A 57671-nucleotide genomic window follows, 5' to 3' on the forward strand; every position below is an offset into this window, starting at 1 on the left:
TCACTTACAGTTGTTGGATTTTCTCCATTGCCTCCATCACCTGTTGGCGGTGTTGTTGGATTTTCTCCATTGCCTCCATCACCTGTTGGCGGTGTCGTTGGATTTTCTCCATTGCCTCCATCACCTGTTGGCGGTGTCGTTGGATTTTCTCCACCAGTTTCCTTATCATCTTCGTTCTTTTTCGTTATATCAATTGCATATTTAGCAAATTCATTTTCAGATGGTCCAACATATGATATTTTCCCATCTTTCTTTATATGCTTTTGCGCATTTGGTGAAGAGTCAAATGTTGTATTTAATTTATCTGCAACAATTGGTTTAAATGTCCAATTTTGATCAGCTGCTGGATCAATAACTGGTGTTTCTTGCATATACTTCACAATGATTTGACGTGTTTCATCTTGCGATTGGTATACAACCTCCCCTTTACTTACACCAGGGAATGTTTGGCTACTTCCACGATAGTTATTTGTAGCAACGATGAACTCTTGAGTGTCGGCTACAGGCTTACCTTCATACGTCATATTTACAATACGATTCGTATTTGCATTTACAACTTTTCCATCTTTATCATATTTCGCCGGTTGCGTCACATCAATTTCGTATTTTAAACCATCTAAAATATCAAAGTTATATGTAGGATATCCTATATTTACCAGTTGTTGTTCATCTGTTTTCTTTGGATCAATTTGATTAAACTGACCTGCAGACATTTCAAGCCATTCTTTCACTTGCGCTCCATTTACTTTCACAGCATATAATGTATTTGGATATACATATAAATCCGCTACGTTTTTAATTGCTAACGTCCCTGCTGGAATATCCGTATAATATGAAGCACCGTTTCGGCCACCTGCTTTAAATGGTGCTCCTGCAGATAGTACTGGAATTCCTTTATATTTACTATATTGCCCGTTTTCAGCGAATAGCTTTTCTACATACCATTTTTGTGCATTTGTCACAAGTTGTACTGAAGGATCATCTTGTACTAGTGAAAAATAACTATTGATTGGTGCTGTCGTTTTACCTACAGCTGTATTTACATAATCGATTGTTGCTTTATGATCATCTTTAATTTCATTAACTAATTTTTGATCAGATTCTACTAATGGATTACCCTTACCATCAGCAATCGGACGAAGTTGTGGCTTAGATTGCTCTTTTTGTACTTCCCATTTTCCGTTTACCTTTTTCAATTGCATATCGATAATACCTAAGTTACTGCCAAAAACGCCAGGCATTACAACCGGAACCCCATTAAATACATCCTTCACTTCAGTATGTGAATGTCCCATTAATACTGCATCTACACCAGGAACTTCTGTTAAATAAAACGATGCGTTTTCCATGCCAACATTGTATCCACTCTTATCAACACCTGAATGAGCTAATGCAACGATAACGTCTGCACCTTCTTCTTTCATTTTCGGTACCATTTTCTTCGCTGTTTCAACAATATCTTTCGCTTTTACTTTTCCTTCTAAATTCGCTTTATCCCAGTTCATAACTTGAGGTGGAACAAATCCCATTACACCGATTTTCACTGTTTGTTTTTGGCCTGCTTCATCCACTACTTCTTTTTCTAAAATATGATATGGTTCAAAGTAATTTTGGTCGTTCTCTTCAATACCATCATGATCATCTTTATAAACATTCGAGTTAATAACCGGGAACTCCGTTTTACTAATCACTTTGTTTAAATAATCTAAACCGTAGTTAAATTCATGATTCCCAAGAGAGATGACGTCATACTTCATTAAATTCATTAAACGATATAATGGATGTACATAACTTGAATCAACAGGATTCTTCGGATCGTTTATTTTATTCGCCACATAATCTCCAAGCGGCGTTCCTTGTAATGCATCCCCATCATCAAATAGGACAGAGTTCTTCGCTTCTTCACGTGCTTTATTAACAAGTGTTGCAGTTTGCACGAGACCCACTTTATTATCTGTTTTCGTTTGATAATAATCGTAATTCATTAAGTTAACGTGAATATCTGATGTTTCTAAAATTCGTAAGTTAACTGTACTCTCCCCAGATTTTCCCTCCGCATGAACTGTTGTTGGCAAGACTTGTGGCGCTATAACGCCCATAGCAAGAGTTGCTCCAGCTAGCATTTTTTTTGACTTTTTCACAAAAGATCCCCCTTATACAATTACCCCAAAATAATGAAATGAATCTCTATCAGTCCCTAATCACATACCTTTTTCTTCTATTAGAGCGATGATTTTCACCTTATCTGACATTATCATATCTAAAGTACTTTCATACCGTCAATATTTTTTGACACACTTCTACAAATTTTCTGTAAAGTTATTGTGAATTTTTCATAAATATATAATATGCCCTTACATTGCTTATACTGCTGAATATGATACAATTACCAATTACAAGGAGGATGAATTTATGAAAAAAGTCATCTTAACAATTGTTTGTCTCCTCCTTCTAATCATTTCTTGTTCTAATTTTGAAAAGAACGATGAGACAGAACAAAAAGAAACTGAAGGAAAAGCAGAAAAAACATCTGCTCCGAGTTGGATTGATAAGCAAACGAACGACTCCTTTTATCATCTCGTATTAGGTGATTCACTCGCCAAAGGATATGGGTCTACACAAGGGGGATTTGCCGAATTAGCTTCTAAGCAACTAGAAGGACAAATTCATAAACCAATTACGGTAGAAAACCTCGGTGTAAACGGTCTCACTACAGATCGTCTCGTTAAAAAAGTTCAGTTAGAAGAAGTACAACAAAAAATTAGGGAAGCCAATATCATTACTATTAATATTGGTGGAAACAATTTATTTCGCTTAAATCGTGATGTAGGTGTTATTGATGGTATTAAAATGTTAAATAAAGAAAAAACTCGTTTTGAAACGGATGTAAAAACTATTGTAAAGACCGTTCGAGATCAAAATCCGGATGCTTTACTCATTCTCTCTGAGCTCTATAACCCTTTACAACTAGATGACTCCATCGCAAGTTATGCAGATATGTTTTTAGATGGTTGGAATGATTCTATTTATTCTATTTCAAAAGCACATCAACCGTCGATCGTTTTACCAATTCGCAAATTAATATCGAATGATAAAAAAGATTTACTATTTGACCAAGTACACCCAAATGATAGCGGTTATGCGATTATTGCCAATTCATTTACAAAGCAAGTGTTATCCTACAAATATTAAGGCTGCCATGAAACAATTCTATTTTTATACCTTGTCTTTTTTGTTACAATGATAGTGGAAGGGGGCCGTTATATGGAATCACGCGAGTGGGAACGTATTGTTGATCATCTTCTTTCGCTAGTGCCTCTTTTTTATCGCAAATTTATGCTTCCAGGAGAATTTTCTTCTCAAAGACATATGCCGCCATCACATACACAGGTGTTACTGCTTTTGCATGAAAATGGTACATTAGCAGTTTCAGAAATTGGCAAGCGGCTAGCGATTTCACGGCCTAATATGACCCCTCTATTAAACAAACTCATTCAAGAAGAACTAATAGAGCGTCATTATAGCGAAAAAGATCGACGGGTCATTTTAATTTCCCTAACAGCTGAAGGGAAATTACTAGTAGGTCAGTATCAGCAATTCATTTTAGACAAACTAAAAGAAAATTTTCAAACATTATCTGAGGAAGAGCGCGAAAAGCTCATTTATTCTCTTCAAACCATTCAAAATTTAATTTTGAAAACAAACGCATAAAGCTGCTTCTAAATAGAAGCAGCTTTATGATTCGTAATAATTACCATAATAAACATTTGAATACGGCCATGTCGTTAAATACGGTTTTTTCTCTTGAGTAACCTGTTGCTCAGGTTGTTGTAGTTGCGGCACTTGCTGTGGTTGCTGATACACTCCAAATTGTCTTCGCATATCATGTATCGGATAATATGTTGGATACGAGTATACTTGAGATACGTAATAATAATACATTCATTCTCTCCCCCTTTTTCTTAAACATATTCAAAGGAGAAAATGAATGTGACATTCTTTATATTTGCACAAGTGGTTCTCTCACTTGTTTCTTTCTTTTCTTCAAACGTAACTTACGATTCTTTTCATATAAATAATGCACAACGAAATATGAAATTACCCCAAACACAATTCCTATTATCGTCATACCAATTAATACATATATTTCACTCTGTAATAAGCTCTTTAACATCGTAAAAATATGGCTCGAAAACAAATCTGATATCGTAAATGGTTTATGATGTATTTTCTGTACATCAAATGGATAAATCGTTTTCCCTAACGCATAAGCAAACGGAAACAAAAATACTGGGAGAAACGATATTTTCCCAATAATATTACCAATGACTGCGGCTGGAAAAGATCCCTTTGCTAACCTGACAATTGGATAAAATATTAAATATACGAGCGATGCCGTATAAATTACTAACATTTCTAGCCCAAATCCAATAGCAAAACCTAATGATACTTTTTTTGCTCCTTCTGGTGATCGGAGCAACTTAAAATATTGAAACTTTAATATTCTCCACATTCGCTGAAAAAACGAATATGTCTTCTTAGTTGTCTTCACAATTATCATCTCTTTAACTATATTTTTTCTATCTAGTATGTCCTTACATGATATGAAAAACAAATTTAGTTTTCTCTTTTTATTATAAATGATATAGAGATGATTAACCAAATATACATCCGACATTTCAATATAAAAAAACCTTCCTTTTTAGGAAGGTTTTCCAGTAGTTTGAAACAAACTCACTAATAACGCTTTTTGAGCGTGCAATCGATTACCAGCTTGCTCAAAAACGATAGACTGTGGCCCATCTATAATCTCTCCAGTTACTTCTTCTTCACGATGAGCAGGCAAACAGTGCAAGAAACGATATGTTTGTTTCGCATTTATAACAAGCTCTTTATTTACTTGGAATGGCTGGAATAAAGTATATTTCTCTTCTTCTCCTTCTTGCCCCATACTCATCCAAACGTCAGTATATATAAAATCCGCTTCACTTACTGCTAATTCAGGGTTATGCAAAATTTCAATTTCAGCCCCTGTTTCATCTGCAATCGCTAACGCTTTTTTTACAATTTCTTCATTCGGCTCATACCCTACGGGAGTCGCAACAGTCATATTCATTCCTACTTTTGCACTTGCTAACAATAGTGAATGACATACATTATTCCCGTCACCTACGTAAGCTAATTTAATTCCTTTAAACGTATGAACTTCTTCATATATCGTCATTAAATCTGCTAACGCTTGGCAAGGGTGATGATCATCAGTTAAACCGTTAATAACAGGTATGCTCGATTCTTTCGCAAGCTCTTCCACATCCGCGTGTGAGAATGTACGTATCATAATCCCATCAATATAATGAGATAATACTTTCGCTGTATCTGAAACCGTCTCTCCTCTTCCAATTTGCATCTCTTTCCCACTTAAAAACATTCCATGCCCTCCGAGCTGTACCATTCCTGCCTCAAAAGAAACGCGAGTACGAGTTGAATGTTTATCAAAAATGAGCCCTAATATTTTCCCTTGTAATAAAGGCTCCTGCTTATTCTTTTTTAAATATATAGCAAACTCAATTAAAGAAATGATTTCTTCTTGCGTCAATTCTTCTAACGTTAAAAGATCTTTCGTATTTAATTTCGGTACTTGTACAGTTGACATGAAATTTCCCCCTTATATTATTGATGCATTTTTTGTACAAACCACTTTTTTTATCATATATACTGCCTGTTCTAGCTCTTCATTCGTTACAATAAGTGGTGGTAATAGTCTTATAACATTAGGCCCTGCTTGTAATACGAGAAGTCCTGCTTTTTCTAATTGTTCTATGAAATTTGCAACCTCATGCTTACATTCGATTCCAATCATAAGTCCCTTACCACGAATACTTTGAACACATTCAACGTGTCGTAATTCTTCTTGCAATTTCTTTAATACGTACTCGCCCTTTTCCTGTACTTCTTTTAAAAACGATTGTTCCTTAATGAATTGCAATACTTCTTTCGCTGCAGTCATAGCAATATAATTCCCGCCGAAAGTTGAACCGTGTGACCCTGCAGTAAAAGAAGAAGCTAGTTCTTTCCGGCCAATCATCGCTCCAACTGGAATACCATTCCCAAGCGCCTTTGCGATGGTAACGATATCAGGACCTATTCCCATTTGCTCATAAGCGAATAGTGTTCCTGTTCTGCCTATTCCAGTTTGTACTTCATCTATAATAAAAAGAGCATTGTACTGATTACATAGTTTTTCAATTTCCTTCAAAAAGGATGGATCAGCTAATATTACTCCTCCTTCTCCTTGAACAACTTCTACCATTACCGCCGCAACTTCTTCATTCATTACTTCCTCTAATGCTTGTTTGTCGTTAAATGGTGTATGTAAAAAAGACGGAAGTAATGGACCGAATCCTTCTTTCACTTTATCTTGCCCTGTTGCACTCATCGTTCCAAATGTTCTGCCGTGGAAAGATTGCTCACATGTTACGACGAGAGATTTTCCAGTATGCTTACGTGCTAGCTTTAAAGCCGCTTCATTTGCCTCCGCCCCGCTATTACAAAAAAACACATAATCTAACGCTGTATCTTCTGTTAATAACGATGCGACCCCTTCTTGTAAGGAGCTCGTAAATAAGTTAGATATATGCCATATGTTTCCAAGTTGTTTTTCTACTGCCTTTACAACAGTAGGATGACAATGCCCTAAATTACATACGCCAATACCAGAAGTGAAATCTAAATATTGCTCACCATTTTTATCGATAACTTTCGCCCCATTGCCCCTTAGTATTTCAATGTTTCTTCTTCCATACGTTTGAAAAAGATGGCTTGTCATATAATACTCACTCCTTTTGTTACCGTAGTTCCAACACACTCTCCTGTAACCTTAGTAAAATCCTTTGTACCATTTACGATACTAACCTTTTTCACTCCCATTTTTAACGATGTAAGTGCCGCCTGTACTTTCGGAATCATCCCGCCTGTAATGACACCTTGTTCTATAAAAGTAAGAATTTCATATTCATCCGTTTTCTTTACCAATCTTCCTTCGTGTAATACTCCATCTACGTCCGTTATAAAAATGAGTTCTTTTGCTCCTAGTGCGGATGCAATTCCAGCTGCAGCAGTATCTGCATTTATGTTATAAACTTCATTACCATTTATACCGATTGGAGCAATGACAGGAATATAATTCATATCAATCAACCCTTTTAATAAGGCTGTTTCTACATAACTTACTTCTCCTACATATCCTATCGCTTCGCCAACAGGTTGAACTTGAAGTAAATTACCGTCACATCCTGAAAGCCCCACCGCAAGTAAATCATGTTTTTGTAAATTCATTACGAATTTTTTATTCGTACTTCCGCATAGTACCATTTTAACAACATCCATAACCTCTTTTGGCGTTACTCGTAATCCATCCTTCTTTTCTACCTTGATATTTGAGTCTTCTAACTTGGCATCAATTTCTGTGCCACCGCCATGGACAATAACAACCTTATACTTATTTTGCAATTTCTTTATGCAATCAAAAAACACACTATTTACTCGATTCAACATGCTACCGCCACATTTAACTACAATATAATCACTCATCTTCTCTCTCCTTATGTACGATAACAAGCATTTATTTTCACATATTCATAACTTAAGTCGCAGCCCCAAGCTGATCCCGTTTCATCTCCTAAATGCAAACACACATCAATTTTTATTTCATGTTCTTGTAATTTTTTTGTCATTTCCTCTTCAGAAAACATTTGAGGCTCACTATTTTTTAATACGGCGATAGATTGAAGAGTGATATCAATTGCATTTGGGTTAATAGTTACTTCACTCTGTCCAATGCTACTAATAATTCGTCCCCAATTTGGATCCTCACCGTATATCGCTGTTTTCACAAGACTGGAACCCACTATTTGTTTTGCAATTTTCTTTGCTTCTTCATTTGTTCTAGCCCCTAACACGTTTACTTCTATTAACTTCGTAGCACCTTCACCATCTTGTGCAATTTTTTTCGCTAAATCTTCACATACCTTTTGTAAAGCAACTACGAAAGTTTCCCAGTCTTCATGTTCCATATTCATCGTTTTCATTTCTGATAATCCACTTGCCATAACGATGACCATATCATTTGTAGAAGTATCTCCGTCCACCGTAATTTGATTAAACGTATGATTCGTAATTTGTGATAATGCTGTTTGCAATACTTCATGCTCTATATTGGCGTCTGTTGTAATAAAACTAAGCATCGTTGCCATATTCGGTTTGATCATCCCTGAACCTTTTGCGACCCCAGCAATTTTCACTTCTTTCCCATCAATTATCATCTCATAGCAAGTTTCTTTCGTTATAAGGTCTGTCGTTAAAATTGCTTCACAAAAAGAATGAGCTTCACTTACTTCCTTTGTTGGTACAAGAGATTCAATTCCCTTTCGAATGATATCCATCGGTAAAGGTACTCCAATTACACCTGTTGAAGCGACTGCGACGTATTTTTCTTTTATTCCAAATTGTTCCGCTCCTAATGTTCGCATCTCATAAGCATCTTGCAATCCTTTCATCCCCGTACAAGCATTTGCAATGCCGCTATTTACAACAATTGCTTGTAATTTCCCTTCTGCTGCTATGCTATCCTTCGTTACTTGCAACGGCGCTGCTTGTATTTGATTTGTTGTATACACAGCGGCACATGATGCTGGCACCTCACAAACGATTGCACCTAAATCCTTTTTCTCTTTTTTCAGACCATTTGCAGTACCGATTGCCGAAAAGCCTTTCGGCGTAACAATTGAACCATTTGCTAATTTTGTAATAGACGATGCTTTAATCATAATTTCCCCCTTATGGATAAAGCGGCATATGCTGTAAACCCGTTGTCTCTTCTAGTCCCGCTAATAAATTTGCATTTTGAACTGCTTGCCCTGCTGCGCCTTTCATCATATTGTCTATTACAGAAACTACTGTAATTCTTTCTGTTCTTTCATCGTAAGCCACCCCAATATCACAATAATTTGAGCCTCTTACTTCTTTCGGACTCGGAAATTCTCCTTGAGAACGAATTCGAATGAAAGCTGAGTTGCGATACGTTTCTTCATACAACGCTTGAAGTTGCTTCATTTTGATTTCTTGTTTTACTTTCGCATAGAGTGTAACCATAATCCCTCTTGATATCGGTATTAAATGTGTACTAAATGTGATTGGCTTCGCTTTATCATTCCACTCTACAAGCATTTGCTCAATCTCAGGAACGTGCTGATGCTGATTTACTTTATAAATGTGAAGGTTATCATATAGCTCTGGAAAATGAGTCATTGTTGTTGGAGTTTTGCCTGCTCCAGATACACCTGACTTTGCATCAATGATAATCGAATCTTCTTCAATCATTCCGCTACGTACTAACGGCGCTATCGCTAATAATGCGGCTGTCGCAAAACATCCTGGGTTTGCAATTAAATTTGTATTTTGAATCTCAGGCCTTTTCCATTCACTTAATCCATATACTGCTTTCCTAAGGATTTCTGCTTCTGCAGCTGGCTTTTTATACCACATTTCATATGACGAAGGATCTATCATACGAAAGTCACCAGATAGGTCAATCACTTTTAAATCGACTTCTAATAATTTTGGTGTCAGCTCCGCCGATACTCCTGCGGGTGTTGCTAAAAACACAACCTCTGCTACCTTCCTTATTTCACCCACATCAATTTCTTGCAACTTATGAACGAGAACATTTCGCAAATGCGGATATGCATTCGCTATGCACTCGCCAACTTGCGAAAAGGAGTGAAGAGATGCTATTGAGAAGTATGGGTGTTGCTCTAATAACCTAATTAATTCAATACCTCCATATCCAGTTGCTCCAATAATTGCGACTTTCATACGCTCCTCCTTAAATTGATTCTTTAAATTAAATATGATTATAATATTGTATATTTATAGAGTCAATTAAATATTTATAAATTTTAAAAACTTTAAAAACTTAATTTTACTAGAAAAACAATATACATAAGTGGATTTTTATACAAAAACGGTGCATGGTAGTATTTTCATTTCACTTCAAGTACAATAAAGTGAAACTTTAATCAGAGGGGATTTTGTCCATCCTCCTCTGATTATTAGCCTTCACCAATCGGGCTTTTACGGGCAGTTAATGCGGGATAAAACAATACATGTATACATACAGGCGGGGAAAAACATGAATGAAAAATTAATTGAGAAAATGATTATAAAAAGTTTTCGGCAATATCAATGTAATCCTGTTTCAAAAGAGGATCAGGAAATGCTAATTAAACATATTCAAATGATAATTCATTCAAATACTGAAATTGATGTATACGAGGCTGTTGAGGATATCGTTTACGATTATGTGACTGGAAAATAAAAAAAACAGAAGATTTCCATATGGAAATCTTCTATTTTTTACTTAATGATTTGCCTGCAACACGTTCAAATAAACCTGGGAATAATGCGTAGAGCTTTGGCCCCATTCCCATCCACTTCGGCAAGTTTACTTCACGTTTTTTCGTTTGCATCGCCTTTACGATTTGTTCTGCTACATATGTTGGTTTTAACATGTAACGTCCCATATTTTTCACATATGTACCTGATTGATCGGCTATTTCAAAAAAGTTCGTATCTATCGGTCCTGGGTTAATTGCTGTTACATACACATTTGTGTTAGATAACTCCATACGCAAACTATTCGTAAATCCTAATACAGCGTGTTTTGTTGCTGCATAAGCACTCGACTTCGGAGTTGCAATTTTTCCAGCCAATGAAGCAATATTAATAATTTGTCCTTCGTTCCTTTTTACCATATAAGGTAATACCGCTTTCGTACAAGCTACTAATCCAAATACATTTACTTGAAACATATCCTTTACTTCATCCATTGAAGCATCTTCAAACGTTTTAAAAATACCAAACCCAGCATTATTTACCAATATATCAATACGTCCTACTTCTTGTAATACCTTTGAAAAAACAGATTGTACTTTCGTTTCTTCACTTACATCTAATACATAGTAATAGCAAGGCGTATTATAAGTTACTTTAATTTTGTCTGCTAATGCTTGTAGCTTCTCTTCTGTTCGAGCCATTAATACCGGCGTCGCCCCTTGCTCTGCAACCTGCATTGCAACTTGCTCTCCAATTCCACTAGAAGCACCTGTAATGACGATTACTTTTTCTTGTAAACGTCCCGTCATTGCTGTCACCTACTTTGCATAATAAATCAATTGTTGTGAAGATTCATCAATCATCACTTGTTGATTATATGCTAAAAAGTCTAATTGTCCAACAGTTTCTGAGATAGTAAGTGGCAATTGCTCTTTATATAATACCGGAAATAGTTTTACACATACTTCAAATGCTGTCATTGGCTTTTCCTTTAATAGTTCAAGCACTTTAAAAGCACGTGTCTCTTGCTTTTGCAATCTTGTTTCAATAAGTTGTTTCACATTCAGAACATCTTCCCCATGCCCTGATAAAATCCGTGAAATATTCATTTCACTTAAACGTTTTAACGTTTGATTGTACTGCAATAAAGGACGCGCTCTTTCTGTTTGCCCTTCATATGGTGGTTCTAATATTGGATTTGAAGAAATATGACTAATGAGAGCATCCCCACCAATTAATATTCCATCAGATTCTCTATATAATGAAATATGCGTGGAAGCATGACCCGGGGTTTCAATCACTGTAAATCCAGGTAACGAATCTATACGATCTCCCTCTCTCACGGTATGTGTTAACGATCTATTACAAGAATATTTAAGTGTCTTCGTCGTCAATAACGCCTCACCATTCAGAAATACTGCTGGAACGCCGAACTGTAAGGCTGTCTCTTTAAAGAATTCATGATACCTCTTTAAAAATTCAGCATTCTGTGTAATCCACGGTTCATTCCAAGGATGTCCGATAATCTTTACTTTTTCAGAAAATATATTTAAAAGTCCGCAATGATCCGCATGGTGATGCGTAATCACTACCGTTTCAATATCTTCTATCTTATACCCTAATGCACCTAATTGACTTTCTAGTGCCTTCTTTGCTTCTTCTGTATTTGTCCCTGTATCAATTAACGTTAATGTTTCTCCCTCAACTAAAAACACATTCACTGTCTCAACTGCAAATGGAACAGGAATCTCCATTCGATGAATCGCCGTCATGCTTAGCCCCCCCTGTCTTTTTCCGGTTCAAAAATGAATACCTCTTCAGTTTACAACTTCCCTATAAATTTGTCATTATTTTCAGATAAAAAGAGGTGTTTTCCATAAAAAAACGAATGTATGTACATTTATAAGTATTTCTAACCAAATTTAAAGGAGGAACATCATGTCTATGCAAAACATTTCCTTTCTCGGTGCAGGCTCTATTGCCGAAGCGATTATTGGTGGTTTATTAAACTCAAATGTTGTTAAGGGAGAACATGTCACTGTAAGTAATCGTTCTAACGAGACAAGATTACAGGAGTTACATAAAAAATACGGTGTCAAAGGTACACATAATAAAAAGGAATTACTTGCTGATGCAAATATTCTTTTTCTAGCTATGAAACCAAAAGATGTCGCAGAAGCGGTTATTCCTCTTAAAGAATACATAAATAAAGACTTGCTTATTATTTCGTTATTAGCAGGTGTTTCTACTCATTCAATTAGAAACCTACTTCAAAAAGACGTGCCGATTATTCGTGCAATGCCAAATACATCTGCGGCCATTTTAAAATCCGCTACCGCTATCTCACCTTCAGAACATACAACGGAGGAACATATTCGCATTGCAACATCGTTATTTGAAACGATTGGTCTCGTCTCTGTTGTAGAAGAAGAAGATATGCATGCTATCACTGCATTATCCGGAAGTGGACCAGCTTATATTTATTACGTGGTAGAGGCAATGGAAGAGGCAGCAAAAAAAATTGGTTTAAAAGAAGATGTTGCAAAATCTCTTATTCTTCAGACGATGATTGGTGCTGCTGAAATGCTAAAAGCAAGTGAAAAACACCCTTCTATTTTGCGAAAAGAAATTACTTCTCCTGGTGGAACAACTGAAGCAGGTATTGAAGTATTACAGGAGCATAATTTTCAACAAGCATTAATCTCATGTATTACACAAGCAACGAAACGATCACACGATCTTGGAAAAACATTAGAAAAAATAGCAAAAGAAAAATAAAAAACGGAGCTCAACTTTATTTGAGCTCCGTTTTTACTTTAATCATATGATATGCTTTTAGTTATTACTCTTACCAAAAATCTCTTCTTGCAGACGACGACCTGTTGGTGTTGCTGCAAGTCCACCTTCTGCTGTTTCACGAAGTGCTACTGGCATCGTTTGTCCAATTCTAAACATCGCCTCAATGACTTCATCACATGGAATTGTACTAGTTACACCAGCTAGTGATAAATCAGCTGAAATCATGGCATTCGCAGCTCCTGCTGCATTACGTTTTACACAAGGTACTTCTACAAGCCCTGCAACAGGATCACATACTAAACCAAGCATATTCTTTAATGAAATCGCCATCGCTGTAGCAGCTTGATCTTGTGTTCCACCAGCCATCTCAACTGCTGCTGCTGCTGCCATTCCACTTGCTGAACCTACTTCAGCTTGGCAACCTCCTGCCGCGCCGGAAATACAAGCATTATTCGCAACAACCATACCGAAAGCTCCTGCTGTAAATAAAAATTCAATCATTTCTTCGCGTGTCGGCTGTAATTTTTCTTGCAGTGCAAAGAGTACACCTGGCACTGTTCCAGCAGATCCTGCTGTTGGTGTTGCACAAATGATTCCCATCGCCGCGTTTACTTCATTTGTTGCGACAGCTTTACTCACTGCGTCCAAAATTGTATCTCCAGATAAGCCTTTTCCACTCTTTAGATACACTTGGACTTTCACAGCATCCCCGCCAGTTAAACCAGTCGGTGATTTCACACCACGAATACCGCGTTCTACTGCTTGTTCCATCACGACTAAGTTCTTTTCCATTCCAGCAATTACTTCTTCACGTGAGATATTTCTTGTTTCCATTTCACATTGAATCATAATTTCTGCGATTTTTACATTTTGCTCTTTAGCTTGCGCCACTAGTTCCGCTGCGTTCCGAAACATGGTGTGTCCCCCCTGCAATTAATCCATAATAGTTACTTGACAAATATTTTGTTGCCCATTTATTTCCGCGATTACTTCATCTGCTAATAATTCATCTGTTTCAATGACCATAAGCGCCCTTCTTCCTTTTTCTTTACGAGAAACACTCATTGTACTAATGTTAATCTCATGCTTAGCAAGGATTGAAGCTACAGCTGCGATAGCACCAAAGCGATCGTTATTTACAATAAGTAGTGCTGGACTCGTGCCTGTTAATTGAAGATCGAATCCGTTTAATTCTACAACTTCAATTTTACCGCCACCAATTGAGCAAGCAACAACTTCAATTTCCTCTTCATCTTTATACAGACGAATTTTCGCTGTATTTGGATGCGGAGCATTTGCATCTTCTTCAATGAATTCCACTTCAATCCCGCGTTCTTTTGCAATATCTAACGCACTTGGAATACGTAAATCATCTGTTTCAAATCCTAGTATTCCACCGATTAGCGCTACATCCGTACCGTGACCACGGTATGTTTTTGCAAATGAACCATATAATGAAATGCTAACTCTCTCTGGCTCATGACGAAACAGCTGACGAGCAACTTGCCCCATTCTTGCCGCGCCTGCTGTATGTGAACTTGATGGACCAATCATAACCGGACCAATAATATCAAACACTGAGCGGTACTTCATTATAACTCCCCCTAAATCTCTATGAAAAAATTTATTCTACTATTTTATTAAGCTACCGCATCTGTTGCTTTTTCAGTTGTACCACGAATCTGTTCCGCTGTACGAATTGGATAGTTTTTGAATAAAAGTGAACCAATATATCCTGAAATAATGCCAGATACCATAATACATAAGAAATATAGCATTACTTTCATTTAAAATGATATAAGATAACCAGCAATAAATCCTGGTAGCAATCCAAAGTTTAACACAGAAGCCCCTACAAGCATAGCATAAACCAGGTAATACACCCATCGCTAATGCAACTAAAGTTGCACCCACTACTCCGCTTAGGCTACCTACTGATTTTCCGACTTCTTTTAAAGAATGGTATACCCATTAAATCTCCACCAACGTATAATTGAAAGGCTTCTACTAAGGAACTTGCAACGGCTACACTTGCTAAAGCTCCTATTGCTTTCATACCGTTTGGCGCTTTAAAACTAAAGAGTGAAAAAAGATATAGTACAAATAATAGTAATATCTTTCCTTTCATAATCTCCATGTTGCCCTCTCACTGTTTAGTCAATTTCGTTTGTTACAAAAAATGGCTAACACGCTTGATGTAAATTATGATAAATTATAATGTGCCCTCATTATAGCTTGTTTTTTATAAAACGCTTACTTTTGTTGAATTTTAAAATTTCTGAATAAAAATCTATTTTCCCTATTTGTATCACTTGTATGTCGTCCTACTTATATAACAGTTTTTCTAAATAATCGATATTATATATTTTTATCCTATATCTCTAAACCATTACAACTTTCTGTGTTATCCAATATAAATATAAAATGATAACAGTTTTAGTAAAAAAAATTTTTATTATAAATAAAAAAATGGCAAACATATGTTACCATTTTTTTGAATATTACTTTTCTACTGGAAATGATTTCAAATCCATCGCGATTTCTGTATTAGAAAATAACTCTCTTGCTTCTTTCAGCAATTCCTTATATGTATCTCCTTGATAACGAGAACTAATATGAGTCAATATTAATCGCTTTACATTTGCATTTAATGCAACACGCGCAGCTTGTTCTGTTGTTGAATGGAAATAGTCGTGTGCTTGCTGTTCATCTTCTGCCGCAAAAGTCGCTTCATGAACAAGTACATCAGCATCTTGCGCAAGCTCTCTACTCGCTTCGCAATATCGTGTATCGCCTAAAATTGTAATAACTCTTCCTTTTTGAGGCGGGCCGATAAAATCTTTTCCATTTAACACTGTGCCATTCTCTAATTCAACTACTTCACCATCTTTTAAGCGTTTAAAAACTGGACCAGGTTTCACACCCATTCCCAGCAACTTATCCACTAAAAGAGCTCCCTGTATATCTTTCTCTACAATTCGATATCCGAAACATTCGATTCCGTGTGATAACCTTTTTGTTTCTACACCGAATTCATGATCCTCAAACACAATACCTTCTTCCGTGATCTCAACGATTTCAAGTGGATATTTAACATGTGTCGTACTTACTAATAATGCTACTTCAATAAATTGTTTAATTCCTTTTGGGCCGTACACTGTTAACGGCGTCGTTCCCCCTTGGAAAGAACGGCTCCCTAATAAACCCGGCAAACCAAAAATGTGATCTCCATGTAAATGAGTAATAAATATTTTTTCAATGCGTCTTGGGCGTACAGATGTATGTAAAATTTGATGCTGAGTCGCTTCACCACAGTCAAATAGCCACGTTTGCCCTCGTTCTTCTAACAATTGTAAGGCAATTGCTGAAACGTTCCTTCCTTTTGAAGGAACACCTGCACCAGTTCCTAAAAATACAAATTCCACTTTCTTTCCTCCAGCTCTTTATATAATCTATCTTTCATCTTACGGAATGTTATTTCAAATGGCAAATTGAATTTACATAACCAATCATCTAGACAACTATACAACACGAACATTCAAAATAAAAACTTAACAATCGTTCGCGTTTTGTAGTAATATAACTATATCACATATAAAGGGAGCGTTTTATTATGAAAGAAGTATTTCGTTTACAAACTGATTTTTCATCTTCATTTGATCGCTGGGTAAGTTCTTTCGTTTCTGATCACCCAGCACAACTAGAGTGGACGACTTTAAAAGAATTAATTCATGAATATACAACATCACATACAAATGAGACGTTACCAACATATATTTCTTCAGCTTTAACATATTACGCACAACGCGTTTCAACAACAAATAGCTCAGAGATTGTTATTTTTGAAAATCCTACAATCTCATAATCTATAATAAAAGCACTGTATAATCAGTGCTTTTTATTTATATTCATTAAATTATTTTCCCACCTTATTTACAAAAAAACACATCTTATTTCATACTATATAGTCATCACGAATCTATTTAATTTTTCAAAAAAACAGATTAAATAGATATTGACACTATAAAATTTCAGTGCTAACATTCAACATGTAATTGAATATGGTCTCTGTTAGGTGAGGCTCCTGTATAGAGAAACGCTGCTGCCCAAAAATGTCGAGAGACGCCAATGGGTCAACAGGAAAGGTCGGAATGAAGGCCTTTCTTAACGTAGCTGGTTTCAGTACCTATGCTATACAGTGCTAAAACTCAACGAGGGAGAGGTGCGTATGTTTTGTCATACACAAAAACTGTTTTTATCTATGTTTAATAACAGTCTTTGTTGTTGACTCTTTTTGACTGCGAATTCAGACCTTTACTCGTTGTGAGTAAAGGTCTTTTTACGTCTTTATGCACCTTACTATGAAACAAACATAGCATATTCAGAAACTATTAAATTGTACGGAGGTGAGGAACAGTGGCAAGTGATGATTCGGCCCAGATACCCATATGTTTTACACTTATATTTTATCATGTAGGTAGGAAAGAAGCTGTTCCTCCCAATTTTAAATAGTCGAGTAACAGATTGTTTCCTCCTTCATGAAAGAGGAGGAACTACCGATGTTAAATTTACAAAGACAAGAAACAAAGCATGCTTACGATCAAGATAGCATGCAAGCAAATAACGAATTATTAGTGGAAGTTGCAACACAGGATGTACACTCCGCGTTAAAACTCTTAGAAACAACACAAGATGGACTCTCTAAACAAGAAGCGTCTCGTAGACTTTCTTTATATGGTCCGAACGAAATCGCTCATAATAAAGCATTGCCGTGGTACATTCAATTTCTGCTGGCATTTAAAAATCCATTTATTTTTGTTTTATTAGCTCTTGGAGCACTCTCTTTTTTCACAGATGACATACAAGGAACAATTGTCGTATCTGTAATGGTACTGCTAAGTGCAACGATTCGCTTTCTACAAGAATTTCGCTCTCAGAAAGCGGCAGATAAGTTAAAGGCTATGGTTCGAACAACCGCGAGCGTCTTTAGAATAGATGGATTTATACATGAAACAAAAAACGTAACCAATTTAAACCGTAATCATACAATGGAAATTCCAATTGAAGAACTTGTGCCTGGCGATATTATTTCACTTTCAGCCGGTGATATCGTTCCAGCTGATGTGCGTATTTTATCCGCTAAAGATTTATTTGTTAATCAATCTTCTTTAACAGGAGAAGCACTTCCTGTAGAAAAATACGAGAACTGCTACCATACGGAAAATAAACATATATTACCGAAAAACATGAAAAAAAATTACAATCCGCTCGATATGGAAAACCTTTGCTTTATGGGTACAAATATTGTTAGCGGTAGCGCAAAAGCTGTTGTTGTTTCAACTAGTACGGATACGTATTTCGGCTCTTTAGCAAAAAAGGTTATCGGAAAACGTGCAGAAACAAGCTTTGATAAAGGCGTAAACAAAGTAAGTTGGCTCTTAATCACATTCATGCTTATTATGACGCCCATCGTCCTTCTCATTAATGGATTCACAAAAGGAGATTGGCAAGAAGCTTTCTTCTTTGCTATTGCCGTTGCAGTTGGTCTTACACCTGAAATGTTACCAATGATTGTAACTGCTAATTTAGCTAAAGGCGCCGTGAACATGTCTAAACAAAAAGTAATTGTAAAACAGCTAAACTCTATTCAAAACTTAGGTGCTATGAACATCCTTTGCACGGATAAAACTGGAACTTTAACAGAAGATAAAGTCGTCCTTGTTCGTCATTTAGATCCTAATGGAAATGAATGCAATCGCGTCTTACAATTTGCATATTTAAATAGCTTCTATCAAACTGGATTGAAAAATTTAATAGATAAAGCTGTCATTGAACATACAGAGGAAAACCATAAGTTTGATCCATCAATTTTTCAAAAGCTAGATGAAATTCCATTCGATTTCGCTCGTCGTCGCATGTCTGTTATTGTGAAAGATATTTCAGGTGAACATACAATGGTTTGTAAAGGTGCCGTAGAAGAAATTTTATCAATTTGTAATTACACTGAAGTGGATGGACAAATTGTCCCTCTTACTGAAGAAATGAGAGCAAATGTAAAACATCTTAGCGAAACTTTAAACAGTGAAGGAATGCGTGTCATTGCTGTAGCATACAAGAAAGATAACAAACCTTATCATAAAGCTTATGCAGTACAAGATGAATCCGCTATGATCCTTACTGGATATATCGGCTTTTTAGATCCGCCTAAACCATCTGCTGCTTCTGCAATTCAAGCATTGCATAAACACGGCGTACAAGTGAAAATCTTAACGGGCGATAACGAAATTGTTACAAGAAAAGTTTGTAAAGAAGTGGGATTAAATATAGGTGAGCCTGTCCTCGGTTACGAAATTGATTCTTTACCAGATAAAGCATTAGCGAAACTGGCAGAAGAAACAACAGTGTTCGCAAAACTAAATCCAATGCAAAAATCCCGCATCATTCGCGTATTGCAAGGTAATGGTCATACTGTAGGTTATATGGGGGATGGTATTAACGATGCCGTTGCACTACGTGATGCTGATGTTGGAATATCTGTTGATACTGCTACTGACATTGCAAAAGAATCTTCCGATATTATTCTACTTGAAAAAAGTTTAACTATATTAGAAGCAGGTATTTTAGAAGGGCGCACTACTTTCGGCAATATTTTAAAATATATAAAAATGACAGCTAGCTCTAACTTTGGAAATGTATTTAGTGTATTAGTGGCAAGTGCTTTCATTCCATTTTTACCGATGCTTGCAATTCATCTCTTAATTCAAAACTTACTTTATGATATTTCACAGCTTTCAATTCCATGGGATAAAATGGATAAGGAATTTTTAGAGAAGCCTAGAAAATGGGATACTGCAAACTTGCGTAACTTCATTATTTGCATCGGTCCAATTAGCTCTATATTCGATATTATCACATTCGTTGTCATGTGGAATGTATTCGGTGCAAATACACCTGGAGAACAATCGCTATTCCAATCTGGTTGGTTTGTCGTTGGGTTGCTAACGCAAACATTAATTGTCCATATGATTAGAACACAGAAAATTCCATTTATTCAAAGTACAGCAGCAATACCAGTTCTTTTGTTAACCGCTTGTATTATGGCAATCGGAATTTATATTCCATTCTCACCACTTGGTACAGCAATTGGTTTACAAGCATTACCACTAAGCTACTTCCCTTGGTTAGTAGGAATATTATTAGGTTATGCTTTCTTAACACAATTCCTGAAAAAAATTTATATTAAAAAATTTCATAGCTGGTTGTAAAAATGAGAATGAGTGGGTATTTCTCACTCATTCTCAAAAAATATAACATGTACTTATATGTATGGAGGTGACCATGATGATATGGTATGACATCGTATTAAGGTTATTTATAGCAATTATTGTAGGAGCTTGCATCGGAATGGAAAGACAATGGAGACATCGAATGGCTGGGCTACGGACAAATGCTCTCGTATCACTTGGCGCCTGTATATTTGTTTTATTATCCGTCATGCTTGATCATGATGCTAGTCCATCACGCATCGCCGCTCAAGTTGTTAGTGGTATTGGCTTTTTAGGAGGCGGTGTTATTATTCGTGACGGTTTTAGTATTAGAGGGTTAAATACAGCAGCAACTTTATGGTGTGCAGCTGCTGTCGGTACTCTTACAGGTGCTGGCTTCCTCGTTGCAGCTATGTTAGGTGCAGCCGGCGTCTTACTAGCAAATATACTACTACGCCCGATCGCTCTATTTATGAATAATAAATCAAAAGAAGATTTACCCGAGCAAACAAACTATTTACTTTCTCTTACTTGTTCAGAAGAGAATGAAGCACATATTCGTTTTCTTCTCATGCACATGGTAAGTTCAGAAGGTATCGGTTTAAAAGAATTGTACAGTGAAGACGTTGATTCTAACCAAAAAGTATGTATACAAGCTACATTACATTGCAATACAAATGCAGCTGTCTTAATTGAAAAAATAGTAAGTAGAATGCTTTTAGAATCCGGCGTTACTGCCGCTGGGTGGAAGACGTCTTTAGATTTAGAGGCAAGTTAATAATTAAAGGTGTCATGATGTTTACTACCTCATGACACCTTTTACATAAACTTATTTTCTAATTTTTGCTGAAACGACTTTTCTTGCTTACGTAATAATTGACTACCTCGCTGTAAAAGAGGTGTTCCATACTTTTCATTAATCTGATCAATAACAGCAAGTAACGGCTCTTCTTTCGCATCTTCTTCAAACGAAAACAAATCTAACTGTTTCACCGATTCTGTCTTCCACTCTAATTCAGTAGCTGTAACACCTAACAGACGAACAGAATCACCATCCCAGTGTTGCTTCCATAAACGTGATGCTGCTTGGAAAATAACCCGTTCTTCCCATATTGCATTTTTCAATTGTTTACTCCGTGTTACTGTGCGACGATCATGGTATTTAATCATAATTTGAATGTTATAACTAACGAGAGTTCGTTTTTGTAGCCTTTTGCTTACAGATTTCGATAATCTTTCTAACATATCAAGTAATTCTTTTTCTTCGTCCATATCCTTTGAGAAAGTCATCGAATTTCCAACGCTTTTATGTTGCCCCATTTGATTCGGATCAACTTCCCTGTCATCCATACCTTTTGCACGCCTTTGTAAATCAACACCGTGCTTTCCAATTTTAGCGCGAATGATATGTTCGTCTCCTTTTGCTAACTGTTCAATTGTATGTATATGAATGTCTTTTAGTTTTTCAGCTGTTTTCTCTCCGATTCCATGCATCTCTGCAACTGATCGTGGCCAAATAATTTCTGGGATATCACGTTTTCGAAGTACTGTAATACCAAGAGGTTTTTTCATATCTGAAGCAGTCTTTGCTAGGAAAAGGTTTGGGGCAATCCCAATGCTACATGGAAGCTGTAACTCTGTTACTAACGCTTGTTGAATCATCTTCGCTATTTCAAGAGGCGAACCGAGCGCATAGCAATCTGTAATATCTAAATACCCTTCATCTATAGAAAACGGTTGTATTTTTTCTGTAAAACGGGAAAGAATTTGAAACATTTGAAATGAAGCTTCTCGATATAATGTAAAATTAGGGTGCTTCACAACTAATTGTGGGCATAATCGCTTCGCTTCCCATAGAGGCATCGTCGTACGTATTCCATATTCTCTCGCCTCATAACTACATGTTATGATAATCCCTTTTCTCTCTTTTTCATTCCCCGCAATCGCTAATGGCTTTCCTTGTAATGATGGGTCGTGAGCAATTTCAACAGATGCGAAAAAACAATTCATATCTACATGTAAAATAACACGTCCATTTTTCGGATACATTTCTCGCATAATACTCACCCCCTTCAAAGAACGTTCGTTCTTTTATTATATCAAATTCATGTACAATATAATAATTACTTATTCTTTTTATCCTTATTTTTGCTATACTTAATACGAAAGATGGATATTATTGTAAAAGGAGTGACTTATTATGAAATCAAATAGTAAACTTAACTATACCTTTCTCATTATTATATTAATCATCTTAATTAATTATTTATTACTTCCTATTTTTGATATAAACGTAGCAGGGCTCCTTCCACGTTTAATAAGTATCGTAACAACCTATATACTGCCATGGATTTTCCTATATTGGCTTATCCGCCTTGTGAAAGCCATTGAATCAAAATAAAAAAAGACGTGTAAACCATAATTGGTTCACACGTCTTTTTGACTTTATTACTTACTTCGCTACTTCTTCGATAATAGCTACAACTAATTCTGCTGTTTTCGCTAATTCTTCAACAGGAATTTTTTCATTTGTTGTATGAATTTCTTCATAACCAACTGCTAAGTTAACTGTTGGGATACCATGTCCTGCGATTACGTTCGCATCACTTCCACCACCACTTTGGTGAAGAGAAGGCGTACGACCGATGTTTTCAGCTGCACGTTTCGCAACTTCTACAACGTGATCGCCAGCAGCAAACTTAAATCCTGGATACATAACGTTTACTTCAACGTCTGCATGACCACCCATTTCTTTTGCAGTTGTTTCAAATGCTTCTTTCATTTTTGCAACTTGTGCTTCCATTTTCTCATTTATTAAAGAACGAGCTTCTGCAAAGATTTGAACATGATCGCAAACGATATTTGTTTGTGTACCACCTTCAAAACGTCCAATATTTGCAGTTGTTTCAGAATCGATACGACCAAGTGGCATCTTTGCGATTGCTTTTGCTGCGATAGTAATTGCAGATACACCCTTTTCTGGTGCTACGCCAGCATGAGCTGTTTTCCCACGAATAATCGCATTCACTTTCGCTTGTGTTGGCGCTGCAACTACAATTTCACCAACTTTTCCATCACTATCTAATGCATAACCATATTTTGCTGTAATACGCTCACGGTCTAACGCTTTTGCACCAATAAGACCAGATTCTTCTCCAACTGTAATAATAAATTCAATTTTACCATGCGGAATGTTTTTCTCTTTTAAGACACGAATCGCTTCAAACATAGATGCTAATCCAGCTTTGTCATCGGCTCCTAAAATTGTAGTACCATCTGATACGATATATCCATCTTTAATAGAAGGCTTAATTCCATTACCAGGAACTACTGTATCCATATGAGAAGTGAAATAAATTGTATCAACACCGTCTTTTGTTGCTGGTAAAGTACAAATTAAGTTACCTGCACCATGACCAGTTTCAGCCATTGTGTCATCTTCAAATACTTCTACACCTAAAGCAGTAAATTTCTCTGTTAACACTTTGCAAATTTCTGCTTCAAATTTTGTTTCAGAATCTACTTGTACTAACTCCATAAATTCATTTACTAAACGTTCTTGATTAATCATAAGACTGCGCCTCCTGCACTACCATTATGTATGTAACAACATTAATTATAACAGAATTTCGCAAAAGTTTCGAAATACAAGACAAAAAACAGATGGTTAACACATCTAGATATCCATCTGCTTTCTATTACTCGTTTAATAACACCCAACGCATATGATCTTCCCAAACTCCATTTACCATCAACATTTTGCGAGATACACCTTCATATTGAAACCCTATCTTTGTCACTACTTGTATAGATGCTAAGTTTCGTGGCATAATCGGTGCTTCTATACGATGTAAATGAAATTCTCCAAAGGTAACTTGAATTGCTTTTCTAAGTGCTTCTGTTGTATAACCTTTATTTAACTCTTCCTTATCTAATTTATAACCAAGTACACAAGACTGATAAATTCCGCGAACGATTAGGTTAAATGAAATACACCCAATAATTTTCGTATCATCACCCTTTTTAAAAATCCATAGCCTGATAATCTTACCTTCCGCGAACTCTCTTCTATCCTTTTGTAACCTTTTTTTTTGATAATCTAACGTGAAAAAATCATCTGGCCTATACTCTTCCCATGCTTTTAAAAACTCACGATTTCTGTCGTAATATTGAAGAACTTTTTCCGCATACGACTCATCAATTTCCCTTAAATGTAAGCGATCTGTTTCGTATATTTTCATCATCGTATCTCCATTCTTCAGCTTGCATAACAAAAAAATTGCACTCCATCTTCTAATATATTCTCCACGTGCACGCAAATTTCCTGTTATACTTTACACACACTTCTCGAAATTTGTCATTTCTCTCCCCTTGTCCACAATTTCATTTCTCGTTACAATGAAATTGTACTGATTTGCAAGGAGGTTTAACGATGCATAAAAAAGCTCAAAAAATTATGGTTTATATAATGCTAATTTCTATGCTTGTAACAACATTACTTACTGGCGCAAGTATGTTTTGGTAAAAAGGACGATTCACTCGTCCTTTTTTTACTGCTTACACATACAAAATAGACCATCTCGAAATCGAGATAGTCTATCTTATAATGAACATTTTATTTTATATATATAACAATTGCTACAATACTAAAGGAAAAGGCCATTACAAGTGCTATTACAAAACTTGTATATTGTTTCTGCTGAAATGCCCCAATAACAAAAGTAAGATTGAGTAATGCCATAAATACAATCGCTACAACGTAAGAACATATATTAAAAGTTGCCAATATGAATGTAATAACAAATAGAAAACCAACACAAAACTGCATGTAAGAAATTTTTGGATTTAAATACATATGAGCAACCCCTTTACTCAATTATCTTTATATATTCTCATTAACGCATGGTTATGTACACATGTCAAGACAACTTATAGAAAAGAGAAAAGCCAACCGTTTCGTTGACTTTTCCAAATACTATGGCCCCTTTTTCCTTCGCCAATTGCTGAAATGTTTTTTTCGATTTCACAATCGATACTTTCGTTCCAAGTGGAATACGATCAAACAAATATTCCACATCATATTTCTTCATTCTTATACATCCTTGCGAAATATATTTTCCAATTGAACTAGGCTGGTTTGTCCCGTGTATCCCATACTTACTTCCATCCGTTCCTCTTGCATTAAATCCCATCCATCTCGATCCAAGTGGATTTTTTGGAGAGCCCCCAGGAATATCCTTCGCAATATAATATGGATCCTTCGCCTTCAATACAATGTCAAAGGTTCCTTCTGGGGTTAATTCATTTGTTTTCCCTGTCGCTACTGGAAAAACCTTTTGGATCTTCCCATCATCAATGTAAGCTAGTTTATTCGTTGCTTTATTTACAATTATAAAAGGATCTCCAGCACGTGGGTTATCACCAAGAGGCCAGATTGGTGATAAAGAAAGACATAATAATAAAGAAAGAAGATACGGCATACATAATTCCTACCTTCTAAATAAGTTCTTTTATATTATCCTTTCCCTTAAAACGACTTTTAATGAGTAAATATTGCTCCATTTCATAAACAAGTTGAACGAGTTTTGCACGTATTTCAAATTCTTCTCGCGAGACTGGTAAAGGCATTTCTCTAAATACTTCTCGCATTTCTTGAAGTTGTCTTAACGAAATGACCCCTGTACTTTCAGGACGAATAGAATTCCCTATATTTTCAATTACGTCTGCAATCATATCAGCTTGTTCATACGTCCAAGATAGTGATGCAGCTAATGGTATCATTCGCTCCAAAATTTCAAATTGCTGCATACGCATATCAAAATACCGATAATAATAGTCATCTTCACGCATAAATTCATTCTCAAGTTTTTTAAATGATAAATCTTTTGCTTCTTTCAGCATCATTTCTGTTTCAATTAATTCGGCCCCACTCCAATTACTATCTCGATTTCGTAAATAAACGACCATTTCAAACAAAATCGTTCTGAAATGGTCTTCTATTTTCCCTTGATACTCTTTCAGTTTATTCTCACTGCTTGGCATGTACATGTTTACTAATAAAGCGACACTAATTCCAATCGTTAATATAGCAATTTCATTACCAACTATAGACCATGTAATTTGCTTTAATGAATACAGATGCATAACGATAACCGAACTCGTGACAATCCCTTCTTGAATTTTGCACATAACTGCAGTCGGAATAAAGGTAAGCAGCAATACGCTAATCGCAAGTGGTGTATAACCAATCGTTTCAAAAATACAAAACGCAAATACCATCGATAATACACAAGCTAAAAAACGGTGCAACGATACTTGAACGGATTTCCGTTTCGTATTTTGCACGCATAAAATGACTAAAATACCAGCTGAACTATAAAATTCTAATCCTAATAACTGAGCAATAAAAACTGCCGCACCCGTTCCAAGCGCTGTTTTCACTGTTCTATATCCAATTTTAAACATATCATTACTCCTATATGTATAAATGTCTTTAAAAATATTATAAAAAAAGGATGACGCAATGTCATCCTTTTCTATCTATTGTTCACTTAACCTTTACATATTACAATATTTTTTGCAAAAATTCTTTTGCACGGTCACTTTTTGGTGCTGTAAAAAACTCTTCCGGATTACTATCTTCTACGAGCTTTCCACCATCTAGAAAGAGAACGCGGTCTGCTACTTCTTTTGCAAATCCCATTTCATGTGTAACGATTGCCATCGTCATTCCTGTCGTAACTAATGATTTCATAACTTCTAACACTTCTTTCACCATTTCTGGATCTAGCGCAGAGGTCGGTTCATCAAATAACATAACTTCCGGTTCCATCGCTAATGCTCTTGCAATTGCTACACGTTGCTTTTGTCCACCTGAAAGGCGATTTGGATATGCATCTTTCTTATCTAATAACCCCACTTTTTCTAGAAGTTTCTCAGCTTTTTTTTCAGCTTCTTGCTTCGTTACTCCTTTTACATTGATAGGAGCATACGTAATATTTTCTAATACAGTCATATGAGGGAATAAGTGAAAATGTTGAAATACCATTCCGACATTTTCACGAACATGCATAATATTTGTTTTCGGATTCGTTACTTCTTCCGTTCCAATCCAAATGTGACCAGCTGTCGGTGCTTCTAGTACATTCATACAGCGTAAAAACGTTGACTTTCCAGATCCAGACGGTCCGATAATTGCAACAACTTCTCCTTTTTCAATCGTTGTTGTAATTCCTTTTAATACTTCATTTTTTCCAAATGATTTATGAAGGTTGTCAATTTTAATCACTTTTCTTCATTCTCCCTTCAATTGCCTTCCCGACTAATGTAAGAATAATTACTAATATATAATAAATAAGTCCAACAAACAGTAATGGCTCAAGATATTTAAATGTTTCACCGCCTACAATATAAGCACGGCGCATTAAATCAGTCGCTCCTATTACAGTTACTACAGCCGACTCTTTCGTAAGTGTCGCAAACTCATTCACAAGCGCTGGTAATATATTTTTTAAAGCTTGAGGAAAAATAATATTTCTCATCATTTTACTGTACGGAATACCTAAAGCCATTGCTGCTTCTGTTTGTCCTTTATCGACTGCTTGAATGCCGGCACGAATCACTTCTGACATATATGCACCTGAGTTTAAGCTAAATGCAAGTACAGCTGCTAAAAAGGCTGGTATCTCATAATCCATCATTTGCGGAACACCGAAATAAATAATCATTAATTGCAATACTAGCGGTGTGCCACGAAATATTGACGTATAAATATCTGCTGCAATATTTAATACTCGTATTCTAGCAATTTTGCAAAGTGCTAATAACGTTCCTAAAATAAATCCTACCACAGCTGATGCAGCTACAATTTTCAATGTAACTTCTAAGCCCTTTAATATATATGGTATTGAAGGCGTAATTGCCGAAAAATCTAGATTCATCCTTTTCATTCCCCTCACAGAAAAGTGAAAGGCAGCTTATTTTCCGCTGCCAAACCATTTCTTCACTAATTTATCCATTTCTCCATTTTCTTGCATTTTCTTAATTACTTTATTAAATTCTTCTGTTTTATCACTGTTTTTCGGAAGAGCAATTGCTGCACCTACTTCTTCTGGTGCTTCTTGAATTTCAATTCCTTGTAGTTCTTTCATTTTTTCTAAATAATTTTTTGCAACTGTGTCTTCTATAATTGCAGCGTCAAAACGACCAGCTTTAATTTCTTGTACGATTTCTGGTATACGGTCACGTCCCTCAGCTTTGAAATCGACTTGTTTTTTAAATTCTTCTGCTTTTTCTTCTTGGATTGATCCTGTTTGTACCCCTACTTTTTTTCCTTTTAAATCTTCTAATGATTTAATATTAGAGCCTTTTTTTGAAACAATCATATTTTTAGCAACAAAATAAATATCTGTGAAATCAGCATTATTTTTACGTTCTGCAGTTGGCGTCATACCTGCCATAACGAAATCAACTTTTCCTGAGCTAAGAGATGCTAATAATCCTCCAAAATCCATATCTTTCACTTTTACTTCATACCCAAGTTCTTTTCCGATATATTTTGCAATATCAACATCAAAACCGATAATTTCATCACTTTTTGATGCTTCCACGTATTCATACGGTTTATAGTCTGCTGAAGTCCCCATAACAAGTACTTTTTTATTCTCACTCTTCGCCTTTTCTTCCCCATTACTACAAGCACTGAACATACTTACAATTAAAATAAGTGCAAATGATATTGATAATAACTTCTTCATCTTTCTTCCCCCTAATAATGTATATTTAAAAGTTAAATAGAATATTTATTCGATGTTTGTATTGTATCAACACTTTCATTTTTATGCAACATTCAAAATAAAAATAAATACAAAAAACAATATTAAAGTCATTTTAGATGCATAAAAACATGCATAAAATAATAACATCATTCATGTTTAATTATGTTAAAAACTAAATAAAAAAGACGGTACACCCACTTGATCGTGGACGTACCGTCTTTTCTCTTCCCTATAGTTCTTCGCAATTATCTTCGAAATAAGATTGTAGTTTTGCAATTACTTGCATTGGTTCATGACCTTCAATTTCATGACGTTCTACCATCGTTACAATTTTTCCATCTTTCAATAAAGCAAATGATGGAGATGAAGGTGGATATCCTTCAAAATATTCACGAGCTCTTGCTGTTGCTTCTTTATCTTGACCCGCAAATACCGTTACAAGGTGGTTAGGGCGTTTATCATAATGTACGGAATGTGCAGCAGCAGGACGAGCAATGCCACCTGCACAACCACATACAGAGTTTACCATTACAAGTGTTGTACCATTTCTTTTAAATGCTTCTTCGACTGCTTCTGGTGTCGTCAATTCTGTATATCCCGCAGAGACAATCTCTTCACGCGCTTGACGGACAACATCATTCATAAAAAAGTTAAAGTTAATCAATCTTTTCCCTCCTCTAATTCTACCTATTTGTATCTTACCAGTTAATGTTTAGAGAATACAAGTAAGTTTACTTGTATTTCAGCATAGAAAAGGTGTTAGAGCTCTTGCTCTAACACCTTTTCTTAATGACCTCGATGTTTTTGCTTTGCCTTTTGTACTTTTATAAAACGTTTTCGCTTCTTTTCTGCCTCTCGCTTCACTTTGGATTGCACTTTCTTTTCTTGTTTATGCAACTCATAGGATAAACTAATTGCCTCTTGCGCCTTTGTACAACGTTTTATATTTACTTCTTTTGCGGCTTGCCGTATGATACGCTTTATATTTTTCGGACGCTGCTTTTCTTTAAATTCCACACCACATCTTGCAAAGTGCTGGAAATGCGCTAACATTGGACCATTTACAAATATAAATACTTCTTCATCTGATGGTTCCGTTCCAAAAATATACCTTGCTCCATACAACTTTCCTTTTTCTTTGTGCGTAATAATTCCTGCAAAAAATTGACCATCATAATATACTGTCAACTCCATTGACAGCCCCCCCTAAAAAATTAGAAATACTGGACATCCCGGAGGGGAAGGTTACTGACATGAAATCATGCGTCTGGACTACCAACCAGATCAGTGTTTTTGTATTTCTTTCACTACTATTATATCTTATTTTTCCATAATTTTCATATATTCCACAATCATTTTTTTATGCGATCCTACAATATAATCAGGTAGCTCTGTTACCGGGAAGAATTTAAGCTGAACCGCTTCTTCTTTATTCATAACAAAATTCCCTTCATATTGATCGGTATAATAGGCTGTCGTTACGGATTGAAACTCATCACCGTTTGTTAATTTTGTAAAATAGTTCGCTCCAGAAAATACATTGATTAATCGGAGGTTCTTTACTTCTATTCCTGTCTCTTCATATACTTCACGGTAAGCTGTTTCTTCTGGTGATTCACCAAGCTCCATTAGCCCGCCAGGCAGCCCCCATTTTCCGTACGGCTCTGTTCTTTGCTGTAATAATACATATCCACTTTCATTTATAACGAGTACAACAGCACCAACTAAGATTAAAGGGCGATGACCAACTACTTTTCTTAATTCCTCTACATATCCCATGGAAACACCTCCCTTTTTGTTGTCGACACTATTGTATCATATGTATGAAACGACAAAATGCGTATGTTTTTCATTTTTTTAACAAAATATTTATTTTATATGCTTCATCTACCGTAGCTAACATAATGGATTCGATTTCCGTACCCTTCTCTAAAAATTCTTTCGCCCACTCTTCCGTTTTTCCTAATAAAGCGAGAACATCTTGCTGAATTCTACCATCCTTCACTAAAATAAAAGCAACTGGAGATTTTCTCCCCGCCACTTTAAGATCAAGACGAGAAACTGTTTCATATTCTGGATACTGAAATACAGAAACAACACCGCTTGCTTCCCACAATGCCAATTTAATTGTGGCAATATCGCTCACATTTTGCAAACGAAGCTCCGAAAATAAATATTCCACCGTAATTCTTGCTTTTTTTAAATTACTAAAATCAATGGAACCATTATGTATAAGAATAATAGGTGCAGGCTCTAAAAAACGTCTCCACCTATCCCATTTCAACATTAAAACTGAGCTTACAATATGAAGTACAACTAGTATAAAGGTTGTAATCATGGAACCAAGTAACCCAACTTTTTCATCAGATAGTGCATTAGAAATGTTTCCCCCTAACAATAGCACTAATACGACGTCTAAAAATCTTAGTTGCGCAATAGACCTTTGCCCCATCGCTTTCGCAACAAGAATTAAAAATATATAAGCTATAATCGCTCGGATAACCCATTCGCCATTAGAAAGATGCCGTGCTCCTTCAAAAATATCCATAACTTTGCACTCCTTAAACGTCGCAAACTACAATTCTGTCTTAGTTTGCAACGTTTAAGGGCATATATGTAAAAAAAGCTGATTCGTTTTTAAACGAACCAGCTTTTTTTACTTAACTGAAAACATATATTTTTTATACGTTTTCCGTACCGATAATATGAGCCCCATCATAATCATATTCGAGAATAAGGAACTTCCCCCATATGATAAGAAAGGTAATGCGATACCTTTTACAGGCATTAATCCAACGATCATACCAATATTTTGGAATATTTGAACCGTTAGTATTCCTATTGATCCAGCACATAATAATGTACCAAATAAATTATCAGCAGAATAACCGATAATAATTGTTCGATATAGTAGTAATAGGAACAAGAACACAACTAGCGCTGCTACTATAAATCCACCTTCTTCGGCAATTGTAGCGAAAATAAAGTCAGTGTGTTTCTCTGGAATATAGACGTTCCCTTCACCGAATCCTTTCCCTTCCATACCTCCACTACCTACAGCTAAAATCGATTGCTGTGTTTGATAGCCTTGATCTACATTATCAAATGGATCTAACCAACCTAAAATACGTGATTGTTGGTGAGGTTTTAGTAAAGTAACCAGTTTATTAAAAAAGAAGTCTGGGTATTTTAAAAATATAAATATTAATGTAGACAATATTGTCACCGGAATGACTGTACATAACGCAATTAATTTCTTTTGAATTCCTGACATAAATAAAATACATGCGATAGCTGCTGCATATAAGAACACCATACCTGTATCTGGTTGGCTATATACAACGGCCATAGGTGGAAGAGATACTAACATTATCTTTCCGACTAATTTCAAATCAGTCTGGAATGTCCGCGCCATATATTGAGCATTATGTTTCACTGCTAAAGTGGCTATTATGAGAAGCAATGAAATTTTGAAAAACTCCGATGGCTGAATTTGTCCAGCTACTGGAAAAACAAACCATCTTTTTGCACCTAATTTTTCAGGTGTGAAACTGGAAACCGGCAGTATTTTCAAAAGAATAAGTGAACCAAACCCAGCGATATAAAGTGGCCAAGACAACTTTTGCCATTGGTCTAAGTCAATGCTTGCAACAAGAAGTAACAATACAACCCCAATTACGTAGTTAACACCTTGTTTCAAAGCAAAGTTTGCATCTCCATACTGTCCGGTTTGCTGACTGCTATATATTGCGGCTATACTCGTAACACAAAATGCAAACAAAATTAAAATTAGTTTTACATCTAAACTTTTTAGAAAATCGGTACTTCTTTTCATGACATCCTCCTGAAACATTGTTACGGCAAAATAAAAAAACCAGGAGTCAATACTCTTTATGTTTTGACGACTGATTACACATTATCTATAAAACACTTATATAGAATAACTCTCTTTTTCATACAATACAATATATTATACTACAGTTTCGTCAGTAAGATTTGCCAAAAAAATTATTCTTTTCTTATTTTATATCTATATACCATATATCAGCAATGTATTTTCGCAAATTCCTAATACATGATCATTCATTGTAAGATTACTGGGAAAGGTTTGTACATATAGTAGGATACAAATGAAGAAATGAAATGATAAAAAGCTCGCAAATGCGAGCTTTTTATTAATATACAGATGTATTGTTCTCTGACACGTTTTCTAAAATTTCTTTTACACGTCCTAAGAATTTACCACAAATTAAACCATCAAGTACACGGTGATCAAGTGATAAACATAAGTTAACCATGTCACGAGCACCGAACATACCATTATCCATAATTACTGGGCGTTTTACAATTGATTCAACTTGTAAAATAGCCGCTTGTGGGTAATTAATAATACCCATAGATTGAACAGAACCGAATGATCCTGTGTTATTAATTGTAAATGTTCCGCCTTGCATTTCATCAGCTTTTAATGATTTCGTGCGTACTTTTCCTGCAAGTTCTGTAATTTCGCGAGCGATACCTTTAATTGTTTTTTCGTCCGCTTGCTTAATTACTGGTACAAATAGTTCTTCCTCTGTTGCAACAGCGATAGAAAGATTAATGTCTTTCTTCTGAACGATTTTATCGCCAGCCCACATTGAGTTAATTTGAGGATATTCTTTTAACGCTTGTGCTACTGCTTTTACGAAGAAAGCAAAGAACGTTAAGTTAAAGCCTTCACGCTTTTTGAAATCGCCTTTAATTGAGTTACGGTATGACACAAGGTTTGTCACATCTACTTCAATCATCATCCAAGCATGAGGTGCCTCGTGTTTACTGCGTAACATATTTGCTGCAATTGCTTTACGTACACCTGTTACCGGAATCTCGATATCTCCAGGCATTGTCGGCACAGAAACTGGTTTTGCAGCTTCTACTTTTTGCGCTACCGGTGCTACTGCCGCTGATTTTGGTGCTTCTGGACGCTCTGCTACTGCAACAACTTCCTCTTTCTTCGCACCTGCTTGCGGAATATTTCCAGATTCCACTAGCTTTAAAATATCTTTACGAGTAATACGACCATTTGATCCTGTACCTTCTACTAGATCTAAATCAACATTATGCTCACTCGCAAGTTTTAACACAGCTGGTGAAAAACGTGGTTTTCCATCAGTTGGTTGTTTCGCTTTCGGTGCTTTCTCAGGCGTAGTTGCTTCTGCCTTTGGTTCTTCTTTCGTTTTTTCCTCTACAGCTGTTGCAGCTACTTCATCTGCGCCTTCTACTTGAATGACACAAACAACCTCACCTACAGCTAACGTATCACCTTCACCAGCGATTAACTCTTTCACAATACCAGTGAAAGAAGATGGTACTTCTGCATTTACTTTATCAGTCATTACTTCTGCAAGCGGATCATATTTATTTACGTGATCGCCAACATTAACGAGCCATTTGCTAATTGTACCCTCTGTAACGCTCTCTCCGAGCTGAGGCATTGTAATATTTTCTACAGCCATGTATAGTCCCCCCGATTAAAATTCCGCAAGTTCACGCATTGCTTTTTCAACTTTATCTGGATTTACCATAAAGAATTTTTCCATTGTTGGTGCATATGGCATTGCTGGAACGTCTGGACCTGCAAGACGGGCAATTGGTGCATCTAAATCAAACAGGCAATTTTCAGCGATAATAGCTGCCACTTCACTCATAATACTTCCTTCTTTATTGTCTTCTGTTACAAGAAGAACTTTACCAGTTTTTGAAGCAGCTTCAATGATTGCTTCTTTATCTAATGGATACACAGTACGTAAATCAAGAATGTGTGCAGAGATACCATCTTGCGCTAATTTCTCAGCTGCTTGAAGAGCAAAGTGAACACATAATCCGTACGTGATAACAGTAATATCATCACCTTCACGTTTTACATCTGCTTTTCCGATTGGTAATACATAGTCATCTTCTGGCACTTCACCTTTAATTAAGCGATATGCACGTTTATGTTCGAAGAATAATACTGGATCTTCATCACGGATTGCTGCTTTTAATAAGCCTTTTGCATCATATGGTGTAGAAGGGATAACAATTTTTAAACCTGGTTGGTTTGCAAACATCGCTTCTACAGATTGTGAATGATACAATGCACCGTGAACACCGCCACCAAATGGCGCACGAATTGTAACTGGACAAGTCCAATCGTTGTTAGAACGATAACGAATTTTTGCTGCCTCAGAAACAATTTGGTTTACTGCTGGCATGATGAAATCAGCAAACTGCATTTCAGCGATTGGACGCATACCATACATTGCCGCACCAATTGCTACCCCAGCGATTGCAGATTCTGCAAGCGGTGCATCAAGCGCACGATCTTCACCAAATTGATCATATAAACCGTGTGTCGCTTTAAACACGCCACCTTTTTTACCAACATCTTCTCCTAAAACGAATACTTTCTCATCGCGTTCCATTTCTTCGCGCATTGCTAATGTAATAGCATCAATATAAGACATTACAGCCATGAAACGTTCCCCCCTATTCTGCGTATACGTGCTTCAATGCATCTTCAGGTGCTGCATACGGAGCATTTTCTGCATATTCTGTTGCTTCATTTACGATATGCATAATTTCATCTAACATTTGTTTTTCAAATTCCTCAGTTAACACGCCAGCTTCTTTTAAATAAGCTGCAAATGTTATAATTGAATCTTTTTTCTTTGCTTCTTCTACTTCTTCTTTATCACGATAAACACGATCATCGTCGTCACTAGAATGTGCTGTTAAACGATATGATACTGTTTCAATTAAAGTCGGGCCTTCACCACGACGGCCGCGGTCTGCTGCTTCTTTTACAGCTTTGTATACTGCAAGTGGATCGTTTCCGTCTATTGTATATCCAGGCATACCGTAACCAATTGCACGATCTGATACGTTTTTACATGCTAATTGTTTTTCAACCGGAATAGAGATTGCATATTTGTTATTTTCACACATAAAAATAACAGGTAGTTTGTGTACACCAGCAAAGTTTGCACCTTCATGGAAGTCACCTTGGTTTGAAGAACCTTCTCCGAATGTAACAAACGTTACTAAATCTTTCTTCTCCATTTTTCCAGCTAGTGCAATACCAACTGCATGTGGTACTTGTGTTGTTACTGGAGATGATCCTGTCACAATACGGTTTTTCTTTTGACCGAAGTGACCAGGCATTTGACGACCACCAGAGTTTGGATCTCCAGCTTTCGCGAAAGCAGACAACATAAGCTCTTTAGCTGTCATACCAAACGCTAGTACAACACCCATATCACGGTAGTATGGTAATGCATAATCTTTCTCTCTATCAAGAGCGAACGCCGCTCCAACTTGTGCAGCCTCTTGTCCTTGACAAGAAATTACGAATGGAATTTTACCTGCACGGTTTAATAACCACATACGTTCGTCAATTTTACGTGCAAGTAACATCGTACGGAACATTTCTAATACTTGCTCATCACTTAAGCCAAGCTCTTCATGGCGCTTTTCTTTTACTTCTGCCATTTTTCATAACCTCCTAAATCCACATTTTTATGCGTGTAACGCTTTTCCATCTACAGCTAGTGCTGCTTCACCAATCGCCTCAGATAATGATGGATGCGGATGAATTGTATGTGCTACTTCCCAAGGTGTTGCATCAAGTACTCTTGCAAGACCAGCTTCAGAAATCATATCTGTTACATGTGGTCCAATCATATGAACACCAAGAATGTCATTTGTTTCTTCATCAACTACAAGTTTTACAAATCCATCTGATTCTCCGTATACAAGTGCCTTTCCGATTGCACGGAATGAGAATTTACCTACTTTTAACTTATAGCCTTTTTCTTTTGCTTCTCGTTCTGTCAAACCGACAGAAGCAACTTCTGGACTGCTATATACGCATTTCGATACCATAGAATAATCAATTGGTGTAACTTCTTTACCAGCAATATGTTCTACAGCAACAATTCCTTCATGCGAAGCAACGTGAGCAAGTTGCAGGCCACCGATTACATCTCCAATTGCGTAAATATGAGATTCCTTCGTTTGATAAAACTCATTTGTTTGAATGTATCCTTTTTCCACAACAATATCTGTGTTCTCTAAGCCCATATTTTGCGTATTCGCTTGTCTTCCTACAGATACAAGCATTTTTTCTGCTTTAAATGCTTTATTCTCACCGTTATGTTCAGCTTGAATTGTTACTCCATTATCTTTTACCAATGTTTCTGGTAATACTTTTGCACCAGTTACCACTTTAATACCTTTTTTCTTGAATAAACGCTGCATTTCTTTTGAAACGTCATTATCCTCTAGTGGTAATATGTTTTTCGCATACTCTAATACTGTAACTTCTACACCGAAGTCGGCAAGCATAGATGCCCACTCAATACCGATTACACCGCCACCAACGATAATGATCGAACTAGGAAGCGTTTCCATTTTTAGGGCATGATCCGAAGACATTACATACTCTCCGTCTAACTCTAATCCTGGTAATGAATTTGGACGAGAGCCTGTTGCAACAAGTACATTTTTTGGAATTAACATTTCATTCTCTTCTCCACTTGCAAGTTCAACTGAGATTGTACCTGGCATTGGAGAGAAAATAGATGGGCCAAGAATACGGCCAATACCTTCAAACACATCAATTTTACCTTGTTTCATTAAATGCTGAACGCCTTTATGAAGCTGCGTTACAATCTTCTCTTTACGCTCTTGTACTTTAGCAAAGTTTAGTTCTACATTACTTGCAATAACTCCGAACTCTTCTCCTTTTTTAGCAGTTGCGTATACTTCCGCACTACGTAAAAGAGCTTTACTAGGAATACACCCTTTGTGTAAACAAGTACCACCAAGATTTTCTTTTTCAACAAGTGCAGTTTTTAACCCTAGTTGTGATGCACGAATAGCAGCAACGTATCCACCAGTACCCCCGCCAACGATGACTAAATCATATTCTCTTGCCATTATCTCAACCCCTAGCTACTGTTTGTTTTTCTCGTACAACATACTCTTTCGGCGCTTCTTCTTCACGTAATACACGAAGTGCTCCTTCTGCTAACGCTTGTAATTCATCTTCTCCTGGATGTACGATAACATCTGCAATCCAGTGAACACGTTCTTTTATTTCATCGACAAGAATTTTACTGTACGCAAGTCCACCAGTTAATACGATTGCATCGATTTTCCCGTGAAGTACAGCACTAGCTCCGCCAATCTCTTTTGCAACTTGATATGCCATTGCTTTATAAATAAGAGTTGCTTCAGGATCACCTTTTTCAACCATCTGTTCTACTTTAATTGCATCGTTTGTACCGATAAGACTTACAAGTCCACCTTGTCCGACAAGTTTTTTAACCATTTCGTCTCGGTAATACTCACCAGAGAAACACATTTCAACTAATTGTCCTACTGGTACTGTACCAGCACGCTCTGGACTAAATGGTCCTTCTCCGTTTAAGCCATTATTAACATCGATAACTTTTCCTTTTTTATGAGCACCAACTGTAATACCACCGCCCATATGTGTAACTAATAAATTTAAATCCTCATATTTGTGATTTAATTCATCTGCTACTTTACGAGCAACCGCTTTTTGGTTTAATGCGTGGAAAATACTTTTACGTTCCATACCAGCAATACCGCTAATACGAGCAATCGGTTCCATTTCATCTACAACGACAGGATCCACAATGAATGCAGGAATATTTAATCCAGAAGCGATTTCATAAGCTAGAATGCCTCCGAGATTTGAAGCGTGATGACCGCTAAATCCGTTTTTTAAATCTTCTAACATTGCATCGTTTACTGTGTACGTGCCACCTTCGATTGGACGAAGTAATCCACCACGCCCACAAACAGCGTTCAATTTTGAAATGTTAATACCGTGGGAATGTAGAACTTCTAAAATTGTTTCTTTTCGAAACTCGTATTGATCGATAATTCGCTTATATTTTCCGATTTGTTCTTCATCATGACGAATTGTTTCTTCTAAAACGGGTCTTTCATTATCAAAAACACCAATTTTTGTGGATGTACTACCCGGATTAATAACAAGAATTCGATTTAAGGACAATGTTGCTACCTCCACTAATAAATTTAAAAGGAAGTGGAAACCTCATAAGAGGTAACCACACCTTTCGTAAAAGTTGTATATGAATGATTAGCGACGGCTAATAATGTCGTGACCGTTGCGTAAGTATGTGCTACGAGTGTTCTTCAAGCTTGCAATGCGCTCTTCAGCTAGACGATCTGCCGCTACATAAGTTGCTATGCCATCGCGTTTTGAAATTTCGATTACTTTTGCAATTGTGTCATAAATAGACTCAACACGTTTTAATGCACGTTCTCTATTGTATCCATATAATTCGTCTGCTACGTTAATTACGCCACCTGCATTAATAACATAGTCTGGTGCGTATACAATACCCATTTCATGAATGAAGTCACCGTGACGATCTTCTTTTAATTGGTTATTTGCAGAACCTGCGATTACTTTTGCTTTAAGTTGTGGAATAGTTTCATCATTAACTGTTGCGCCTAATGCACATGGTGCGTAAATATCACATTCAACACCGTAAATTTCATTTGGCTCAACTGCTGTTGCACCGAATTCTTCTACTGCACGTTGTACAGCTTCTTTATTAATATCTGTAACGATTAATTTTGCTCCTTCAGCGTGTAAATGTTTGCATAGGTGATACGCTACGTTACCAACACCTTGAATAGAAATTACTCTTCCTTCTAGGTTATCTGTACCAAATGCTTCTTTTGCAGCTGCTTTCATACCACGGTAAACACCGTATGCAGTTACTGGAGATGGGTTACCAGAAGAACCGAATGATGGTGAAATCCCTGTTACAAAATCAGTTTCTTCATGGATAATATCCATATCATCTACTGTTGTACCAACATCTTCAGCTGTAATGTATCGTCCGTTTAGTCCTTGAATGTAGCGTCCTAATGCACGGAACATCGCTTCGCTTTTATCTTTACGTGGATCACCGATAATTACTGTTTTTGCACCACCTAAGTTTAAACCAGCTGCTGCATTTTTGTATGTCATCCCTTTTGCAAGACGCAATGCATCTTCAATCGCCGCTTCTTCAGAATCATATGTCCACATTCTTGTTCCACCAAGGGCTGGTCCAAGTGTTGTATCATGGATTGCAATGATTGCTTTTAAACCAGATTCTTTATCTTGACAAAATACCACTTGCTCATAATCATATTTTTCTAAGTATTCGAAGATTTCTAATGTCATTGTCGTTTCCCCCTAATTGTTTTACCCTATTTGGTTTATTTTGAAGCAGTCGCAACTGCCAATGCTAATGAATATACTTTTGTTTCTGCTGAATCAGCACGTGATGTTAAAACAATCGGTGCTTTAGCGCCAGCAATCATCGCTCCTACCTTTGCATTTGCAAAATAAACGAGTGATTTATATAGCACATTTCCAGCTTCAATCGTTGGGACGAGTAAAATGTCTGCCTTACCTGCTACATTACTTACTATGCCTTTATGTTCTGCTGCAATTTGTGATACTGCATTATCTAAAGCAAGTGGTCCATCAACGACACAATTTTTAATTTGTCCGCGGCGATTCATTTGAGTTAACATCGCTGCATCAATTGTCGCTTGCATCGCAGGATTAACAACCTCTACCGCTGCAATTGGCGCTACCTTTGGCAAATCAATTCCTATTGCCTGGGCAACTTCTACAGTATTTTGTATAATAGCAGCTTTTTGTGTTACATCAGGTGCAATGTTCATCGCTGCGTCTGTAACAAAAATAAGACGATCGTAATTTGGAACTTCAAACGCTGCAACATGTGAAAGTACGCTGCCCTTACGAAGTCCCCACTCTTTATTTAATACAGCTTTCAAAATATTTGCTGTTGGGATGTTCCCCTTCATTAGCACATCTGCTTCGCCATTTTTTACAGCTTTAACAGAAAGTTCTGCAGCCTCAGCACTTGACGTTGCTGCAATCACTTCAATATGTTCTGAAGTTTGTAACCCATGCTCTTGTAGCATCCCTATTATTTTCTCTTGATTTCCATATAGACGAAATTGAGCTAGCTGTAATTGGATTGCTTTCGCTACAGCTTCAATTACTTCATGATCTTCAGCTACTGCTACAGCCACAGTTTTTTTAGGCTGTCCTGCTGCTTGATCAATTAAGTGTTCTAACTTCATATTTTGTAATCAACCCTTTCCGTCGTCCCTTGTCTATTCATTAAGCAAATATCGTGCCAACTTTCGAAAGTGGTCCTACCAATAATGAAAACGCATTCAAAACGCAGTAAAATCAATACTTTGGAAAACAACGAAATATTCTGTCTCGTTTTGTCACTTTTTGTATACCATGCAATAAATTGCACGGTACGCAATTTATTGCATGCTATTTTTTGCACAGTCGTACTTTTCTAGCTTGTAATATAAGTTTCGAACTGAAATTCCTAACGCTTTTGCAGTCTTCGTTTTGTTCCCATCAAATTTCTCTAAATATTCACGGATAATATTCCCCTCAAATTCTGTCACCAGGTTTTCAAGGGCCTTCTCTTCTAATTCAGGTAATAAATTATTTTGTTTCGTCTCTACTTGTTCTTCTTTATGCAAAGGCGGTAAATGATGTACATCAATATATATCTCGTTATAATTCATAAAGATAATAGCTCGTCCTAAAATATTTTCAAGTTCCCTAACATTTCCTGTCCATTCATATGATTGTAAATACGAAACGGCTGAATCGGTGAGTCCTTCTACATTACGACCATAATCTTGATTAATTTTTTGAATTAACCTTTCTGCAATCGCTGGTATATCTCCTTTACGCTGACGAAGGGAAGGAATTTGAATCGGGATTTTATTTAAACGATAATATAAGTCCTCTCTGAACTTCCCTTCTAAAATAGCTTTTTCTAAATTCACATGCGTCGCAGCAATCACTCGAACATTAATAGGTATCGCTTTCGTTCCCCCTACTTTCACAATTTCTTTTTCTTGTAATACACGAAGGAGCTTCGCTTGCGTATTTGCAGATAACTCTCCGATTTCATCTAAAAAAACACTTCCATTATTCGCTTCTTCAAAGAATCCTCGTTTCCCGCCTCTTTTCGCTCCAGAAAACGCGCCTTCCTCATAACCGAATAATTCACTTTCTAATAAGGTCTCAGAAATAGCAGCACAGTTTACTCGTACAAACTTATTGTATTTTCGATTACTACTGTTATGAATAGCGTGCGCAAATAACTCTTTCCCCGTACCAGATTCGCCTCTAAGTAATACTGTGGCTGGTGTATTCGCTCCAAGTTTTGCCTGTTCAATAGCTGCCGTCGTTTCATCTGAATCGCCAACAATATCATCAAATGAATATTTCGCTTCTAACGTTCGAATGATTTGTCTTGCCCTATTCAATTCATTTGTTAACTTTTGAATTTCTGATACATCGCGAATTACCCCTACGCTTCCTTTCAATATTCCATCAACAATAACTGGTGCTACATTTACAATTACATCCCGCTTCTTTTGCCCAATCTTCATATGTATTCCTCGTACCGCTCGGCGCGTCCGAAGTACTTTCATATGCATACTTTCACCTTCTACAATATCAGTTGTAGCCGGCTTTCCTATAATATCCTCTTCGGTTAAACCCGTTAACTTCGTATAAGCAGGGTTTATAACTAATCCTCTTCCTTTCTCATCAACAACCGAAATCGCTTCCTCAGATGAGTTAATAATCGCCTCAAGTAGCGTTTGAATTTCTTTTAAATCTGTAACTTCTTCCGCTAAATCTACAACTTCTGTAATGTCTTTAAAAATCGCAAATGCGCCTTGAACTTCTCCATCTTCTTTTAATATCGGGATACGCGTTGTAATGATCTTATTTTCATTCTCTAACGTCAGTTCATGATTCACTTCTATTTTTTTCGTGCGTATAATACGAAGCAACTTACTCGTTGGAATAACTTCTAAAATATATTTTCCTATCGCCTCTTCTTTCTTATATCCGATAATACGCTCTGCACTTTTATTAAACAGACGAACTTGTCCCTCTTGATCTATAACAATCATACCGTCATGCGTTGAATTTAAAATTAAATTCCCTTGTTGTGTCTGTTCTTCTAGCTTCCCAATTAAGCTTTCCTTCTCATGCGCTAGTCTCGTAACAATTTTTGCAATATCCCCTGGTATAAGAAGGGTGTCTTTATGCTTGCTTCCCAATAAAACTTTATGTAAATCATAATCACCTGTCATATCAAACATTACATCAATATGCATAGAAAGAAACGGAGTTACACTATCACCAATCAGAATCCCATATTCCTTTGCAATTTGTAGTCCTTTCGCCATTGGATTACTATCAATAATCCCTATAATTTGAAATATATTCGAATTTTGTAACAGACTCAGCAGTGTACTTCCACCTTCACCCGCTCCAACAATTAAAACTTTTTGTTTCATACATTACACTTCCTCTCGAAGTATCTCTGCAAAATTTTTCACATCCTTATCTTACTCGTTCAACAACCTCTTGACAAACCCCCTTTTCATATAACATCATTAAAATAAACAAAATAATCTGAAAAGGAGCGTTATGTATGCAGCGTTACCTCGCTCTATTATTAGCACTCATCCCGATTTCATTAGCCGTGCTTGGTATTAAACTAATGAGAGATACTGTATTTGGGATTTTATTCTCCCCAATCCCTATATTATGGTTACAATTTTTAATCGGCGCTCTTTGCTTTGCACTCGGGTTTTATATTTTCGGCGGCTTCGTCTTACACAGAGATCGTAAGAGAAATAAAGTACAAGCCCGCTTCAGAAGATAGAACAAAGTTTTCACATACCGATAAAAAAATGAGACCATTATATTAGGTCTCATTTTTTATCGGTAATAAAGTTCTTGCTGTTTCAGGATAATCAGTAATAATCGCCGATATGTTCATATCAAAATATTTACGCATAAGCGTTTCTTCATTTATCGTGTAAGGACGAACCTCTACACCACTTTCCATCGTTAATTCAGCGATGGCATCTTGAAGATAACGATAATTCGGATGAACTGCAGTAGCACCCATCTTTTTTGCATATGCCCACGGGCTATGCAAACCTTCACGATACAAAATAGCTGTTTGAATATCAGGAGCTATCATATGGCACCTCTTCATACTGTAGTGATTAAAGGAAGAAAAAATAGTCCGATTCTCTAAACTAAACTTACGTACAAGCGTTATTACTTCTTCCTCTAAGCCTCTATATGGAATTATATTATTTTTCAGTTCAATATTAAGTAGCAATTGCGTTTTTCCAAGCCATTCCAGTACCTCTTCTAAAAGAGGGATTTTACAAAAACCTACTTTTTCACTAAATTTATAACTTGCATCTAACTTACATAAATCTTCGTATAAATAATTTCGAACAGCACCTTTTCCATTCGTCGTTCGATTCACAGTTTCATCATGAATGACGACAACTTTTCCATCTTTCGTTAATTGAACATCGAGTTCAATTCCGTCTGCCCCGAAAGCCTCCGCTGCTTCAAATGAAATCATTGTATTTTCCGGATACGTTCCCGCCGCACCACGATGTGCAAATATAAGAGTCATCCTCACTCCCCCAATCTTATGCTATACTATACGAAAAAGGAGGTACTTCTATGAGACCATTACAAATTTCTCCAGACACTGCAGTCCGCCTATCAAAAGCGTTAGGTGTTCCACTTGAACAACTTATGCATATGCCACAGCATATTTTAATACAAAAGTTAGTTGAATTAGAAAAACAAAATAAAGACGAAGAATAATATAGTCCTGTTTTGCAGGGCTTTTTATTATCACCCATTATATCACGGATAACTTACCCACTAAAATTATGAATGCATGGAACAACAAAATAAAAGATCAACGAGTGTTTTAAACTCATTGACCTTTTATAAAAAAATTTATTTTGAATATACTAATCTCAGCTAGCCTTATGTTCAAGTCTTAGCTTATCCGCAACCATTGCGATGAACTCGGAATTCGTAGGTTTTGCTTTGGACATCGATACAGTATAACCAAATAAGGACGAAATAGAATCAATATTCCCACGGCTCCAAGCTACTTCAATTGCGTGACGGATTGCGCGCTCGACACGACTTGCTGTTGTATTATATTTCTTTGCGATATCTGGATATAATACTTTCGTAATAGATCCTAGTAATTCGATATCATTGTACACCATAGAGATTGCTTCTCGTAAGTACATGTACCCTTTAATATGAGCTGGTACACCAATTTCATGAATGATACTTGTAATACTCGCATCTAAGTTTTTCGGTTTTCCATCGATCGTTGTTGCTGATCGGAAAGATGGTAATGGACGTTTAATAGTAGCACTTTCCTTACCACTAACTTGACGAATATGACTTGTTAAATTCTCCATATCAAATGGTTTTAATATGAAATATGATGCCCCTAAATCAACCGCTTTTTTCGTCACATCTTCTTGTCCGAATGCTGTCAACATAATAACGCTAGGTTGTCTTAACCTTTCAATATGTCGCATTTTCTCTAGCACAGCTAGACCATCTAGATGTGGCATAATAATGTCTAAAACGAGTATATCCGGCTGCTTTTCTTTCAATAAGTTTAAACATTCTTGACCATTGTAAGCAGTTCCGATAACTTCCATATCATCTTGGGCAGCAACATAACTCTCTAGCATCGATACCAATTCTTTATTATCATCCACAAGACATACTTTAATTTTCTCCACAGTTTTTCCTCCCTTACCGAATCGATTCTTCCGACATGTGTAAGCTTCTAGGCTACATGAATTGTTCGACAATTGTGTGAAAATTCCCTTTAAAGTTTCTTACTTTCCGATAAAATCACAAAAAAATATGTTTATCGTTCATTTTTTTACTTTCGCAACACATTCCATCATAGAATTACAGCGAAACGTTCAACCCTTTGCTTATATCTTACAACAAAAAACAGCTCTTGCGGAGCTTTTACAAAATTTCAACGAATTTTTCAAAAGAAAAGCGAGCTAATATGTATTAGCTCGCTTTTTTCTCTTGATCATAAATATTAATTCCAGCCTCATGTAACATCCATTCAATATGAACACCGTATCCTGACGTTGGATCATTTATAAATACATGTGTAACCGCACCAATTACTTTCCCATTTTGTACAATCGGACTTCCACTCATTCCTTGTACAATACCACCCGTTTTTGCTAGTAAACGTTTATCTGTCACTTTTATAACCATACCTTTTGTTGCCGGGAACTTTTGTGGTACCGTACTAACAACTTCAATATCAAACGCTTCCACCTTATCTTGATCAATAACTGTTAATATTTTCGCTGGCCCTTCTTTTACTTGATGGGATAATGCGATAGGCATTGCTTTATCCATTATGCCGTTTGTCATATTTGTGTTTAATTTCCCAAAAATACCATACGGGCTATTTATTGTAATATTACCAATCACTTCACGATCCGGTGAAAATCTTGCTAATTTTTCTCCCGGGTTCCCGTGACTTCCTCTTTCAATAGACGTTACTGTCGAACGCATAATTTGTCCATCTTCTACTTGAATTGGCTTTTTTGTATCATTATCGGAAATTACATGACCAAGCGCTCCATATTTCATAGAATCTGGATGTACAAATGTCATCGTTCCGATACCAGCTGCTGAATCACGAATATACAGTCCAATTCGGTAAGAGGATTCACCATTGTCTTTTTGTGGTGTTAGCTTAGCACGAATATATTTTCCATCTCTTAATAAAACAAGATTAAGCGGTTCACCTGTTTCTCCACTATTATGAATAAATGGTGCTACATCACTCATTCTTTCAATTGTTTTACCATTGATTTCAGTAATCATATCTCCAATCTGTACACCAGCTGTTTCACCAGGAGATACTTTACCCTTTTCAGTTTGAATTAAATGATGGCCTACAACAAGTACACCTTTTGTGTTCAATTTTACACCAATTGATTGTCCACCTGGAATAACTTTAAAATCTTTTAATACTTTCACATTTACTTTTTTCACTGGAAAACCAGCAAGTTGAAACACCATATCAGCTTCACCATTTTGGTGAGAATTTACCATAAGTTCTTGTTCATTTGAACTTACAGTAAATACATTACGATTTGTAGATGCAGCCTTAAAAACTGGTAATGATGCTATTTCTGATTGTTGTCCTTCAAAAACAACAAGTTGCTTCGGCGATGAAATAAACGTTCGAAGCGGTTTAAAACATCCAATAAAAACTAGAGAAACAAGGAGACAAAGACCTATTATTTTTCGAAATCTTTCTAATTTCAATTTGTTCACTCTCCTCGCTCCTACCCCACATTCAGCCTCTTGGCTTCACTTTTTAATCTCTCCTTGCAGTGCTTTATTTATAACCGGAAGAATTAAGAAATCGTCATTTGAGAAAAAAAGCTATCCATTACTGGATAGCCTCTGCTGTCTGTTTGAAATGATGCGCTTGCGTAAGTAGCTCTTTCGCATGCTCTGTCGTTAAATCTGTAATTTCAACACCAGAAATCATTCGAGCAATTTCTGTTACTTTTTCATCCGTACTTAACACAGTAACCGATGTAATCGTCCGATCATTAGCCACTTGTTTTCTAATAAATAAATGCGAGTCCGCCATTGAAGCTACTTGAGGTAAGTGCGTAATACAAAGTACTTGCGAGTTTACTGATACACGATAAATTTTTTCCGCAATAGCCTGTGCAACCCGACCACTCACACCCGTATCCACTTCATCAAAAATAACAGATGCAACACCTTGATGCTTAGAAAAAATGCTTTTTAAAGCTAAAATAATACGAGATAACTCTCCGCCAGAAGCGACCTTTGAAAGTGGCTTTAACGGTTCACCCGGATTCGTTGAAATATAAAATTCCACATGATCGTAGCCATCCGCCGTAAGTTTTACCGGTGTTCCTTCCACGAGAGGTTCTTCTACATTTCCTACCCTCTTCATAATTCTCACTTCAAATTTCGTTTTTTCCATATATAGTTCTTTTAATTCTTTATGAATAGCGCTTGTAAGATGGTCTGCAAGCTCATGACGCATAGTACTTAACAACGTTGCTTCTTTTACAATAACACCTTCTAATTTCGTTAACTGCTTTCTCGTCGTTTCAATATGTACGTCTTTATTTTCAATCGTAAAAATTTCTTGTTCGATTTTATCAGCATACGCTAAAATCTCTTCTACAGTATTTCCATACTTTCTCTTTAACATACGGATTTCATTCAAACGTGTTTCAATTTCATCTAGACGTTTCGGATCATATTCCATCATATCTAACTTTTCTCTAAGCTGGTATGCAACTTCTTCTAATAAGTAATAACTATTTGCAATTGAATCATGATTTTCTTGATACGCTTCATCTAAGTGCGTAATACTCTCCATTTGTCCCATTGCATTTCTTACGTGATCTAATCCCTGTCCGTCTCCACTTAACGAACGATACGCATCTCCTAATGCTTTATAAATCTTTTCAAAATTGGAGATTTTTAATCGTTCCTCAGTCAATTCATATTCTTCATCCATTTTTAAATCTGCCTTACGAATTTCTTCATGTTGGAATTGAATTAAATCTAGACGATGGGCCATTTGTTGTTCATTTTCACTTAAAGATTTCAGCTGTTTTTTTAACTTCTCATAGTCTGTATATACATTTTGATATATGTTCAATTGTTTAACAATGCGATTTCCATCAAAATGATCAAGCATAAACATATGACGCTCTTCATTCATTAAATCTTGTGTTTCATGCTGTCCATGAATATCAACTAGCGTTTTTCCAATCTCTTTTAATATGCTGAGTGTAACAAGTTTCCCATTTACACGACAGACACTTTTTCCGTTCGCAGCGATGTCACGCTTCAAAATAATCATGCCATCTTCTATTTCTATATCTAACTCTTCTGCCTTTGCGATACATGGATGCTTGTCATCTTCTACATAGAATAATCCTTCTATCTCAGCCTTTTCTGTTCCATATCGAACAAATTCTGCTGAACCACGGCCACCAACAAGCAAACTAATTGCATCAATAATAATAGATTTTCCAGCTCCTGTTTCACCACTTAAAACGGTTAAACCTTTTTGAAAAGAAATATTTAATGCCTCAATAATAGCAAAGTTTCTGATCGATAATTCCGATAACAATGCCCCATTCACCTCGTTATAAACTAATCCCCTATTAAGGGCTTTTCTCAGTATTCTTCATTCAAATAGTTATACTGTATGTTTGTATGTATAAATTACTCTTCTAACCCGCTCCATTGTACCAAACATTCGTTTTACGGGTCAATCCACCTATTTTCTAACTTCATTCAAAAAAAATAATGTATTGTATTTGAAAATCCGTATTTTTCGCCAATAAAAATATCTTGTTTACTTTCCACTTTACAGAGGAAAGTAAACAAGATTTTTCTGTTACAGCATATTTAAGAAACGATCAGAGACAACACCTGTATCTTCAGGTGTACGGCAAATAATTAAGCAAGTATCATCACCACAAATGGTTCCGACGATCTCATCCCACTCTAAATGATCAATAAGTGCACCAAGTGAATGAGCGTTACCAGGCAATGTTTTTAGCACAAGCATATGTCCTGCCGTGTCTAATTTTACAAATGAATCCACTAGATTTCGTTTTAATTTTTGCAACGGATTAAATCGTTGATCTGCTGGCAAGCTATATTTATAGCGACCATCATGTAACGGCACCTTCACTAAGTGCAGTTCTTTAATATCGCGCGATACTGTTGCTTGCGTTACATTAAACCCCACATTACGTAAAATATCAACTAGTTCATCTTGTGTTTCAATTTCTTTGTTCGCAATAATTTCCCTGATTTTAATATGGCGCTGACCTTTATTCATACATTTGCACCTCACACTATCTCTTACCATAGTTTAAACATTGGTATACTTCATTTATTTATGTTAACGTATAATCCGTTACTTGTACACAATTGTTTTTACAATTATAAAAACAATCATTATAGGATTACAACAAAAAGAGGAACAACATATGTTATTCCCCTTTCCCTTTTTGTTTTAGAACATCATGCGCTTCTGTAACAACTTGCTCAATAGAAACTGGAGAATGATTTTCGCCATTCTCACGCTCACCGTGCCACTTTAGATGAATTAAAAATTCAATATTTCCATCTCCACCCGTAATTGGTGAGAATGTTAAACCTTCGACATTATAGCCTTCCTTAAGAGCAAAATCGACAATCATTTCCACGACAGCTTCATGTACCTTTCTATCACGAACAATGCCTTTTTTCCCGACTTGTTCTCGTCCAGCTTCAAACTGAGGTTTAATCAATGCAGCTACATCACCATTTGGCATAAGCATTGTTTTTAAAACCGGCAATATAAGCCTTAATGATATAAATGAAACATCAATACTTGCAAACTGCGGTAAACCACGCTCTAAATCTGCCGGTGTCACGTAACGGAAGTTCGTTCGTTCCATCACAACAACACGCTCATCTTGACGCAATTTCCACGCAAGTTGATTATATCCTACATCTAATGCGTAGGATAACTTCGCCCCATTTTGAAGCGCACAGTCTGTAAAACCACCAGTTGATGAACCAATATCTATCATAACTTTATCTTGTAAATCAAGTTGAAATGTTTCTAATGCCTTTTCAAGCTTATAACCACCACGGCTTACATACGGCATAACTTGCCCTTTCACCGTAATCTCCGTATCTTGCGAGATTTTCTCCCCTGGCTTATCGAGTCTCATTTCATTCGCATATACAAGACCTGCCATAACAGCACGTTTAGCCTTCTCACGCGTTTCTATAAGTCCTCGCTCTACTAATAGTACATCTACTCTTTCTTTTTTTACGCTCATTTGTTACGCCCTTTTTTGTTTTGATGGAATCATTGTATGAATACGGTCTACAACAGCATCTGTCGTTAAACCAATTTCTTCTAACAGTTTTGTTACACTACCATGCTCTATGAAGCGATCAGGAATACCCATTCGTTCAATTAAAGCACTATGGTATCCGTTCTCAGAAGCAAATTCAACTACTCCCGTTCCAAAGCCACCGATTAAACAAGCCTCTTCAATCGTTAAAATCGGTATATTTTTCCCTAAAAGCTCATGTAAGTATGCTTCGTCCATCGGCTTAATAAAGCGAGCATTCACTACTTTCACTGATACTCCAGCTTGTTCAAGACGCTCAGCTGCTTCCATTGCCATCGAGATTGTCGTACCAAACGTTAAAATTGCTGCTTGTGTGCCTTCTTTTAACGTTTCCCATGTACCAATTGGAATCGCCTTTAATTCTTCATCCATTTGAACTCCAAGTCCATTGCCGCGTGCATAACGTAAAGCAATCGGTCCATCTTCGTATTGCATCGCTGTATATACTAAATGTTGTCCTTCATTTTCATCTTTCGGCATCATAAGTACCATATTCGGCAAATGACGTAAAAACGAGATGTCAAATACACCTTGATGCGTTTCACCGTCTGCTCCAACTAATCCAGAACGATCTATTCCAATGAAAACATTTAAATTTTGGCGACAAATATCATGAACAACTTGGTCATATGCTCTTTGTAAAAACGTTGAATAAATTGCTAAGAATGGCTTCATTCCTTGCGTTGCCATACCAGCAGCCATTGTTGTAGCATGCTGCTCTGCAATACCTACATCAATCATACGATTCGGAAATTCTTTTTGGAATTTCTCAAGTTTCGATCCAACAGGCATTGCAGGCGTAATTGCAACGATACGTTCATCCGTTCTCGCTAGCTTAAGCACTGTTTCACTAACAACAGCACTCCATGCTGGTGCAACTTCCTTCGGTTTAACGAAGTCACCTGACTCAATTTTATACGGTCCTGTTCCATGCCAAGTTCCAATAACGTCACTCTCAGCTGGTTTATAACCTTTTCCTTTTTTCGTAATAACATGAACAAGTACTGGGCCTTTTGTTTTCTTTGCATATTGCAACGTTTCGAATAACTTTTCATAATCATGCCCATCGACCGGACCTAAATATGTAAAGCCTAATTCTTCAAAAAAGACGCCTGATACTAGTAAATATTTTAGACTATCTTTTATTTTCTCTGCTGTCGCAGCAACTTTCCCGCCGACTGCTGGGATTTTCTTCAATATATACTCTAGTTCATCTTTTACCCAATGGTACTTCCCTGCGGTACGTAAACGACCAAGTACATTATGAAGTGCACCGACGTTTGGTGCAATTGACATTTCATTGTCATTCAAAATAACAATCATGTCCGTTTTTTCATGCCCAATATGGTTCAATGCCTCTAAAGCCATTCCGCCTGTTAATGCACCATCGCCAATGATTGGTATAACGTATTCTTCCGTTTTCTTTAAATCACGTGCTAGAGCCATTCCCATTGCAGCAGATAACGACGTCGAACTATGACCAGTTTCCCAAACATCATGCTCACTCTCGCAGCGTTTTGGAAAACCACATAGACCTTCGTATTGCCTTAATGTGCCGAATTCTTTCGCACGCCCTGTTAAAATTTTATGTACATAGGATTGATGTCCTACGTCCCATAAAAACTTATCTTTCGGACTATCAAATAATTTATGCAGAGCAATTGTGAGTTCTACTACACCTAAATTAGGTGCAATATGTCCACCTGTTTGAGAGAGCTCTTCAATTAAAAACTTACGAATATCCTCACTCAACCCCTCTAGTTCACTGATAGACATATCTTTCAAAAAACTAGGGTTTTGAATTTGCGTTAGATCCACATGGATCACTCACTTTCATTTCATAATCTGTCAACATGTCAAATATTATAAGAAACATTTAAACAACACAAGAAATTATCTTTTCTATTCTTCTTATCTTGTCCTGCTTTCAGAAAACACTTCCATTTTTTCACTTATCATATTATACATCATATTTCTTTACGTGATGAAAAAAACAGCCGCTAACACGAAGTGATAACGGCAATGTAATCTACATATATTTTTGCCAATAACAAGAAAAGAAAAACCTTTTCCTACATTTATATCATAAAATGATGAATGACTCAACAAATGAAAACGCTGTTATATTAGTTATTACGTTTTGCGATTAAATCACAAATTGATAGTAAATATTCATCTTGTAATTGTAAGGAGCTAATAGAATCTTTTGCTTTTGCAATTTTCTCCTCTAAAATAGATTTTGCTCTATCTACAGTAAATAACGTCGTATATGTGCTCTTTTCATTGGAAGCATCACTACCAATCGGTTTTCCAATCTCTTCTTCTGTTCCTTCTACATCCAAAATATCATCTCTAATTTGGAAAGCTAGACCGATATATTTCGCAAATGCAAGTAACTTCTCTTCTTGCTCTTCTGTAGCTTCAGAAAGTATCGCTCCTGCAAGTACAGCAAACTCAAGCAGTTTACCTGTCTTATGCTTATGGATGTACTCTAATTCATTAATTGTAAGTCGTTTTCCTTCAGCTTCCATATCTGCCACTTGTCCAGCAACCATTCCTTCAGGTCCTGCTGCTTTCGCAAGCTCAAGTACAAGTCTTACTTTTTTTTCAGCAGAGATTTCTTTTTGCTCATATGCCATAATAACTTGAAAAGCATATGTCAACAAACCATCTCCTGCTAAAACTGCCATTGCTTCACCAAATACTTTATGATTTGTAGGCATTCCTCGTCTTAGATCATCATCATCCATACAAGGTAAATCATCATGAATTAACGAATATGTATGAATCATTTCAAGGGCACAAGCTGCACCCACTCCAAGATTTCTTTCTTTCCCAAACGCTTGTAACGTTGCAAATAAAAGTAACGGGCGGAGACGTTTCCCACCCGCTTCCAAAGAATATGCCATCGCTTCACGAAGCACATTTGGACATTGTAATTCATTTGCATAGCTTACAAGCTTTTCTTCTACGAAAGTTTTACTCTCTTTCAAAAAAGCATCAAAAGCTATATGTGTCACTATGCTTCATCTCCTAAAGCAGTAAACGGTTTAAGCTCTCCATCTTCCCCAAGGATAACTGCCATTTGTTCTTGTACATCTTTCAATTTCTCATCACAAAGCTTAGATAATTCCATGCCTTCCTTAAAGTAAGAAATCGCTTCCTCTAAAGGTACATCACCTTGTTCAAGCTTAGAAACGAGATGCTCAAGCTGCGAAATTGCTTCTTCAAAGCTTAACTTATTTTCCATTATTCAATTCACGCTCCTCTATGCTTGATACGCTACAATCTAGTATTCCATCTTGTAATTGAACCGAAACAGCATCTCCAAGGCTAACATCTTTCACGCTTTTTAATACTTGTTTCTCTTCATCGTATACAAGCCCATACCCTCTCATCATTACTTTAAGCGGGCTTAATACCTCAAGCTTTTGAGCCGCTCTCACAAATACGAACTCCTTCGTTTGAAGTAATGTTTGCATTTCACGTTGCAACTGCTTTTGCAACGTTTCAATTGCCGTTTTCGTTTGTATAATTTTTTGAGATGGGTGGTGCTTTTCTAAATAAAATGAAAGTTGCTTTAATTGATTTACTTTTTTATCTATATAACGCTCTTTCGCTAAAACAAGTTGTTCAAGAGCCCTGTCTAACTGCTCTTCTTTTTGCTCGTACACTTGCCTTGGATAACGGAACGCGTAAGATTTTTGTAACACTTGCAGTTTTTCTTCTTTTTTATGTACTCTCTCTCTCATTGCTCTTTGCAATCTCAGAGTTCTTTGTAATACCTTTTCTTGTAACTCTATAGTATTAGGTACCGCCAGCTCAGCTGCTGCAGTCGGTGTTGGTGCACGTAAATCCGCGACAAAATCTGCGATTGTAAAATCTGTTTCATGGCCTACAGCCGAAATAATCGGAATCTCACTTGTAAAAATTGCTCTTGCAACTACTTCCTCATTAAAGGCCCATAATTCTTCAATAGAGCCTCCACCACGTCCAACAATTAAAACATCAATATCTCCCATTTCATTCGCTGTACGAATTGCTTGTACAATCGAGGGAGCTGCTGACTCCCCTTGTACAAGTACAGGAAACACAATAACATTTCCAATTGGATAACGACGTTTAATTGTTGTTATAATATCGCGAATTGCTGCTCCTGTTGGCGACGTGATTACACCTATTGTTTTAGCATACGGAGGAATTATTTTTTTATAAATTTGAGAAAACAAGCCCTCTTCCTCTAAACGAACTTTTAATTGCTCATAAGCTAAATGTAAGTTTCCAATTCCATCAGGCTGCATGTCTTGAATATAAATTTGATAAGAACCACTCGCCTCGTAAACAGAAATCTTTCCTTTTACAAGTACTTTCATTCCATTTTCCGGTCTGAATTTAATGTTACGATTATGACCCGCAAACATAACCGCTGCAATTCTTGCATTTTCATCTTTCAATGTAAAATACATATGACCACGACTATGATATTTAAAGTTGGAAATTTCTCCTTTTAACCAAACAGACTGTAAATGCGGATCATACTCTATTTTTGTTTTAATATAGCGTGTTAATGCTGTAACGGTTAAATATTGTTTCTCCATTTCTCTCTCCTCATAGCCGATTCAAATTATTGACAAACAACACCTGCACGCTTTGCAGACTCCACAGTGTTGTGAAGAAGCATTGTAATAGTCATTGGGCCGACCCCTTTTGGCACAGGCGTAATGTAACCTGCAACGTCTAATACATTGTCAAAATCAACATCACCACAAAGTTTGCCTGTTTCTAAACGGTTAACACCAACATCAATTACAACCGCACCTTCTTTAATATAGTCAGCTGTTACCATTTTCGGTCGTCCAACGGCTACGATTAAAATATCAGCTAACTTCGATAATTCTTTTATATTTTGCGTCTTAGAATGACAATATGTGACAGTTGCATTTTCATTTAAAAACAGTTGCCCCACTGGTTTACCAACAATATTACTTCTTCCAATTACAACAACATGCTTTCCAGAAATATCAAGATTCGTTTCTTTTACTAATTCTAAAATGCCATGCGGTGTACATGGAAGGAATGTGTCTTGTCCCGTCATCATACGTCCTACGCTGATTGGGTGAAATCCATCTACATCCTTTTCCGGTGAAATTCTTTCAATGATAGCTTTTTCTTCAATATGTTTTGGTAAAGGTAATTGTACCAATATGCCATTAATGCGGTCGTCTCCATTTAAGCGATCGATTTCAGCAACCAAACGCTCCTCAGTAATCGTTTCAGGAAGTTCAATTAGCTCTGAATAGATTCCCACTTGCTCACAGCCTTTTTCTTTTCCTTTTACATAAGAACGAGATGCTGGATCTTCTCCAACTAAAATAACTGCTAATCCTGGTACAATCCCTTGCTCTTTTAACTTCACAACTTCTTCTTTTAATTGTGCTCGTTTTTTCTCCGCAACTTCATTTCCTTTGATGATTACTGCTACCATTTTAAGTTTCCCCCTTAAAGAAATTACAGTGTATCTTTTATATTAGATAAAACGCCGTTAATAAAACGACGAGATTCCTCATCCCCAAATGTTTTTGCGATTTCAATTGCTTCGTTAATTGTTACATTGTGCGGAATTTCTTCCATGTATTTCATCTCACACACAGCTACACGTAAAATACTGCGATCAACAATACTAATACGTTCCAACTTCCACTTTTTTAAATTTTGACGAATTGCTGCGTCAATCTCTTCTTTGTTGTCTACAAATCCTACAACAAGTGATTCTAGAAACTCATTTGTTTCTTCACCTTCATCTAGCGTATTTTCCACCGCTACTTTCGGTTCTAATTCTCCTGTAATATCCATTTGATATAATGCTTGCATTGCTCTTTCTCTAGCCGTCCTACGTTTCATTGTAACTCTCCTTTATACTTCAAGTCTTTCCTTATGCTTTGTTATATTATTATAATTTATAAGCCGTCAATTCACTTACTCTTGCAGTTTTCATTGATTTTCCAACCTTATAATACAATGATAATAACACAATTTATCGTTTCACACACGGGGTACAAGGCTGAAAAATAATAAAAAGATTAACTTCAAGTTCCATATCTTATCACAATGTACGTTTTTTGGAAAAATGAAACATTCTCTTTTATGTTTCTCATTTTTTGAAATAGTATAATAATTAGAGGATTTTAATTTGTGAAGAAATGAAACGATAAAAAAGATGCCTATTTTACTAGGCACCTTTTTTTCACCCTTACACTGGTTCGATTTCTGTTTTTTGTGTTTCGAATGTTACGCCAACGATGTGAACGTTCACTTCTTTTGGCTCAAGTCCTGTCATTGTAAAGAGCGCTTGGCGAATATTGTCTTGAATTTTTTGTGCAACAACCGGAATTGCTACACCAAAATACATCACAACATAAAGGTCAACAATAATATCTTCGTTTGCTAATTCAAC

At 36.4% G+C, this 57671-nt stretch carries 60 protein-coding genes, 1 pseudogene and 1 riboswitch (1 of these 62 running past the window's edge); of the genes and pseudogenes, 11 read left to right on the forward strand and 50 right to left on the reverse strand.

Going from position 1 to position 57671, the window contains the following annotated elements:
• Positions 1-2141: bifunctional 2',3'-cyclic-nucleotide 2'-phosphodiesterase/3'-nucleotidase (gene cpdB / locus MR071_RS01605; RefSeq protein ID WP_242234700.1), on the reverse strand; the 2141-nt coding region annotated here is incomplete at its 3' end.
• Between the two features lie 271 nt (positions 2142-2412).
• Here cpdB and MR071_RS01610 point away from each other — a divergent pair.
• Together MR071_RS01610 and MR071_RS01615 are read left to right on the forward strand one after the other, a co-directional pair.
• On the forward strand, positions 2413-3192 hold the full coding sequence (locus tag MR071_RS01610; protein ID WP_105584591.1) for a GDSL-type esterase/lipase family protein: 780 nt from the start codon (positions 2413-2415) through the stop codon (positions 3190-3192).
• 72 nt (positions 3193-3264) lie between these two features.
• Complete coding sequence (locus tag MR071_RS01615) at positions 3265-3711, forward strand: MarR family winged helix-turn-helix transcriptional regulator (RefSeq protein ID WP_105584590.1); 447 nt, start codon at positions 3265-3267, stop codon at positions 3709-3711.
• Positions 3712-3735: 24 nt separating this feature from the next.
• Here the strand turns inward: MR071_RS01615 and MR071_RS01620 are convergent, their stop codons facing one another.
• The 7 genes from MR071_RS01620 to argC all read right to left on the reverse strand — a co-directional run bounded on the left by MR071_RS01620 (position 3736) and on the right by argC (position 9873).
• Positions 3736-3942 (reverse strand): hypothetical protein, encoded by a 207-nt coding sequence (locus MR071_RS01620; RefSeq protein WP_105584589.1) that lies wholly within the window; start codon positions 3940-3942, stop codon positions 3736-3738.
• 58 nt (positions 3943-4000) lie between these two features.
• Positions 4001-4552 carry a DUF2062 domain-containing protein gene (locus MR071_RS01625; protein WP_105584764.1) on the reverse strand — a complete coding sequence of 184 codons (552 nt, stop codon included), beginning with the start codon at positions 4550-4552 and terminating at the stop codon, positions 4001-4003.
• Positions 4553-4702: 150 nt separating this feature from the next.
• Positions 4703-5653: an ornithine carbamoyltransferase gene (argF, locus tag MR071_RS01630; RefSeq protein WP_242234702.1), complete on the reverse strand. Its 951-nt coding sequence runs from the start codon at positions 5651-5653 to the stop codon at positions 4703-4705.
• A gap of 12 nt (positions 5654-5665) precedes the next feature.
• Positions 5666-6826 (reverse strand): acetylornithine transaminase, encoded by a 1161-nt coding sequence (locus MR071_RS01635; RefSeq protein WP_242234704.1) that lies wholly within the window; start codon positions 6824-6826, stop codon positions 5666-5668.
• Positions 6823-7590: an acetylglutamate kinase gene (gene argB, locus MR071_RS01640; RefSeq protein ID WP_105584586.1), complete on the reverse strand. Its 768-nt coding sequence runs from the start codon at positions 7588-7590 to the stop codon at positions 6823-6825. Before argB ends, MR071_RS01635 begins: the two co-directional genes overlap by 4 nt.
• An 11-nt stretch (positions 7591-7601) precedes the next feature.
• A complete protein-coding gene (argJ, locus tag MR071_RS01645) occupies positions 7602-8825 on the reverse strand; it encodes a bifunctional glutamate N-acetyltransferase/amino-acid acetyltransferase ArgJ (RefSeq protein WP_142395756.1) in 1224 nt (407 codons plus the stop codon).
• Positions 8826-8835: 10 nt separating this feature from the next.
• Complete coding sequence (argC, locus tag MR071_RS01650) at positions 8836-9873, reverse strand: N-acetyl-gamma-glutamyl-phosphate reductase (RefSeq protein WP_105584584.1); 1038 nt, start codon at positions 9871-9873, stop codon at positions 8836-8838.
• A gap of 316 nt (positions 9874-10189) precedes the next feature.
• Between argC and MR071_RS01655 the strand changes: the two genes are divergently transcribed.
• The gene (locus tag MR071_RS01655; RefSeq protein WP_002160569.1) at positions 10190-10375 is read left to right on the forward strand and encodes a YqzH family protein; all 186 of its coding nucleotides are present in this window, start codon (positions 10190-10192) and stop codon (positions 10373-10375) included.
• A 31-nt stretch (positions 10376-10406) separates the two neighbouring features.
• On the opposite strand, the gene MR071_RS01660 is transcribed toward MR071_RS01655, so the two are convergent.
• A complete protein-coding gene (locus MR071_RS01660) occupies positions 10407-11201 on the reverse strand; it encodes an SDR family oxidoreductase (protein ID WP_070144786.1) in 795 nt (264 codons plus the stop codon).
• Positions 11202-11210: 9 nt separating this feature from the next.
• A complete protein-coding gene (locus tag MR071_RS01665) occupies positions 11211-12164 on the reverse strand; it encodes an MBL fold metallo-hydrolase (RefSeq protein ID WP_242234706.1) in 954 nt (317 codons plus the stop codon).
• 166 nt (positions 12165-12330) lie between these two features.
• On the opposite strand from MR071_RS01665, the gene proI reads away from it, so the two are divergent.
• Positions 12331-13170, forward strand: a complete 840-nt coding sequence (gene proI, locus MR071_RS01670) for a pyrroline-5-carboxylate reductase ProI (RefSeq protein ID WP_105584582.1) — start codon at positions 12331-12333, stop codon at positions 13168-13170.
• Positions 13171-13227: 57 nt separating this feature from the next.
• Here proI and sdaAA read toward each other — a convergent pair whose 3' ends face one another.
• The 5 genes and pseudogenes from sdaAA to rnz form a co-directional block, all read right to left on the reverse strand.
• The gene (gene sdaAA, locus MR071_RS01675; RefSeq protein ID WP_105584581.1) at positions 13228-14106 is read right to left on the reverse strand and encodes an L-serine ammonia-lyase, iron-sulfur-dependent, subunit alpha; all 879 of its coding nucleotides are present in this window, start codon (positions 14104-14106) and stop codon (positions 13228-13230) included.
• Between the two features lie 18 nt (positions 14107-14124).
• The gene (gene sdaAB / locus MR071_RS01680; RefSeq protein WP_105584580.1) at positions 14125-14784 is read right to left on the reverse strand and encodes an L-serine ammonia-lyase, iron-sulfur-dependent subunit beta; all 660 of its coding nucleotides are present in this window, start codon (positions 14782-14784) and stop codon (positions 14125-14127) included.
• Positions 14785-14831: 47 nt separating this feature from the next.
• On the reverse strand, positions 14832-14969 hold the full coding sequence (locus MR071_RS01685; protein ID WP_181149437.1) for a hypothetical protein: 138 nt from the start codon (positions 14967-14969) through the stop codon (positions 14832-14834).
• 12 nt (positions 14970-14981) lie between these two features.
• Positions 14982-15328: pseudogene (locus MR071_RS25725) on the reverse strand (PTS sugar transporter subunit IIC); the annotation flags it as partial.
• Between the two features lie 364 nt (positions 15329-15692).
• A complete protein-coding gene (gene rnz, locus MR071_RS01695) occupies positions 15693-16616 on the reverse strand; it encodes a ribonuclease Z (protein ID WP_105584578.1) in 924 nt (307 codons plus the stop codon).
• Between the two features lie 188 nt (positions 16617-16804).
• Between rnz and MR071_RS01700 the strand changes: the two genes are divergently transcribed.
• From MR071_RS01700 to MR071_RS01710, 3 genes are all read left to right on the forward strand, one after another.
• Complete coding sequence (locus tag MR071_RS01700) at positions 16805-17056, forward strand: DUF3932 family protein (protein ID WP_002111702.1); 252 nt, start codon at positions 16805-16807, stop codon at positions 17054-17056.
• Between the two features lie 195 nt (positions 17057-17251).
• A riboswitch (M-box (ykoK) riboswitch) is annotated at positions 17252-17419 on the forward strand.
• Positions 17420-17750: 331 nt separating this feature from the next.
• Positions 17751-20456: a magnesium-translocating P-type ATPase gene (gene mgtA / locus MR071_RS01705; RefSeq protein WP_142395755.1), complete on the forward strand. Its 2706-nt coding sequence runs from the start codon at positions 17751-17753 to the stop codon at positions 20454-20456.
• A gap of 76 nt (positions 20457-20532) precedes the next feature.
• A complete protein-coding gene (locus MR071_RS01710; RefSeq protein WP_142395754.1) occupies positions 20533-21234 on the forward strand; it encodes an MgtC/SapB family protein in 702 nt (233 codons plus the stop codon).
• Positions 21235-21275: 41 nt separating this feature from the next.
• On the opposite strand, the gene MR071_RS01715 is transcribed toward MR071_RS01710, so the two are convergent.
• Positions 21276-22514 (reverse strand): DNA polymerase IV, encoded by a 1239-nt coding sequence (locus MR071_RS01715; protein WP_105584575.1) that lies wholly within the window; start codon positions 22512-22514, stop codon positions 21276-21278.
• A gap of 142 nt (positions 22515-22656) precedes the next feature.
• Between MR071_RS01715 and MR071_RS01720 the strand changes: the two genes are divergently transcribed.
• The gene (locus MR071_RS01720) at positions 22657-22857 is read left to right on the forward strand and encodes a hypothetical protein (protein ID WP_242234708.1); all 201 of its coding nucleotides are present in this window, start codon (positions 22657-22659) and stop codon (positions 22855-22857) included.
• 51 nt (positions 22858-22908) lie between these two features.
• Here MR071_RS01720 and MR071_RS01725 read toward each other — a convergent pair whose 3' ends face one another.
• Both MR071_RS01725 and MR071_RS01730 read right to left on the reverse strand, forming a co-directional pair.
• Complete coding sequence (locus tag MR071_RS01725; RefSeq protein ID WP_105584573.1) at positions 22909-24027, reverse strand: tripeptidase T; 1119 nt, start codon at positions 24025-24027, stop codon at positions 22909-22911.
• Positions 24028-24154: 127 nt separating this feature from the next.
• Entirely contained in the window at positions 24155-24700 is a 546-nt protein-coding gene (locus MR071_RS01730) for a GNAT family N-acetyltransferase (RefSeq protein WP_142395768.1), read from the reverse strand.
• A gap of 188 nt (positions 24701-24888) precedes the next feature.
• Here MR071_RS01730 and prli42 point away from each other — a divergent pair, with 188 nt between their 5' ends.
• The gene (gene prli42 / locus MR071_RS01735; protein WP_000549036.1) at positions 24889-24981 is read left to right on the forward strand and encodes a stressosome-associated protein Prli42; all 93 of its coding nucleotides are present in this window, start codon (positions 24889-24891) and stop codon (positions 24979-24981) included.
• A gap of 90 nt (positions 24982-25071) precedes the next feature.
• On the opposite strand, the gene MR071_RS01740 is transcribed toward prli42, so the two are convergent.
• From MR071_RS01740 to MR071_RS01830, 19 genes are all read right to left on the reverse strand, one after another.
• On the reverse strand, positions 25072-25311 hold the full coding sequence (locus MR071_RS01740) for a DUF3894 domain-containing protein (protein ID WP_002088543.1): 240 nt from the start codon (positions 25309-25311) through the stop codon (positions 25072-25074).
• A gap of 64 nt (positions 25312-25375) precedes the next feature.
• The gene (locus MR071_RS01745; RefSeq protein ID WP_105584571.1) at positions 25376-25936 is read right to left on the reverse strand and encodes a L,D-transpeptidase; all 561 of its coding nucleotides are present in this window, start codon (positions 25934-25936) and stop codon (positions 25376-25378) included.
• A gap of 16 nt (positions 25937-25952) precedes the next feature.
• On the reverse strand, positions 25953-26921 hold the full coding sequence (locus MR071_RS01750; protein ID WP_002111713.1) for an aromatic acid exporter family protein: 969 nt from the start codon (positions 26919-26921) through the stop codon (positions 25953-25955).
• A 100-nt stretch (positions 26922-27021) separates the two neighbouring features.
• Entirely contained in the window at positions 27022-27744 is a 723-nt protein-coding gene (locus MR071_RS01755; RefSeq protein ID WP_002160561.1) for an amino acid ABC transporter ATP-binding protein, read from the reverse strand.
• Positions 27737-28396 (reverse strand): amino acid ABC transporter permease, encoded by a 660-nt coding sequence (locus MR071_RS01760; protein ID WP_105584570.1) that lies wholly within the window; start codon positions 28394-28396, stop codon positions 27737-27739. The genes MR071_RS01755 and MR071_RS01760 overlap by 8 nt, the downstream gene beginning before the upstream one ends.
• A 36-nt stretch (positions 28397-28432) precedes the next feature.
• The gene (locus MR071_RS01765) at positions 28433-29212 is read right to left on the reverse strand and encodes a transporter substrate-binding domain-containing protein (RefSeq protein ID WP_105584569.1); all 780 of its coding nucleotides are present in this window, start codon (positions 29210-29212) and stop codon (positions 28433-28435) included.
• Positions 29213-29462: 250 nt separating this feature from the next.
• A complete protein-coding gene (locus tag MR071_RS01770) occupies positions 29463-29876 on the reverse strand; it encodes a BrxA/BrxB family bacilliredoxin (RefSeq protein WP_002015097.1) in 414 nt (137 codons plus the stop codon).
• A gap of 143 nt (positions 29877-30019) precedes the next feature.
• Entirely contained in the window at positions 30020-30427 is a 408-nt protein-coding gene (locus MR071_RS01775; protein ID WP_105584568.1) for a YjdF family protein, read from the reverse strand.
• A gap of 126 nt (positions 30428-30553) precedes the next feature.
• Positions 30554-31012 carry an NUDIX hydrolase gene (locus tag MR071_RS01780; protein WP_105584567.1) on the reverse strand — a complete coding sequence of 153 codons (459 nt, stop codon included), beginning with the start codon at positions 31010-31012 and terminating at the stop codon, positions 30554-30556.
• A gap of 70 nt (positions 31013-31082) precedes the next feature.
• Positions 31083-31781 carry a DUF421 domain-containing protein gene (locus MR071_RS01785; RefSeq protein WP_105584566.1) on the reverse strand — a complete coding sequence of 233 codons (699 nt, stop codon included), beginning with the start codon at positions 31779-31781 and terminating at the stop codon, positions 31083-31085.
• Positions 31782-31889: 108 nt separating this feature from the next.
• Entirely contained in the window at positions 31890-33068 is a 1179-nt protein-coding gene (locus MR071_RS01790) for an FtsW/RodA/SpoVE family cell cycle protein (protein ID WP_105584565.1), read from the reverse strand.
• A gap of 340 nt (positions 33069-33408) precedes the next feature.
• Positions 33409-34728, reverse strand: coding sequence for a dihydrolipoamide acetyltransferase family protein (locus MR071_RS01795; RefSeq protein WP_105584563.1), 1320 nt, complete (start codon positions 34726-34728; stop codon positions 33409-33411).
• Between the two features lie 15 nt (positions 34729-34743).
• Positions 34744-35727: a 3-methyl-2-oxobutanoate dehydrogenase subunit beta gene (gene bfmBAB, locus MR071_RS01800; RefSeq protein ID WP_000290071.1), complete on the reverse strand. Its 984-nt coding sequence runs from the start codon at positions 35725-35727 to the stop codon at positions 34744-34746.
• Positions 35728-35740: 13 nt separating this feature from the next.
• Positions 35741-36742: a 3-methyl-2-oxobutanoate dehydrogenase subunit alpha gene (gene bfmBAA / locus MR071_RS01805; RefSeq protein WP_000852549.1), complete on the reverse strand. Its 1002-nt coding sequence runs from the start codon at positions 36740-36742 to the stop codon at positions 35741-35743.
• 27 nt (positions 36743-36769) lie between these two features.
• Positions 36770-38191, reverse strand: a complete 1422-nt coding sequence (gene lpdA / locus MR071_RS01810) for a dihydrolipoyl dehydrogenase (RefSeq protein ID WP_105584562.1) — start codon at positions 38189-38191, stop codon at positions 36770-36772.
• A 4-nt stretch (positions 38192-38195) separates the two neighbouring features.
• A complete protein-coding gene (buk, locus tag MR071_RS01815) occupies positions 38196-39299 on the reverse strand; it encodes a butyrate kinase (protein ID WP_070144809.1) in 1104 nt (367 codons plus the stop codon).
• An 87-nt stretch (positions 39300-39386) separates the two neighbouring features.
• Positions 39387-40487: a Leu/Phe/Val dehydrogenase gene (locus MR071_RS01820; RefSeq protein ID WP_242234710.1), complete on the reverse strand. Its 1101-nt coding sequence runs from the start codon at positions 40485-40487 to the stop codon at positions 39387-39389.
• 35 nt (positions 40488-40522) lie between these two features.
• Positions 40523-41422, reverse strand: coding sequence for a phosphate butyryltransferase (gene yqiS / locus MR071_RS01825; RefSeq protein WP_242234712.1), 900 nt, complete (start codon positions 41420-41422; stop codon positions 40523-40525).
• 195 nt (positions 41423-41617) lie between these two features.
• A complete protein-coding gene (locus tag MR071_RS01830) occupies positions 41618-43690 on the reverse strand; it encodes a sigma-54 interaction domain-containing protein (protein WP_242234714.1) in 2073 nt (690 codons plus the stop codon).
• A gap of 137 nt (positions 43691-43827) precedes the next feature.
• Between MR071_RS01830 and MR071_RS01835 the strand changes: the two genes are divergently transcribed.
• Complete coding sequence (locus tag MR071_RS01835; RefSeq protein ID WP_001190193.1) at positions 43828-44061, forward strand: DUF2627 domain-containing protein; 234 nt, start codon at positions 43828-43830, stop codon at positions 44059-44061.
• A gap of 42 nt (positions 44062-44103) precedes the next feature.
• Here MR071_RS01835 and MR071_RS01840 read toward each other — a convergent pair whose 3' ends face one another.
• On the reverse strand, positions 44104-44838 hold the full coding sequence (locus tag MR071_RS01840) for a glycerophosphodiester phosphodiesterase (protein WP_105584557.1): 735 nt from the start codon (positions 44836-44838) through the stop codon (positions 44104-44106).
• A 50-nt stretch (positions 44839-44888) separates the two neighbouring features.
• Between MR071_RS01840 and MR071_RS01845 the strand changes: the two genes are divergently transcribed.
• Positions 44889-45035 (forward strand): YycC family protein, encoded by a 147-nt coding sequence (locus MR071_RS01845; protein WP_001247671.1) that lies wholly within the window; start codon positions 44889-44891, stop codon positions 45033-45035.
• A 158-nt stretch (positions 45036-45193) separates the two neighbouring features.
• On the opposite strand, the gene spo0A is transcribed toward MR071_RS01845, so the two are convergent.
• The 12 genes from spo0A to MR071_RS01905 form a co-directional block, all read right to left on the reverse strand.
• A complete protein-coding gene (gene spo0A / locus MR071_RS01850; RefSeq protein WP_105584556.1) occupies positions 45194-45988 on the reverse strand; it encodes a sporulation transcription factor Spo0A in 795 nt (264 codons plus the stop codon).
• Between the two features lie 286 nt (positions 45989-46274).
• Positions 46275-47567: a SpoIVB peptidase gene (gene spoIVB, locus MR071_RS01855; RefSeq protein ID WP_105584555.1), complete on the reverse strand. Its 1293-nt coding sequence runs from the start codon at positions 47565-47567 to the stop codon at positions 46275-46277.
• A gap of 118 nt (positions 47568-47685) precedes the next feature.
• Positions 47686-49425, reverse strand: coding sequence for a DNA repair protein RecN (gene recN / locus MR071_RS01860; RefSeq protein ID WP_105584554.1), 1740 nt, complete (start codon positions 49423-49425; stop codon positions 47686-47688).
• Between the two features lie 270 nt (positions 49426-49695).
• Positions 49696-50145, reverse strand: coding sequence for an arginine repressor ArgR (gene argR, locus MR071_RS01865; RefSeq protein WP_002015076.1), 450 nt, complete (start codon positions 50143-50145; stop codon positions 49696-49698).
• Between the two features lie 154 nt (positions 50146-50299).
• Complete coding sequence (locus MR071_RS01870) at positions 50300-51139, reverse strand: TlyA family RNA methyltransferase (RefSeq protein WP_105584553.1); 840 nt, start codon at positions 51137-51139, stop codon at positions 50300-50302.
• Between the two features lie 3 nt (positions 51140-51142).
• Entirely contained in the window at positions 51143-53035 is a 1893-nt protein-coding gene (dxs, locus tag MR071_RS01875; RefSeq protein WP_242234716.1) for a 1-deoxy-D-xylulose-5-phosphate synthase, read from the reverse strand.
• A gap of 308 nt (positions 53036-53343) precedes the next feature.
• Positions 53344-54237 (reverse strand): (2E,6E)-farnesyl diphosphate synthase, encoded by an 894-nt coding sequence (ispA, locus tag MR071_RS01880; protein WP_242234718.1) that lies wholly within the window; start codon positions 54235-54237, stop codon positions 53344-53346.
• A complete protein-coding gene (gene xseB, locus MR071_RS01885) occupies positions 54237-54467 on the reverse strand; it encodes an exodeoxyribonuclease VII small subunit (RefSeq protein ID WP_000428422.1) in 231 nt (76 codons plus the stop codon). The genes ispA and xseB overlap by 1 nt, the downstream gene beginning before the upstream one ends.
• Complete coding sequence (xseA, locus tag MR071_RS01890) at positions 54457-55815, reverse strand: exodeoxyribonuclease VII large subunit (RefSeq protein ID WP_242234722.1); 1359 nt, start codon at positions 55813-55815, stop codon at positions 54457-54459. The genes xseB and xseA overlap by 11 nt, the downstream gene beginning before the upstream one ends.
• A gap of 26 nt (positions 55816-55841) precedes the next feature.
• Positions 55842-56702, reverse strand: a complete 861-nt coding sequence (gene folD / locus MR071_RS01895) for a bifunctional methylenetetrahydrofolate dehydrogenase/methenyltetrahydrofolate cyclohydrolase FolD (RefSeq protein ID WP_105584550.1) — start codon at positions 56700-56702, stop codon at positions 55842-55844.
• Between the two features lie 23 nt (positions 56703-56725).
• Positions 56726-57118 carry a N utilization substance protein NusB gene (gene nusB, locus MR071_RS01900; protein ID WP_002067080.1) on the reverse strand — a complete coding sequence of 131 codons (393 nt, stop codon included), beginning with the start codon at positions 57116-57118 and terminating at the stop codon, positions 56726-56728.
• Positions 57119-57467: 349 nt separating this feature from the next.
• Positions 57468-57671 carry the 3' portion of an Asp23/Gls24 family envelope stress response protein gene (locus tag MR071_RS01905; protein WP_000807630.1) on the reverse strand. Its footprint extends 189 nt past the window's final position, so 204 of the gene's 393 nt are visible here — the last part of the coding sequence; its start codon lies off the right edge, out of view — the gene reads right to left on this strand; its stop codon occupies positions 57468-57470.

This window comes from Bacillus cereus group sp. BfR-BA-01316 (genome assembly GCF_022664195.1).
In the GTDB taxonomy this organism is placed as follows: Bacteria; Bacillota; Bacilli; order Bacillales; family Bacillaceae_G; genus Bacillus_A.

Coding starts and splice junctions, on each gene's coding strand:
- argF (WP_242234702.1), bottom strand. CDS start 5,653: ATGTCAACTGTACAAGTACCGAAATTAAATACGAAAGATCTTTTAACG.
- MR071_RS01870 (WP_105584553.1), bottom strand. CDS start 51,139: ATGAGCGTAAAAAAAGAAAGAGTAGATGTACTATTAGTAGAGCGAGGA.
- MR071_RS01720 (WP_242234708.1), top strand. CDS start 22,657: ATGAAATCAAATAGTAAACTTAACTATACCTTTCTCATTATTATATTA.
- MR071_RS01760 (WP_105584570.1), bottom strand. CDS start 28,396: ATGAATCTAGATTTTTCGGCAATTACGCCTTCAATACCATATATATTA.
- MR071_RS01710 (WP_142395754.1), top strand. CDS start 20,533: ATGATATGGTATGACATCGTATTAAGGTTATTTATAGCAATTATTGTA.
- MR071_RS01655 (WP_002160569.1), top strand. CDS start 10,190: ATGAATGAAAAATTAATTGAGAAAATGATTATAAAAAGTTTTCGGCAA.
- bfmBAA (WP_000852549.1), bottom strand. CDS start 36,742: ATGGCAGAAGTAAAAGAAAAGCGCCATGAAGAGCTTGGCTTAAGTGAT.
- mgtA (WP_142395755.1), top strand. CDS start 17,751: ATGTTAAATTTACAAAGACAAGAAACAAAGCATGCTTACGATCAAGAT.
- MR071_RS01730 (WP_142395768.1), bottom strand. CDS start 24,700: ATGATGAAAATATACGAAACAGATCGCTTACATTTAAGGGAAATTGAT.
- lpdA (WP_105584562.1), bottom strand. CDS start 38,191: ATGGCAAGAGAATATGATTTAGTCATCGTTGGCGGGGGTACTGGTGGA.
- MR071_RS01660 (WP_070144786.1), bottom strand. CDS start 11,201: ATGACGGGACGTTTACAAGAAAAAGTAATCGTCATTACAGGTGCTTCT.
- bfmBAB (WP_000290071.1), bottom strand. CDS start 35,727: ATGGCTGTAATGTCTTATATTGATGCTATTACATTAGCAATGCGCGAA.
- MR071_RS01835 (WP_001190193.1), top strand. CDS start 43,828: ATGCAGCGTTACCTCGCTCTATTATTAGCACTCATCCCGATTTCATTA.
- folD (WP_105584550.1), bottom strand. CDS start 56,702: ATGGTAGCAGTAATCATCAAAGGAAATGAAGTTGCGGAGAAAAAACGA.
- yqiS (WP_242234712.1), bottom strand. CDS start 41,422: ATGAAGTTAGAACACTTAATTGATCAAGCAGCAGGACAGCCTAAAAAA.
- sdaAB (WP_105584580.1), bottom strand. CDS start 14,784: ATGAAGTACCGCTCAGTGTTTGATATTATTGGTCCGGTTATGATTGGT.
- MR071_RS01795 (WP_105584563.1), bottom strand. CDS start 34,728: ATGGCTGTAGAAAATATTACAATGCCTCAGCTCGGAGAGAGCGTTACA.
- MR071_RS01635 (WP_242234704.1), bottom strand. CDS start 6,826: ATGACAAGCCATCTTTTTCAAACGTATGGAAGAAGAAACATTGAAATA.
- MR071_RS01610 (WP_105584591.1), top strand. CDS start 2,413: ATGAAAAAAGTCATCTTAACAATTGTTTGTCTCCTCCTTCTAATCATT.
- MR071_RS01775 (WP_105584568.1), bottom strand. CDS start 30,427: ATGGAGTTGACAGTATATTATGATGGTCAATTTTTTGCAGGAATTATT.
- MR071_RS01750 (WP_002111713.1), bottom strand. CDS start 26,921: ATGTTTAAAATTGGATATAGAACAGTGAAAACAGCGCTTGGAACGGGT.
- MR071_RS01765 (WP_105584569.1), bottom strand. CDS start 29,212: ATGAAGAAGTTATTATCAATATCATTTGCACTTATTTTAATTGTAAGT.
- MR071_RS01685 (WP_181149437.1), bottom strand. CDS start 14,969: ATGCTATATTTCTTATGTATTATGGTATCTGGCATTATTTCAGGATAT.
- MR071_RS01615 (WP_105584590.1), top strand. CDS start 3,265: ATGGAATCACGCGAGTGGGAACGTATTGTTGATCATCTTCTTTCGCTA.
- argB (WP_105584586.1), bottom strand. CDS start 7,590: ATGAGTGATTATATTGTAGTTAAATGTGGCGGTAGCATGTTGAATCGA.
- MR071_RS01830 (WP_242234714.1), bottom strand. CDS start 43,690: ATGAAACAAAAAGTTTTAATTGTTGGAGCGGGTGAAGGTGGAAGTACA.
- MR071_RS01820 (WP_242234710.1), bottom strand. CDS start 40,487: ATGACATTAGAAATCTTCGAATACTTAGAAAAATATGATTATGAGCAA.
- argJ (WP_142395756.1), bottom strand. CDS start 8,825: ATGATTAAAGCATCGTCTATTACAAAATTAGCAAATGGTTCAATTGTT.
- argC (WP_105584584.1), bottom strand. CDS start 9,873: ATGAAAGTCGCAATTATTGGAGCAACTGGATATGGAGGTATTGAATTA.
- MR071_RS01740 (WP_002088543.1), bottom strand. CDS start 25,311: ATGTATTTAAATCCAAAAATTTCTTACATGCAGTTTTGTGTTGGTTTT.
- MR071_RS01725 (WP_105584573.1), bottom strand. CDS start 24,027: ATGATTAATCAAGAACGTTTAGTAAATGAATTTATGGAGTTAGTACAA.
- xseA (WP_242234722.1), bottom strand. CDS start 55,815: ATGGAGAAACAATATTTAACCGTTACAGCATTAACACGCTATATTAAA.
- MR071_RS01785 (WP_105584566.1), bottom strand. CDS start 31,781: ATGGATATTTTTGAAGGAGCACGGCATCTTTCTAATGGCGAATGGGTT.
- MR071_RS01845 (WP_001247671.1), top strand. CDS start 44,889: ATGAGACCATTACAAATTTCTCCAGACACTGCAGTCCGCCTATCAAAA.
- MR071_RS01620 (WP_105584589.1), bottom strand. CDS start 3,942: ATGTATTATTATTACGTATCTCAAGTATACTCGTATCCAACATATTAT.
- prli42 (WP_000549036.1), top strand. CDS start 24,889: ATGCATAAAAAAGCTCAAAAAATTATGGTTTATATAATGCTAATTTCT.
- xseB (WP_000428422.1), bottom strand. CDS start 54,467: ATGGAAAATAAGTTAAGCTTTGAAGAAGCAATTTCGCAGCTTGAGCAT.
- MR071_RS01770 (WP_002015097.1), bottom strand. CDS start 29,876: ATGAATGATGTTGTCCGTCAAGCGCGTGAAGAGATTGTCTCTGCGGGA.
- MR071_RS01715 (WP_105584575.1), bottom strand. CDS start 22,514: ATGCGAGAAATGTATCCGAAAAATGGACGTGTTATTTTACATGTAGAT.
- proI (WP_105584582.1), top strand. CDS start 12,331: ATGTCTATGCAAAACATTTCCTTTCTCGGTGCAGGCTCTATTGCCGAA.
- MR071_RS01665 (WP_242234706.1), bottom strand. CDS start 12,164: ATGACGGCGATTCATCGAATGGAGATTCCTGTTCCATTTGCAGTTGAG.
- MR071_RS01840 (WP_105584557.1), bottom strand. CDS start 44,838: ATGACTCTTATATTTGCACATCGTGGTGCGGCGGGAACGTATCCGGAA.
- nusB (WP_002067080.1), bottom strand. CDS start 57,118: ATGAAACGTAGGACGGCTAGAGAAAGAGCAATGCAAGCATTATATCAA.
- sdaAA (WP_105584581.1), bottom strand. CDS start 14,106: ATGTTTCGGAACGCAGCGGAACTAGTGGCGCAAGCTAAAGAGCAAAAT.
- MR071_RS01780 (WP_105584567.1), bottom strand. CDS start 31,012: ATGGGATATGTAGAGGAATTAAGAAAAGTAGTTGGTCATCGCCCTTTA.
- MR071_RS01790 (WP_105584565.1), bottom strand. CDS start 33,068: ATGAAAAGAAGTACCGATTTTCTAAAAAGTTTAGATGTAAAACTAATT.
- argR (WP_002015076.1), bottom strand. CDS start 50,145: ATGAATAAAGGTCAGCGCCATATTAAAATCAGGGAAATTATTGCGAAC.
- MR071_RS01700 (WP_002111702.1), top strand. CDS start 16,805: ATGAAAGAAGTATTTCGTTTACAAACTGATTTTTCATCTTCATTTGAT.
- MR071_RS01745 (WP_105584571.1), bottom strand. CDS start 25,936: ATGCCGTATCTTCTTTCTTTATTATTATGTCTTTCTTTATCACCAATC.